Raw genomic sequence first — 57671 nt, forward strand, 5'->3', positions numbered from 1 at the left:
TCCGCTAGAAAGTCAACATCTTTCGTTCAACTTTCTAACTGACCTCGCAACCGCGAATCGCTGTTGCCGTGTCAGTGGAGGCGCAGTATAGACACTTCTCGCGCCCTGACAAGCGCTAATTTCAATTTTATTTCTGAGTGCCTACTATTCATCCAAAAAGCCATTAAAGCGGTAGTTTTTCCAACGATTCAAAGCCAAAACGCTGTAAAACGGGCCACAGGGTCGCCACTTTAGGCGTAATCGTCATGCAATAAGCCAGATTTTTTTCCGTGCTCAGAGCCAGTGGTTGTTCCAGATTAGCGAGATGCCATGCCGTTCTTCTGGCGATCGCCGCTCCTGAGTCCACCAGTCGAGTACCATTTGGCAACACCAACTGTAACTCTTCGGCTAATAGAGGGAAGTGCGTACAGTCAAGCACCACAGTATCCGGTGGCTCAGGCAATTTCAGCCAAGGGTGCAAAATTTGCTGCAACGCCAATAACGATACGTTATCCCCTTGCAACTTAGCCCCCGCCAGTTCCACTAGCTCCGCCGACCCAAGTAGCAATATCTGACAGTCCGTAGCAAAGCGGGGGCAATTAGTTCGTGAGTATAGGCGCGCTGCACCGTGGCACGCGTCGCCAGAACACCGACGATGCCATTGCGCGTCAGCCTTGCGGCGGGCTTCACGGCAGGCACAACACCCACGACCGGGAACGTAAACCGCTCGCGCAATGCGGGCAGCGAAATGGTACTCGCGGTGTTGCGGGCAATAACGACGGCAGCCAGTTGATGGCGCTTTTGTACTGCAGAAACGATTTGAACCACACGTTCAACGATAAAGTCTTGCGGTTTCTCACCGTAGGGGAACGCTTCGTTATCGAAGGCGTAGATATAATGAAGATCCGGCAGCAACTGCCAAATCTCGTTATACACAGATACCCCCCCCACGCCGGAGTCAAACACCAACACCGTGGGGCGGGCGGGCAGGTTAGAAGGTGTAGCTTCCTGAGAGATAGTATTCTCTTCCTGCCGTTTGATAGCCATATGCTGCCTCGTACTCTTTATCAAACAGGTTGGCAATTCTACCACGAACTGTGAGATGAGAGGTGACAGGATATGATACAGCGAGATCCCAAAGGCTTACGCCACCGAGTTTGACGGTTTGGTAGTCATCAATGGCTGGGACATAGACACCGTAGTCTTTATCATAACGACTACCCAGATATTGATATGTTAAGCTCCAATCCAGGTCTTGTATCTGCCAATCAAGTTGATACTTAACTTGCCGCTTTGCGCGACGGGTCAGTGGCACATCAGTAATGGCATTACGAGAATCAACGTAGTCATAGCTGATACGTAGTCATAGCTGATACGATGACCTAACAGACCTGTATCAAACGCTGCCGTTGCTTCGATACCTTTGATTTTAGCTTTGCCAGTATTTTGATAAACCCAGTTGGTGCCGCTGGTTGAATCGATCAGATTATCTATGTCGTTACGGTAACCAGAAATACGCCACGTCACTGGTCCACTGAGGCCTTCAATCCCCGTTTCCCACTGCTTGCTTTCCTCTGGTTTAAGGTCACGGTTACTGCCAGATTTAGCGTACAATTGCTCCATGTTTGGAGCCTTAAACGCAGTACCATAGGAAGCGATCAATCGGTATCCGTCGATAAACTCCCACGAAGCACCCGTTTGCCATGTGTTATGCCAACCATACTCAGAATGATCGTCACCACGCAGGGAACCTTCAAGAACAATAGAATTGAAGCGTTGCTGACTAGTAAGATAAAGACCGGTGTTATTCTGACTTTCTTCTCTGTTAACCGTTGTTGATTCAGGTTTAATTACCTGCTCCTGCCAATCAACACCTGCACTTACAGTGCCTGTACCTACTTGCAGGGTATTTGTATTGCTGGGAATCGACTAACCTCGCACTGCAATCATGCATTCCCAAACGCGGATCGTAATCATAATCCTTGCCATGGCTGTAACTTCCAATAAGTTGCGTACTGTAAATACCATCTTAGAAACGAAGCCCTGTATCCCACGTTTGGCTATCTAGCTGACGTGTATCTTGCAGTGAGTTATTTAAATAATTATAAAAGCTATCGTAGTCAGCACGGTTGTCATACCCATAACCGCGCAGAAATCCGCTAATTTTTTCATTGAATTGATGATCAACTGCTCCATAAAGTAGTTTGCTCATAAATCCATCACGATCGGGTTGTGCCGGATCGCTATTACCATTAGCAACGACGTCAAACCCTTTAGTATATTTATAATTTCCTGCAAACGTTGCCGTTGTGCTGTCACCTAGCAACTGTTGTGTTGATGCATCGTAGGATTGGTAGCCATTAGATCCCACGCCAGCAGTTAATGTAGTGCCATTCTTCGATGATATTTACCACGCCACCGATGGCATCAGAGCCGTAGACTGCAGAACGTGCACCGCGAATATATTCAATTCGTTGCACTAAAGATATGGGGATTTGACTAAGGTCTGATGAACCACTAATACCTGCCTGATTTAAACGAATACCATCAATCAGAACCAGCACATGCCTACTTTCAGTTCCGCGAATAAACATCGAACTTTTCTGCCCCAACCCGCCATTCTGCCCAATATCCACCCCAGGCAAACGACGCATCACATCGGTCAGGCTCTTAGCCTGCCAACGATCAATATTTTCGCGAGTAACCACGGTTGTAAGCGCCAGCACACTATTTACCGGCTGTTGAAAACGGTTAGCGGTAACCACCATGGTGTTGTTGTCAGTTTGCTGCGCCCAGCCAGAAAAAGCCGTGGCAGAGAGCGCCGCCAGCAGCGATAATTTTTTATAAGACATGTAGTTAGCATCCAAATCACATTGCGGATGCCGCATTACCACAATCGATAGCTCGCGACGATCGTGAACATTGCGACGTAAACCGGCAGGTCTTCGGGCTCGGGTGACATTGCTGTTGCAATCAGAAACGACGACTTCCCGCCCACAGGCAGTGTCTGCATTCAATGCTGTCGTTTCCCTTCCCACTGCTCGTCAGCTCCAGGTTTTCACTGGGTTCCCTTTTAGTTCACGTTGTGTTAGCACACATTGTGATACCGGCACGCTATGCTACGATGGCCGCTTACGGATGTCTAGACTTCCACGATGTGAAATTGCTATCGCAGCAACAACGCTGGACATCCCTTAGAGATGCCCTACAATCCCGCCCAGTAAACTTCTTTTCATCGTTTTGTAGCCGAGAACACCATGACGCCAGAGAACCTGCCCATCGAACAGTACGACGACCAGCTTGCGGAAAAGACGGAACGTCTACGGCAGATGATGGTGCCCTTTGGCGCACCAGAGCCAGAGGTGTTCCGTTCCCTGGTAAATCATTACCGCATGCGGGCCAAATTTCGCATTTGGCACGACGGGGACGATCTCTACCACATCATGTTCGATCAGCAGACCAAACAGCGGATCAGAGTAGATCAATTCCCTGCTGCCAGCGCGTTGATTAATCGACTAATGCCCATACTGCTTGATGCGCTACGCAGCGATTTGGTACTGCGCCGCAAACTGTTTCAGATCGATTATCTGTCGACCCTAAGCGGTGAAGTGGTGGTGACGCTGATCTACCACAAGGCGCTGGACGAAGAGTGGCAGCAACAGGCGCGCACACTGCGGGATACGCTGCGCGCACAAGGATTCGCTCTGCAACTGATTGGTCGGGCAACGAAAACCAAAATCTGTCTGGACAGGGATTATGTCGATGAGCGCCTGCCAGTAGCAGGGCGTGAGATGATCTATCGTCAGGTGGAAAACAGCTTCACCCAACCGAATGCCGCCATCAATATTCAAATGCTGGAGTGGGCGCTGAATGCTACAGCGGGCTCGAAAGGCGACCTGCTCGAGCTTTATTGCGGCAACGGCAACTTCTCACTGGCGCTGGCGCGTAATTTCAATCGCGTCTTGGCCACCGAAATCGCCAAGCCGTCTGTCGCCACGGCACAATTCAATATCTCTGCGAACCAGATTGATAACGTGCAGATTATCCGTATGGCGGCGGAAGAATTCACTCAGGCACTACAAGGTAAGCGTGAATTTACGCGTTTGCAGGGTATCGATTTGTCTGGGTATCAGTGCGACACCATTTTTGTCGATCCACCGCGCAGCGGCCTGGACGACCAAACACTGGCCATGGTGCAGGGTTACTCGCGAATTCTGTATATCTCCTGCAACCCGGAAACCCTGTGCAACAATCTGGCTCGGCTAATGACAACACGCCACATCGCCCGTCTGGCGCTGTTCGACCAGTTCCCCTATACCCACCATATGGAATGCGGCGTGCTGTTAGAGAAGAAAGCGTAATCCCCTTCTTCCCATTGGAACTCAGTCACTCAGGATGCTGGAGCGTCGTCTACCGGACGGCGCTTTTTGAGCCGCAAGCCAATCCAGAACACCAACACAACGCACAGTAATGAAGGCAGGAAGTTGGAGCCAATCTGCGGATATTCGACGCGAACCAGCGCGCTATACAGCAACAGCCCCAGCAAAAAGCAGGCTGCGGCCAGTAACGGCATGCCTTCCGGCATCTCTATATTGAGATAACGTTGGTGTAAACAGTATACAGAGAGCACAAGGGCAATCAGCGGAAAGACAGAAAAGGGCACGATGGAACTGAACAAAGCGGCAAATGAACCATTGACCGACAAGCCTGCGATCAACGCCAAAACGAGGGTGCCTTTTTCTTGATGAGGGTATTTTGTCATGATGTCTCCCATGGTTTTGAACATTCAAGAGTTTGGAACAGGATAGACCGCATCAGGCTCACCGCTACGCGTCAGAAATATTCACTTCCTTCTCATGTTCCTTTTTGTACCAGTAGTAAGCCCCTTTGGCGATCAGGCGCAATTGCAACACCAGGCGTTCTTCCAATTGCCGTCGCTGCTCAAGCCCAACATCCAGCGCTTCTGCGCCAGCACTAAACACAATCGTGACCATGGCTTCGGATTGCGCCTCCGCAAATTCACGCGGAATATGATTTTCCACTTCCAGATAGTCCGCCAGCTCCGCAATAAAATGCTGAATTTCACGGGCAACAGCAGCACGAAACGCGGCGGACGTACCCGAGCGTTCACGCAGCAACAGGCGAAACGCATTAGGATTATTGCCAATGAATTCCATAAAGGTTGAGACCGACGTACGGATAACGCTACCGCTTTTGGCAATGCGCTGGCGAGCCTGTCGCATCAATTGACGCAACATCAGGCCGCTTTCATCGACCATGGTCAAACCCAATTCATCGACATCGCGGAAGTGGCGATAAAAAGAGGTGGGAGCGATGCCCGCCTCACGCGCGACTTCACGCAAACTCAAGCTGGCGAAACTCCGTTCGGCACTGAGTTGACTGAAAGCAGCTTCGATTAAGGAACGGCGAGTGCGTTCTTTTTGTTGTGCTCTGACACCCATATGTTGTGTTCCGACACCCATATTCTGCTTACACCATCCGCTTTCTTCTCCAGGAAAGCACTATAGCAAACTTTACTTGCGACATATTGAGACAAAGTTTGCCATATTGAAAATGGGAGAGGTATTGTCATACAAATAGCAGGGATGAATTGGGTTATAATCGCGGCGGTGTTACAATAGCGTTATCGGCTTGTATAAAAACAGGATTACCCTACCATGACACAACAAGCACAGACTCAGCGCCAGTTTGATTATGATGCCATCATCATTGGCTCCGGCCCGGGCGGCGAAGGTGCCGCGATGGGGCTGGTGAAACAGGGTGCCAAAGTGGCCGTCATCGAGCGATATTACAACGTTGGCGGCGGTTGTACTCACTGGGGAACCATCCCTTCCAAAGCATTGCGCCATGCTGTCAGCCGCATCATCGAATTCAACCAGAACCCATTGTACAGCGATAACGCACGCCCTATTCGCTCCTCCTTTTCCGACATTCTGCGCCACGCCGACAGTGTAATCGGCCATCAAACGCGCATGCGGCAGGGCTTTTACGAACGTAACCATTGCGAGATATTTTCAGGCGAAACCCATTTTATCGATGAACACACGATTGCCGTACAGTATCCCGATAACACGCAAGATATGCTCACTGCCGCCCATATAATCATCGCCACGGGTTCACGGCCGTATCACCCGACCAATGTGGATTTCGAACATCCACGTATTTACGACAGCGACTCCATATTGGAACTCGATCACGAACCTCAACATGTGATTATTTATGGCACAGGGGTCATCGGTTGTGAATATGCCTCTATCTTTCGCGGCCTGAGCGTGAAGGTGGATCTCATCAATACCCGCGATCGGTTACTTGCATTTCTCGATCAGGAAATGTCCGACGCCTTTTCCTACCATTTCTGGAACAATGGCGTTGTTATTCGCCATAACGAAGAGTTCGAATCGATCGAAGGAACCGCCGACGGCGTCATTGTTCATCTTAAATCCGGTAAAAAGATGAAGGCCGATTGCTTGCTGTACGCCAATGGCCGCACCGGCAACACGGAAACGTTAGGGCTGGAAAAAATCGGTTTGGTGCCCGACGGGCGCGGCCAATTGAAAGTCAACAGCATGTATCAAACCGCGCTGGCGCATATCTACGCCGTAGGTGACGTCATCGGTTATCCCAGCCTGGCTTCGGCGGCCTACGATCAGGGACGGCTGGCAGCGCAGGCCATCGTCAAAGGCGATGCCAGTGCGCATCTTATCGAGGATATCCCGACGGGGATCTACACGATTCCGGAAATCAGTTCGGTGGGGAAAACCGAGCAGGAACTGACCGCGATGAAAGTGCCCTATGAGGTTGGGCGCGCACAGTTCAAACATCTGGCTCGGGCGCAGATAGTCGGCATGAACGTGGGGAGCCTGAAGATACTTTTCCACCGTGATACACGGCAGATTCTCGGTATTCACTGCTTTGGCGAGCGCGCAGCGGAGATTATCCACATCGGCCAGGCCATCATGGAGCAAAAAGGCGAAGGCAATACTATCGAATACTTCGTTAATACAACCTTTAATTACCCAACGATGGCCGAAGCTTACCGCGTGGCGGCGCTTAATGGATTAAACCGCCTGTTTTAATGCATTATCCAAATAGTGTCGCATATGTTCCCGCACCGCGTCCGCCAGCTGTTCATAGCGGCCGCGCAGCGGCGATCCAGGACGGTACACCAGCGCGATAGTTCGCTTCGGCTCCGGCTTGTAGCACGGCAAATAGCAGACGCCATCGCGCTGACGCTCATGAGGCACCGCCAGCGAAGGCAGCAAGGTGATACCACTGCCCGCCGCCACCATGTTGCGCAACGTTTCAAGGCTGGTGGCGCGAAAATGCGTATCTTCATCAGCCCCAGCCTGGAAGCAGAGCCCCAGCGCCTGATCGCGCAGACAGTGTCCATCTTCCAGCATCAGCAGTTTTTCACCGGCCAGATCCGACATGGCAACACGCTCGCGGTTAGCCCACGGGTGATCCTGATAAATGGCCAGTTTCATAGGTTCATCAAACAGCGGAACTTCGATAAAGGCTTCCGATTCTTTGACCATCGCGAGAATAGCGCAGTCCAGCTTGCCGCTGTCCAGGTGTGCTAATAGCTGATGCGTCTGAGCTTCATGCAGATACATTTCCAGCTTAGGGAACGTGCAGTGCAGCATAGGTATGATATGCGGCAACAGGTAAGGCCCGACAGTGGGGATCAGCCCGATATGCAGCGGTCCAGACATCGTCTCTCCCTGCTGGCTCGCCATCTCCTTGAGCACTTTGACTTCGCGCAACACGGTTCTTGCCTGTTCCACCAGTAGCAGACCAGCCTGAGTAAACAACACCTTCCTGCTGGTGCGCTCCAACAACATCACACCCAGTTCATCTTCCAACTTGCGGATTTGACCACTGAGCGTTGGCTGGCTGACGTGGCAGGAGTCTGCCGCACGCCGAAAGTGACGGTGTTCAGCTAACGCCACCAGATACTCTAGATCCCGTATGTTCATTTCTCATTATCCTTAACAAGATAGCCAAAAACGATAGGTAGGACACCAATCAATGGTAAGCCCTATCAACAAAGAAAATGTTTGGTTCCCGACAACAACGGTATCTTATCGGTTAAAAAATATAACCAGCGGCGGCGTTAAGAAAATGAAATTTATTTCACTATTGAAATTTTATAAAACCTTCAATGCTGGATAATCATAAAATGCCAAATATTAAAAACACACAAAGCCGACACACTTTACCGTAGGTAGTGGTAATAACATAGCGCATCAATAATGACATAATTATTTTACCCTGCAACATATCAATGAAGCTTGAATAAAGCGCGGAATCGATCGAAGCACGCTAACCTGCTGCATTGCATGCGGTAAGAACGAAATTTGGTACTCCATTCATCCCAATCGCGTTAAGGTCCAAAAAGGACCGTGAACTGAGAAGGAACATTAATGAAAATATTCAAATTGGGGAGGTGTCACCACTCAAGTTTACCTGCTGAGAAACATGTCAAAAACAGTGAGATAAATGAGATAATTTTGCGGTTATGGCGCGTTAAATCTATGCCTGATGAACCGCCAGCATTGCGCGCGGAGCGAAAAAAAGAGCTGGAATCCATATTAAAAAACACCCGAAGATGTTTAGATATTATTATCAATAATCCTGCAAAGCATAACTTTAGTAAAATTCCCCGATTGGATCGTCTGGAAGAAAAAACCTATGGCTTTATTCTGGATGAACGCGCTAAAGACTACGACACAGAATCAGATTCTGAGATGTCAGCGTATGAGTCAGAGTCGGAAACAGAGAATGACGACCGCCCCACAGCGCACACACGTAGGATGGAAAGCGAAAAAGGAAAACGCGCTTGATGATAACGCGTAGCCATCACGCGTTATCATCAGAGATTATGATTACTATGCCGCAGGCCTTACGCCGCCCAGCGTGTGGCAAATCGCATAACTCAATTCTGCACGATTGAGCGTATAGAAGTGGAAATCCTTCACACCTTCACGACTCAGGATTTTCACCATGTCCATGGCGATGGCCGCCCCAACCATTTTACGGTGTCGGTATCGTTATCCAGTCCGTCGAACATTGCCGTCATCCAGTTTGGCACGCGCACATTGGTCATGGTGGCAAACCGTTGCAACTGCTTAAAGTTGGAAACGGGCAAAATTCCCGGCACAATCTCCACGTCAATACCCGTTGCTACGCAACGATTGCGAAAACGTAAATAGCTTTCTACATCGAAAAAGAACTGTGTGATCGCGCGGTTCGCGCCCGCATCAATCTTTTTCTTCAGATTAATCAGATCAGCCTGTGCGCTTTTCGCTTCCAGGTGAACTTCCGGGTAAGCAGCAACCGAGATATCAAAATCACCGACGCTTTTAAGCAGACTGACCAAATCGGCGGCATACATATCCGGTTTGCCCCCTTCAGGCGGCAAATCACCACGCAGCGCCACAATGTGGCGAATACCGCTCTGCCAGTAATTCTGGGCAATTTCACGCAACTGATCGCGGGAGGCATCAATGCAGATCAGGTGCGGCGCAGCTTCCAGTCCGGTACGCTCTTTGATCGTCTTGATAATGCTGTGAGTACGGTCGCGTTCGCCAGAGTTCGCGCCGTAGGTGACAGAAACAAACTTCGGCTTCAGGTTACTCAGGCGGTCAATAGAGTTCCACAGCGTTTCTTCCATTTCACTGGTTTTCGGCGGGAAAAACTCAAAGGAAACATTGAGTTGTCCCTGGAGCTCCGCCAGTCTTTGATTCAGCGTTTCCCGCTGGTTTGCGTGAAAAAAACTCATACCCTTGCCACCCTTGTCGTCGCGTTACCGTCATTATTTATCGAACGTCTATACGTTTAGACGTCCATATAGAAAATGACGGAATATCAACCAAGAGTCAACGAATTTCGTTTAAAAGCTGTTGATAATTGCTCACGGTAAATGAATTTTTTTCATCATGCGTCTATCCCCCGCCTCAGGAGACAGGAAAATCGTTGAAATGCGCCGTATGGCCCTGCGTCGTTATGCAAAAAATAGCGTATTGCGGCGCTTCCTGGCTGACTTCAAAACCGGGTATAAAGCGCAGACTTATGGTTGGTGCCGCGCACGGTGTTAAAGGTCATACCACGCCAGTTACCGCTGGCAGGACGGTGCACATGGCCTGCGGCAATATGTCGGACAGTGGCATAACGTAAACAGCATTGATGCAACGCCTCTGCAGCGTCCGGCGCTAACCGCACGTCATCCAGCGACGGCAAACCGATAGGCATCGGTGGATGGTGTAAGAACAGCAACACCGCTTTTCCCTGAGCCTGGCGCAGTTGCGTTTCCAGCCAGTGCAGGCGCGTGCTGCACAAGTTTCCTGCAACATCACCGCCTTGCAGCGAATCCAGCAGGATCACCCGATGATCGCCAAGATCCGTCACATTTTGAATAAAGCCGTATTCATCGGCCAACGTGGGAAATTCGCGCAAAAACGCTTCACGGTCATCGTGGTTGCCCAAGGTCACGCGCCAGGGAATCTGCAATTCCGCCAGTGTGGTGGCAAGTGCCTCATAAGAGGCCGCACTGCCGTCATCGGAAAGATCGCCAGAAATAACCACCAGCGCGGCATCACGGTGATGTGTATTGATATCCGCAACAGCGGCCTGAAACTGTTGCAGCGGATCGCGCCCGTGCAACATACTGCCTGGCGTCGTTAAATGAAGGTCGGAAAGTTGAATGATTTTCATGGTTTTCCTCAGTGCATCATGAAGCGTGATATGTTCAGGATCTTCAGGCTGATTGGCGACGCACCAGCAGCAGTAATGCTTGCGCTGCCATCAGCGCCGGATCTTGACGGAAGGTGGTCAGCGAATAGGCATTCCAGCCTGCGGCAGGGATATCATCAAAACCGATAACCGCCAGATCGTCAGGCACAGATAATCCCCGCTGGCGCGCGCAATCAATAACACCGAACGCCATTAAATCGTTGATGCAGAACACGGCATCCGGCCAATCCACTGGCGACAATGAGAACAGCGACTGACACGCGCAAAGACCATCGGCGTAGTCTGATTCAATACCGCGCACCGTGCTGACTTCCAATCCCAACGTGCACGCTTCATCGCAAAACGCCTGCTCACGCTCAACAATGTTCGGTGTTGCCGACGCAGAGCCAATAAGCGCTACCTGTTTTCTGCCGTCAGCAGCGAACAAACGCGCCGCCGTGCGTGCCGCGGTGTCGTTATCAATATGCACGCTGTCGCATGCGGCTTCGTTACGTCCAATCACAATTAACGGCTGACCGTTAAGCTGCGCCAGCTCGACAAATTCCTGCGGCGGAGATCCGGACAAAACGATGGTCGCTTCAGCGCGATGGCCGAACAGAATCGAACGTGCCGCCGCCATCGCCCCGCGCGTGTGGCCAGTGTTGATCAGTACCGGGATCGAATCGCGCTGAATAAGCGCCTGAGAGAGCGCCGCCACCAGATTGGCGCGAAACCCGACTTCCGGTTGCGTGACCACCAATCCCACCAGACGGCTGCCGTTCGCCAGCAGGCCGCGCGCCAGATCGTTAACCTGATAACCCAGCTCCTGCGCCGTCGTCATCACTTTGGCATAGGTCACTGCCGAGACGCTTGCGCCCAGCGTAAAGCTGCGCGACACCGCAGAGCGCGATACCCCCGCCCGACGCGCCACATCTTGCGCGCTGACATAACGCTGTTTGTTGATGCTCATTTACCGATCCTCGCCAACACATCTGCTTTCAGGAAACGTTCCACCACCAGCATGAAAACGATGGAAGACACCAGCAATACCAGAGCGGTTATCGACGCAATCTGGTAATTCCCGCCAGCCCCCGCGCTGTAAAGCATCAGTGGCATCATCTGCACATCCGGCGCACCGACAAAGTAGCTGCCGGTAAACTCATCTAACGATTCCAGAAAGACAAAAATGGCGGCGGCCATCAGCCCCGGCAGCTCCTGCGGCAAGGAGATATCGATAAACGTGCGCCACGGCCCGGCACCGATCGAGCGGGCAGCCTGTTCCATCTCACGGCTAATGGCAGCAAACGCCGCGGAAGCAATCTACACCGCAAACACCAGTCCGTGCACCGCGTGCACCAGCACCACGCCTAACAGCGTGCCGTTCAGCCCCCACTGATAAAACAGGCGGGTGATATTGACGTACACCGTCAGATTGGGAAACACTTGTGGAATCAGAAAAAACAGCAGAATGACGCCACGCGCAGGCAACGCCAGCCGCGCCAGCGCATACCCGGCGGGGATAGCCAGCGCCAGTGAGGCCAGCACCGTTAATATCGTCACCAGCACGCTGTTGCCCAATGCCTCCCAGGCAACGCTACGCGCCGAGAACACGCGCCGCCAGAAGGCGAAACCCCATTCATTAGGCAGCAGGTGCGGATAAAACCATTTTTCCGCCACCGCCCACAGCAGCAGGTTAGACAGCGGACCAAAGATGAGAAAAATCAGCGCACCCAGAATGAGCACCGGGGCAATCCATCCAAGTACGCGTTTCATGCTTTCTCCCTCATGCTGATACGCAGATAGACAACCGCAAATACCGCCGTCATCAGCAGCGAGATGGCTCCCAGCGCGTTCGCCACACCGTAATCACCATAGGCATTGATACGAAACGCAATATTGGCGCTCAACAGCGTCGGGGATTGTGCATTGATCATCAGCGGCACCGACATCATGGTAACAAAAGACAAAATCAATCCGGTCAGCAACGTGTGCCACACCTGCGGCACAACAATCTCAAACAGAATACGCAGTCGTCCCGCGCCGAGATTGCGCGCCGACTCCATGGTTGCGCGATCCAACGAGGCCATGGCACCAGAGACCAACAGCGCAACAAACGGGGTCTGCTTCCAGACAAAAGCAAACACGATGCCGCGCCAGTCGAGCCAGTTGCTGGCGCTGGCGATATCCACGATACCCAGCATATCCAGCGCTCCGTTTAACCAGCCGTTTTTGGCCAGGAAGGTGCGCAAAATCTGCCCGGTAACGATAAACGGAATAAACAGCGGCCAGCGATAAACCCAGCGCAGCAGTGCGACCCAACGCGGGTTTTCGCCCAGCGTCAGGTAGCCGCCAATCAATACGGAAAACAGGCCAATCAGTAACGTTGATACGCCGACAATCAGCAACGTGAACAGAATATCCGGGGTATAGATCGTCAGCGCGGTCACAAAATTCGCCCCGCCGATGCCCTGCTCACTGACAAACGCACAGCCGACGGAAAATCCAAGCGGCGCGGGCAGCACCAGCGCGATGCCAGCCAACCGAGAAGAAAAAGAAGGGAGTGGTAACATGAGGCTCTCCCCTTCCCGGCCAGATAGGCCGGGAAGGATGCTATCAATGGGTCGGTTCAATGATTCGGGTGATTACTGTGCCATCGCATGCTCATAGGCGTTCAGGATCGCCGTGTTATACGGGGCGATGGGGAAGGTTTTCCCTTTAGTCTCCAGATCCTGCGGCGAGATATCGGTAAACAGACGCTGCCAGATTTCCGGTTTCAGTTCCGACTGTACGTATTTGGCATCAATGCCCGGATACCAGTTGAAACGCTCAACAATGCCTTGTGCCTGCACTTTCAGGCTGGTGGCGAGCGCTACAAACTGCTGTGCCAGCTCACGGTTGGGGGCTTGTGCCGGGATCACATAGTGCATCGGCTGGCCGGGCATACCCGGCGCAGGCAACAGCAGTTTAAAGTTATCCGGCAGTTGCCCGTTCGCCTTCCATGAATAGAACATGTCTACCCACACCGGGCCGATGGCAATCTCACCTCGGCTCAGCATATCCAAAGTGCCTGCATTGCCTGGCGTCAGGGTAACGTTTTTATTAAATGCTTTCAGGCGTTCAAAAGCCGGTTGCCATTTTTGCGCTTCCGTTTCTTCAAACGGCCCATTCATCAGCTTGTTGGCATCGCCGCCATAGGCATAAATCCATCCCATCACGAAACTGACGCCAGATGCGCCGCCTTTGATACCGTTATAGCCGAACTGTTTTGGGTGCGCTGCTGCCCACTGTTGCAGCTCGTCATAGCTTTTCAGCGGGTTGGGAACCAACGCCGGGTTATAGGCCAGTGCAGTCTGGCTGCTGAACATCGGCATCACATAGCCTTTGACATCACTGCCTAACGCTTTGTCTGCCGCCGCCATGGTCACCAACTTGCCGCTCGCAATGGCATCACGGTATTGCAACAGTTGACCGCCCTTCACCATCGGCCCGACAAATTTTTCATGCACCACGGCAACGTCGGTATCCCACACTTTGCTGCCCGCCGCCTGCTGCGCGTTAAAGCGCTCGAGGATCTTCTGCGAGCCGGCATCGCCCGGTCCGGTGCCTACCGCTCTGACCTTGACACCCGGGTGCTGTTGCTCAAACAACGGCCCGAGATAGTCGTTCACATAATCGACCATGTTTTGATCGCCAGCCGTCAGCACGGTCAGCTCTTGCGCCTGCGCGGCAGAAAGTGAAGTGCCCATCATGAGCGTTACAGCAAAAATGCGTTTCATGTCAGTGGTCTCCAGTACAAGATTGGGTAGTCAGGCCGGGAAGCGAATCATAAGAAGCGGAAGCTGAAATCGGTGATGCTGAAGCAGACGGGGCGGGCGCGTCAGACGCCGAAAACAGGAACAGTGCCTCTGCAGGGATCTGCACCACAACGCGCTGGCCGACGGCATAAGGCGTAGAGGCATGCACCTGCATCCTCCACTTACCACTGACAACCGTGTGCTGCCAATGACCGCCTGGGTAGCTTTGTGCCAATACAGTGCCTTGGCGTACCAGCATGCCGGGGGCGGCAGTCGGAGCTTTAGTCGCATCGTAAAGCTGTGCAGCCTCGGCGCGAAAGCGCGCTTCCACAGTGCCGGGCTGCAACGTCGAATTCACGGGCACCAGCGCGGCACCCTGTTCATCGCCGCGTAGCGTCAGGGTACCGCCATCATAGTAAGCCTCCAGCATGAGCTGGTTTTCTGCCCCCATAAACGCGGCGACGAAGGCACTGGCTGGATGGTGGTATACCTCTTGTGGGCTGCCCGCCTGCATAACGTGCCCTTGATGCAAAATAACGATGCGATCCGCCATCACCATGGCTTCTTCGCGATCGTGCGTCACGTGAATAGCAGTGAGTCCCAGACGTTGCTGCAAGGCGCGAATCTCATCACGCAGTTGCAAGCGAATGCGGGTATCCAGGTTGGAGAGTGGCTCATCAAGCAGCAAAATTTCGAGCTGTATCGCCAATGCTCGCCCCAGCGCTACACGCTGGCGTTGGCCACCGGAGAGCTGTGCCGGTTTGCGCTCGCCCAGTCCGGTGAGTCCCAACATGTTTTCCAACTGTGCCACGCGATTGGCGATCTCTGTGCGCGGTACGCGCCGTAACTTGAGCCCATAGGCAATGTGCTGCGCCACCGTCATATGCGGCCACAGCGCATAGCTTTGAAACACCAGCACCATGCCGCGTTTTTCCGGCGGGTAGTGGGTGATATCCTGCCCGTTAACCAGAACTGCGCCAGCATCCGGCGAGGCAAATCCGGCAATAGTGCGCAGCAGGGTAGTCTTGCCACACCCAGAGGCACCGAGCAGCGCGACAAATTCACCTTGAGCAATCTCCAGATGAATATCGTTCAATACAGAGGTGCTGCCATACCCGGCATGCAGATGCGCGAGCGTAATGTGCGGCTTTGCCGCGACGGAAGAAGACGTTCTATTTTGCACACCTGTGCACCCAAACAAACCTTTCGATGACGCAGATTGTCCGGGGTAATGATGTCAAGGACGTGTTAACGCCATGACATTTCAGTGACAGGTTGAAGAGGAATAGCGGTGGTCAAAAACCACCGCTATCAAGAGAGGAGACCTTACAGCAGTTGCGCCAATCGGTTGAGATCCGACTGAATTGCTCCAGCCGTCACATCGCGCCCGGCACCCGGCCCACGAATTACCAGCGGGTTATCACGATACCACCGGCTTTCGATGGCGAACACATTGTCACACGGCAGCAGCGACGCCAGTGGATGATCCGGTCGTACCGCTCCCACTCCCACGCGAGCCTTGCCGCTGACATCGAAACGCGCCACGTGACGCAGCACTAACCCCATCTCCTGTGCCGCTTCCAGACGCTGTACCATCTGTTCGTTCAGCTCGTTCAGCGAATCGCCATTTTCGAAAAACTGATCGATCGACCCCGCTTCACTGCCCGTAGGCACCAGAGACTCAACGCGCACCTGATTGGGCTCGATGTCATAACCCGCTTCACGTGCCAAAATCACCAGCTTACGCATCACATCCTGCCCGGAGAGATCGACACGCGGGTCCGGTTCGGTCAGCCCCTGTTGCCAGGCCTGATCCACCAGTTCGGTAAAAGGCACTCTGCCATCAAATTGCAGGCACAGCCACGATAAGGTGCCAGAGAAAATACCGCTGATGGCCAAAATGCTATCGCCGCTGTCACGTAAGTCATGCACCGCATAGTTCACCGGCAGCCCCGCACCCACCGTGGCGTTATACAGCCAGTGTCGTCCGGTTTTGGCAAAAGCATCGCGGATCTGGCGATAACGATCGCCGCTGGATGCGCCCGCAATCCTGTTGGCGCTGATCACGTGGAAGCCATAGCTGGCAAAATCAAGGTAGAGATCGGCCACCGCTTCACTGGCGGTCACGTCCAATACTACCAGGTCATCATAGGGGTGCGCCCGCATCCACAGGAACAGATCTTCACCATCGCGCTCCTGCGCTTCATCATCAAAGAAGGCCAGCACGCGACTGGCTTCCAGTCCGTCATAGTTCAGCAAGCTGCGCGTACTGTCTACAACGCCCGCCAGCACAAACTCAAAACCGGTACGCGCCGAGATCAGCTCCTGTTCGCGCGCAAACAGCTCCAGCCAGAGCGAACCAATATTGCCCTTGCCGAACAGCACCAGCCCGATCCGTTTTTCTGCACGGAATAACGACTGATGCAGGCCACGAATCAAATGCTCCGTCGGCCCCACACGCAGCACTGCCACCAGGCTGATGCCATCTTCGGACTGCCAGACAAACTCGATAGGCTGATCTTTTAACTGCTGATAAAAACGGTGGCTGTGCAGCGGGTTACGGCATACGCCAGCCCCACCATTGCCACCAGCGCCAACCCTTCACGCAGCGTGAACGTCACTGGCAGCCCGGCCTGTTCCAACGCACGCCAGGCACTGTCGACCACCTCTGAGGTGTAACACAATTGCACCAGATTGCGATCGGCATGCACGCCAATCGCCAGTGGGCGCACTTGCGCACGACTGACATATTGTTCGATCTCTTTGTGTACGCGCACAAAATCATGCTGCGTGGGAATCTGTACGTCGATCAGGCAGACATCATCATGGCTGGTGACAATCTTCGCTCCCGTGCCTGACTCCAATACGCGTTCAATGCGCGTAGAGCCTTGCTCCGGGTTGTACAACGCAGTTGCAGATCGCGCAGACACCGGCTGCAAGGTGCGCGCATGCAGCACCGGTGCCGCCAGACGCGCCAGCTCGCTGGCCTCATCAAGGCGCAGCAAGGGCAGCAGGCAGGCATCTTTCACCTTACGCGGGTCTGCGCTGTAAACACCGGCAACATCACTCCAAATCGTCACGCGTTCTACACCGGCCAGCGCACCGATTTGCGTCGCCGAATAGTCACTGCCATTACGCCCCAGCAATACCGTTTCTCCGGCTTCGCTGCGGCAGATAAAACCGGTCACCACCAGCCGTTGCCCCACATGCTGCGTCAACAGCTGTTGACGCAGCGGCCAGGAACGCCCTTCGTCCACCAGGCCAGTTCCGTCACCACGGCAGGGTCTTTGGCAATCACCGTGCCCGCCACCACGTCTGAGTGACCGTTGAGATACTTGGTGCAAGAGTGCACCACCAGATCGGCTCCTAAGGCCAAAGGACGCTGCAACGCCGGGCTCAGGAAAGTGTTGTCTACCACACTGACAGCACACGCCTCACGCGCTACCTGGCAAATGGCCGCGATATCCGCTACACGCAACAGCGGATTGCTGGGGCTTTCCACCAGCACCAGCTTCGGTTTTTCTTCCAGTGCCGCAGCCAGCGCGGCAGCATTGCCCTGATCGACAAATTTCACGCGGAATGCACCGCGTTTGCTGAGACTGTCAAACAAACGATAGCTGCCGCCATAGCAGTCATGAGGCGCAACCAGCAAAATGGCCGACATGCCGCTGCTGGTCATCACCGCCCCGGCTCCGCCTTCCAGCTCTGCCAGCGCACGCTGCACTACGTCACGCGTCGGATTACCGCGCCGCGAATAGTCATGGGCTCTGGGCCGGTTGAATCCGGTGAAATTGTAGGTGCTGGAGAGATGAATTGGGGGAACAACACAGCCGTATTGTTCATCATCATTAAGTCCGCTACAAACGGCGATCGTTGCTTGTTTACGCGTCATGGCCATTTTCCTAACTGGCGGCAGGGTATAGGCTTTCAAGGGTAATCCCAAGCCAAACGGACGTCAATACATCTAGACTTCTAAACTTCTTTGCGTATAGATTGAGCATTGACGGAAATCCCGTTAGAATTACCCTCATATCATGACGGTTTTATCTTCCCGACGACTATATTTTTTTTTAAGGTATCCCATGGCTGAGTGGAACGGCGAGTATGTCAGCCCTTACGCTGAACACGGTAAAAAGAGCGAGCAAGTTAAAAAGATTACGGTCTCGATTCCGCTTAAAGTGCTGAAAATCCTGACTGATGAGCGCACCCGACGCCAGGTCAACAACCTGCGCCATGCAACCAACAGTGAATTATTGTGTGAAGCGTTTCTGCACGCGTTTACTGGTCAGCCGCTGCCGGATGACAACGATCTGCGTAAAGAGCACAGCGATGAGATCCCGGAAGTGGCTAAACAGATCATGCGCGAGATGGGGATCGACCCGGATACGTGGGAATATTGATCTGACGGTAGAAACAACAAAGGCACCCTTGGGTGCCTTTGTCACTTATGCGGGGACGCTTATTTTTTGCTGCCCGGCACGCTGAAACGCTTGTTGAAGCGCTCAACACGACCACCGGTGTCAACAACACGTTGTTTACCGGTATAGAACGGGTGGCATTCGCCACAAACGTCCAGGTTCAGATCGTGACCCACGGTAGAATGGGTTTTGATAACGTTACCGCAAGAACATGTTGCAGTAATCGCTACATAATTCGGGTGAATACCTTTTTTCATGGCAAACCTCTGTTAAGGCCGTGTCGCTATCCAGCCCTGTTTCGCCAGACACCACACGAAGTTAAGCACTGTAAGCACAGCACATTGACTATTTACGATCAGTATACGATGTCGCCACCGCGCAGGTCATTACACTACTGCGATGCAAAGTCGTATAAAGGCGGCAAATTATACAGAAATTAGCCAGAAGATGCAATCAGGTAACACATTTTAGCCCACAACCTGTACACTGGCGGCTCACTCTGCGCAGAATATCCCCCCATCAACGCCCGCGAAGCGGCAAACGCACATGGCCGCCGGATTGGGCTTGCCGGGAAGAAAGCGCAGCGCAGGGATTATCAGCAGGAGAAAGCATGTCCATCGTTCAGGTCGCATTGCCCGTGCCGCTGGCACGTACATTCGATTACCTGCTGCCCGCAGGCATGACGCCGTTGCCGGGTGTGCGCGTCAGCGTACCTTTTGGCAACCGCAAGGCGATTGGCATTGTCGTGGCGCTGAGCGATCGCAGCGAGCTTCCGTTGGAACAGCTCAAATCCATCCACGAGATACTTGATACACAACCTCTTTTCCCTGACAGCCTGTGGCGTATTCTGATCTGGGCCGTCGGTTACTATCACTACCCGGTGGGGGAAGTGCTATTTCACGCTCTGCCCATTTTGCTGCGGCAGGGAAAACCCGCCCATCGTGCCCCACTCTGGCAATGGTTCGCCACTGAGCAAGGCAAAGCAACGCCGCTCTCCTCTCTGGCGCGTGCTCGCAAACAGCAGCAGGCGCTGGCCGCCCTGATACAAGGTTCGCTGTACCGCCATCAGGTGAGTGAATCAAACCTGACGGAAACTGCGTTGCAAGCGCTGCGCACCAAAGGGCTGTGCGATCTTAAGGCTATCGAACACGATGTAGCGAACTGGCGTCACCAGCCTATCACTCATGATGAACGGCTCCGCCTGAATACCGAGCAGGCAACTGCCGTCGGCGCTATCCGCAGTGAAGACACACATTTCACCGCCTGGCTGTTGGCGGGGATTACCGGTTCAGGCAAAACCGAGGTGTACCTGAGCGCGCTGGAAAACGTGTTATCGCAAGGTAAGCAGGCGCTGGTGCTGGTACCTGAAATTGGCCTGACGCCACAAACCATTGCCCGTTTCCGCGCACGCTTCATCGCCCCCGTGGATGTGTTGCACTCCGGACTGAACGACAGCGAGCGCCTTGCCGTTTGGCTACGCGCACGCAGCGGTGAATCGGCGATTGTCATCGGTACCCGCTCCGCGCTGTTTACTCCGTTTGCCCGCTTGGGGATGATCATCATTGATGAAGAGCACGACGGTTCGTACAAACAGCACGAAGGGTGGCGTTATCACGCGCGTGATTTGGCAGTGTTCCGCTCCAGAGAGGAAAACATCCCTATCGTAATGGGTTCAGCCACGCCAGCGCTGGAAACGCTCTACAACGTGCAAAACGGTAAATACCGACAGCTCACTCTGCGCAAACGCGCGGGCAATGCGCAACCTGCACGCCAACACACCATTGATATTAAAGGACTAATGCTCACCAGCGGCTTGTCACAACCGTTGATTACGCGTATTCGCCACCATCTGGAACACAATAATCAGGTCATCCTGTTTCTGAACCGACGCGGCTTTTCACCGGTCGTCATGTGCCATGAATGCGGTTGGATTGCCGAATGCCAGCGCTGTGAACACTATTACACCTACCACCAACAGCAGCGCGTGTTACGCTGCCACCATTGCGACAGCCAACGCCCGGTGCCGCAGCATTGCCCACACTGCGGTTCAACACATCTGGTGCCGGTTGGATTAGGCACGGAGCAGTTGGAGGAATCGCTTACCTCACTGTTCAGCGATGTGCCCATCACCCGCATCGATCGCGACACCACCAGCCGCAAAGGCATGCTGGAACAGCAACTGGCGCAGGTGCGCCAAGGGGACGCGCGCATTCTTATCGGTACGCAGATGCTGGCAAAAGGACACCATTTCCCTGACGTCACACTGGTCGCGCTGCTGGACGTGGACAGTTCGCTGTTTTCTGCCGATTTTCGCGCCACAGAGCGCTTTGCTCAGTTGTATACGCAGGTTTCCGGGCGGGCCGGGCGCGCCGGGAAGAGCGGCGAAGTGGTGCTGCAAACACACCATCCCGACCACCCGCTACTGCAATTGCTGTTACAGAAGGGCTACGACGCTTTTGCCAGCCAGACTCTGAAAGAGCGCCAGAGTGTCTTTCTGCCCCCTTATACCAGCCACATTCTTTTCCGCGCCGACGATCACGATAATCAGCACGCGGCGCTTTTTCTCCAGCAACTGCGTAACCTGCTGGAAAGCAGCCCGCTCAAAGATGATGCTCTCTGGCTGCTCGGCCCGGTTCCGGCACTGCAACCCAAACGCGCCGGGCGCTTTCGTTGGCAGTTGCTGTTGCAACATCCTTCCCGCGCCACGCTACAACGTGTTGTCAAAGCGTCACTGCCGTTAATCTCGTTACTGCCCGAAGCCCGAAAAGTGAAATGGGTGTTGGACGTCGACCCGACCGATAACTGATAGCCATCGCTAACACACCACAAAAATATGCGAACGGTGCCGAAAAAACGACATCCGTCACATCTTTTATGCAATCTGAGCAGCAAAACTTGCGCGCCATCTGTTAAGCGTATGCAGAGAAACAGTATCCTTAGCACAAAAGGTGGTATAAGCCTGTCGGGCAAAAAGCGGGCAGTGCGCGTGCCTCCGTCCTGTTCGCCAATCGCATATGATGCAAGGAGAACCGCGTTGGACTATAAAAATGACACCACGCCGGCGACGATGAAAGACGTGGCAGAGGTCGCAGGAGTATCGACGGCCACGGTCTCCCGTACCTTAATGAACCCAGAGAAGGTTTCCAGCCAAACGCGTAAGCGGGTCGAGCAAGCGGTGCTCACCGTCGGTTATGCGCCGCATGCTCTTGCCCGCCACGTAAAACGCAGCGAATCACGCACGCTGCTCGCTATCGTGCCGGATATTTGCGATCCGTTCTTTGCCGATGTCCTGAGTGGTATTGAAGAAACTGCCGCGAAACAAGGGTATCTGGTGCTGATTGGCGATTGCGCTCATCAGCATCACAAAGAAAAATCCTTCGTGGATTTGATTATCGCCAAGCAGATTGACGGCATGTTGCTACTCGGGGCCAACCTGCCGTTTAGCGCCAGCAAGGAGGAACGGCGCAACCTGCCGCCGATGGTGATGGTGATGGTGATGGTGATGGTGAACGAGTTTTCGCCCGACCTGGAATTGCCAACGGTACACATCGATAATCTCACCGCCGCCTTTGATGCCGTTTATTATCTACACCGGCTCGGGCACCGCCGTATCGCCTGTATCGCCGGTCCCGAAAACATGCATCTGAGCGAATACCGCTTGCAAGGGTATATCCAGGCGTTGCGCCGCAGCGGCATTCAGGTGGATAATCAGTATATTTATCACGGCAGCTTCAGTTACGAAACCGGCGTAAACGGGCTGATTGCACTGATGAAACACCCGGCACCGTCAAGCGCCATATTCTGCCACAGCGATATGATGGCGATGGGCGTACTGGCACAAGCGAAAAAAATGAAGCTGGATGTCCCGAAAGACCTGTCTCTGGTGGGTTTCGATGATATAGAGCAGGCACAATACTGTTTCCCGCCGCTCACTATCGTCGCGCAACCCCGCTATGAACTGGGGTGTGAATCCATGCATCTGCTGCTGGAACAATTACAGGGTCATCCGGTGCCTAATGGTTCACGGTTACTCAACAGCAAACTGGTTATTCGTGACAGCACGGCCACGCCAAATTACGCTCGTTATCGGGTTTAAGAATTCCGGCGCTGGTCAAAGTTTTTAGGGTTCAGTAACATGTTCCCTAAATCTTTCATTTCATTTGTAGCGAAACGACAGTGGCACAACGAGATTATGTCAGCCGTGGGCGCTCAAGCGCACGTCGAAAAAAGACAACCAGCCGAAGAAAGGGTTCTTCCTCGGGTATCTCTAAGCTCATGATAATGCTGGCTGTTGCCGTGCTGGTAACCTTTGCTGGTGGGCTCTATTTTATCGCCAACAACAAGCCTGCCGAATCACCGGTATTACCACGCAGCGCCACGAGCAACGGCAATGGCCTGCCACCAAAGCCAGAAGAACGCTGGCGTTATATTAAAGAACTGGAAAATCGTCAGTTGGGCGTTCCTGCGCCGACGGCGCCCAATTCCGGCGGTGAAATCAAATCGCCGGTACAGCTCACGCAAGAACAGCGTCAACTGTTAGAACAGATGCAGGCGGATATGCGTCGCGCACCGACACAGCTTTCTGAAGTCCCTTATAACGATCAAACGCCGGTGCCCCGCTCTCAGGTCACCATCACCGCGCCAAAAACCGTCGTGACACCACCGCCAGTGGCGACCGCCCCGACGATAACCCAACCGCCCGCGACCACGCGCGCCCCCGTCACCGCACCGGTGACGCAACCCGCCGCGCCTAAACAGGAAACGCCAAAACCGGTGGAAACGGCGAAGCAGCTGGAAGCCCCCAAGCCAGAAAAAGCGCAGCGTTGGATGGTGCAGTGTGGTTCGTTTAAAACGCTGGAACCGGCGGAATCAGTGCGCGCACAGTTGGCTTTTGCCGGTATTGAAAGCCGCATCGCCAGCAGTGGCGGTTGGAATCGCATCACATTAGGGCCGTATAAAGATCGCGCCACCGCCGACAAAATGTTATCCCGTCTGAAAGACGCTGGCACAGCAAACTGTATTCCTCTCGCTGTCGGGGGTTGAAAACTCCTAAGCGGTCCCCCATTTACAACATCAATATGCCCCACAGCACTGTGGGGTTCTTTTTCCTTATCTAGCGGGGATCGACACGTGACAACTATAGTAAGTGTACGTCGCAACGGCCACGTGGTGATTGGCGGCGACGGCCAAGCCACATTGGGAAACACAGTCATGAAGGACAACGTGCGTAAAGTACGCCGCCTGTACAACGACAACGTTATCGCGGGCTTTGCTGGCGGCACCGCCGACGCCTTTACGCTGTTCGAGCTGTTTGAGCGCAAGCTGGAACTGCACCAAGGCCATCTGGTCAAGGCCGCGGTGGAATTAGCGAAAGACTGGCGCACCGACCGCATGCTGCGCCGACTGGAAGCGCTGCTGGCCGTCGCAGACGAAAACGCGTCACTCATCATCACCGGTAACGGCGATGTGATTCAACCGAAAAACGATTTGATTGCTATCGGTTCTGGCGGCCCGTATGCACAAGCCGCAGCCAGAGCGCTGCTGGAGAACACGGAGCTCGGCGCGCGCGAGATCGTTGAAAAATCTCTGGGTATCGCAGGCGATATCTGCATCTACACCAATCAGTTCCACACGATTGAAGAATTAGCCTCCAAGGCGTAAGGAATGACATTATGTCTGAAATGACCCCGCGCGAAATCGTCAGCGAGCTCGACAGCTACATCATCGGTCAACATAAGGCCAAACGTGCGGTGGCAATCGCATTACGTAACCGCTGGCGCCGTATGCAGCTTTCCGATGCGTTACGCCATGAAGTGACACCCAAGAATATCCTGATGATCGGACCAACCGGCGTCGGTAAAACCGAAATCGCCCGTCGTCTGGCCAAACTGGCCAACGCCCCGTTTATCAAAGTGGAAGCCACTAAATTTACCGAAGTCGGCTATGTCGGCAAGGAAGTGGATTCTATCATCCGCGATCTGACGGATGCCGCCATCAAGATGATGCGCCAGCAGTCGCTGGAAAAAAATCGTTTCCGTGCCGAAGAGATGGCGGAAGAACGTATCCTGGACGCATTGATTCCCCCGGCAAAAAATAACTGGGGCCAACCGCAAGAGCCTTCAGCTGCACGTCAAGCATTCCGTAAGAAACTGCGCGAAGGCCAGTTGGATGACAAAGAGATTGAAATCAACCTGGCGGCCACCCCGGTTGGCGTTGAAATTATGGCCCCTCCCGGCATGGAAGAGATGACCAATCAGTTGCAGTCCATGTTCCAGAATCTGGCCGGACAGAAGCAGAAAGCGCACAAGATGAAAATCAAAGATGCCTTCAAGCTGCTGATAGAAGAAGAAGCCGCCAAGCTGGTGAACCCGGAAGAGTTGAAACAGCGGGCCATCGAGTCCGTTGAGCAGCACGGTATCGTGTTTATCGATGAGATCGATAAAATCTGTAAACGCGGGGAAACGTCCGGACCGGACGTCTCTCGGGAAGGGGTACAGCGCGATCTGTTGCCGCTGGTGGAAGGCTGTACGGTATCCACCAAGCATGGCATGGTGAAAACCGATCACATTCTGTTTATCGCCTCCGGTGCGTTCCAGGTCTCCAGCCCGTCGGATCTGATCCCCGAGCTGCAAGGGCGTTTGCCTATTCGCGTTGAGCTGCAAGCGCTGACCACGGAAGACTTCGAACGCATCCTGACAGAACCCAGCGCCTCACTGACCGAACAGTATAAAGCGCTGCTGGCGACAGAAGGCGTTGATATCGTCTTCACGACGGGCGGGATTCGTCGCATTGCCGAGGCGGCCTGGCAGGTCAACGAGCGTACCGAGAATATTGGCGCACGTCGTTTGCACACCGTTTTGGAGCGTTTGATCGAAGAGATCTCCTACGATGCCAGCGAAATGGGCGGCCAAACTGTTACCGTTGACGCAGAATACGTTCGCAGTCACCTTGATGAGCTTGTAGCAGATGAAGATCTGAGCCGTTTTATCTTATAATCCCTCCAACTCGGATTGTCCTGTTGCGCAAACGCTCTGTTTGGCAAATGATGGGAGGCTGATGCCTCCCATTTGCGTTTCTGGCCAGCGCTCATGGACTGGACTTTTCATTAACACATGCATGCGACAGACATTGCATTGAAAAAACGAAACGTATCATGACGTTATTAACCCAAAGCAGCAAAACGAAAGCCTGGCTGGACAGCTTGCGCCCAAAAACGCTTCCGTTGGAGTTTGCGTCCATTGTCACCGGCTCTACCATTGCCAGTTGGCACAACAATTTCAAGCCCGGTATCACCCTAACGGCACTGCTGACCGCCGGGCTGCTGCAAATTCTCTCCAACCTGGCAAACGACTATGGTGATGCGGTAAAAGGCAGCGATACCGAAACCCGTATCGGCCCGTTGCGCGGCATCCCAAACGGTGCGATCTCGTTGTCGCAACTGCGCACCGCGCTGATTGTCACGATAGCACTGACCATCGTGTCCGGGTTAACGTTGGTGGTCATGGCGTGCGAGAAGCCGTCTGATATCTTCGGTTTCCTGATCCTCGGGGTGCTGGCCATTGTGGCCGCCATTACCTATACCGTGGGTAATAAACCCTATGGCTATATGGGGTTGGGTGACGTCTCCGTCATGATATTCTTTGGCTGGCTCAGCGTCGCGGGTTCCTATTACCTGCAAACCGGCCATTTTGACAGCATCGTTATGCTGCCTGCCACCGCCGCGCTGAACATTAACAACCTGCGCGATATCGACAACGATCGCCTCAGCGGAAAAAATACCCTGGCCGTTCGCCTCGGGGCGCAGCGTGCCCGTTGCTATCATTCCCTGCTGCTGTTAACCGCGCCGCTGTGTCCGGCCCTGTTCGCCATGTTCTATCTGCATACGCTGGCAGGCTGGCTGTTTATCCTGACACTGCCACTGCTGCTCAAGCAGGCCGCCTATGTGCGCCGAGAGATCAGTCCGTTCAGTATGCGTCCGATGCTGGCAAAAACCGTCAAGGGTGCGTTGCTAACCAATTTGCTGTTTGCTGTGGGTGTGATGCTCAGCTAAGCAGCGAGCATTTACTGATACGCATCAAGTTAACATTTGATGATTTTGCCAACACTCGCCTTTAAGGGATATACTTAGGATCCCGGCGGCAAACTGACGTAAATCCGATGAAATACGATACTTCCGAGCTGTGCGATATCTATCACGAAGAGGTGAACGTTGTTGAACCTCTGTTTTCCAACTTTGGTGGACGTACTTCCTTTGGTGGCAAAATCACCACGGTGAAATGCTTTGAGGATAACGGCATCCTCTACGATTTGCTGGAGGAGAACGGCGCAGGCCGTGTACTTCTGGTGGATGGCGGTGGTTCTGTGCGTCGTGCATTAATCGATGCGGAGCTGGCCGATTGGCGACGCAAAGCACCTGGGAAGGCATTGTGGTTTATGGTGCCGTACGTCACGTCAGGTGGACGATCTGGAAGAGTTGGATATTGGCATTCAGGCAATGGCCGCCATTCCGGTGGGTGCCGCCAGCTAAGGCGTGGGGGAAAGCGATATTCGCGTCAATTTCGGCGGTGTCACCTTCTTCTCCGGCGATCATCTGTATGCCGACAATACCGGCATTATTCTGTTGGAAGACCCTCTGGATATCGAATAAGTCTGTCGCACCGTATTTATGACAAAGGGCGCATTGCGCCCTTTGTCACTGCTGAGTTTCTCGCTTAGACTTCTTCCATCTTGCCCAGCAGTGCACTCAGGCGCTCCTGCCAGACCTGCTGCTCTTCTTTCAAGTGTTCGTTTTCACGCACCAGCGTTTCACGGGATGCAGCGGCCTGTTGTACTTCCTGGCTAAGCTGACCGTTCTTTTCTTTCAGCTCTTCGATTTCCATCTGCAATAATGTAATGGTATCAATCGCCTGCTGAACTTTGGCTTCCAGTTTCTCAAACACTTCAAATGACATTCTTAAACCCCTTTTAATCGCAAGGCACCAATGAGGCATACCCTCTCCCATTCCCATGCCAATCCCGCTGTCACGCACGCTTGCGTTAAGGATGGCACTCCACCAGCACGTCTCTTTCGTTCAGTGTATCAGTAAATTGTATGGGGCTGTCAGGACGCTGCCTAGCGGGCATCCACTCTGGTGGGAGCCTTGATCGATTTTTTAACCGCTGCAATCAGCGCAAACTGAAATTCCTTGCTTGCCTGCATAATAATTCGCGCGCTACTCTTCTGCCCCACCTGCGTTCATGTTAACAACGTTAACGCCGTCATTAACATGAAACGGGCGTAAGTAACCGTACAGTTATGCTTTGATAGGCGAATACGCTCATTTTTATGACGAACAACACACATTTTGATTTCGATATTTCTCGTTTTCGAACATTAACGATAAATTCACATCGTCCACACATTTATACAGGGTCGCTCTATGTCAGCGGCCTGAACATTACTCTGTAGCCCCGTAAACAGGAAACCATTATGAGTCAATCAAGAGTGCCAACCTTAAAAGGCCAATGTATCGCCGAGTTTCTCGGCACCGGTCTGCTAATCTTCTTTGGAGTGGGTTGCGTGGCAGCGTTGAAACTTGCCGGTGCCAGCTTTGGTCAGTGGGAAATCAGCGCCGTCTGGGGCTTAGGCGTCGCGATGGGGGTCTACCTGACTGCTGCCATTTCCGGGGCACACCTCAACCCGGCGGTCACTATCGCCCTGTGGTTGTTTGCCTGCTTTGACGCATGCAAGGTGGTTCCGTACATCATCGCTCAGGTGGTGGGAGCCTTCTGCGCTGCGGCCTTGGTTTATGGCCTTTATCACAATTTGTTCTCAGATTTTGAACAGACTCACAACATCGTTCGCGGTAGTGTGGAAAGTTTAAATCTGGCGGGCACCTTCTCGACGTATCCGCACCCGCAGATTTCAGTATTCCAGGCATTTGTGGTTGAAACCGTTATCACCGCAGTGCTGATGTGTTTGATTCTGGCGCTCACCGACGATGGCAACGGCGTTCCGCGCGGTCCGTTAGCACCGCTGCTGATCGGTATCCTGATCGCGGTGATCGGTGCCTCCATGGGTCCGTTGACCGGGTTTGCGTTAAACCCCGCACGTGACTTTGGTCCGAAGCTGTTTGCCTATCTGGCAGGCTGGGGACAAGTGGCCTTCACTGGCGCGCGTGATATTCCTTATTTCCTCGTGCCGATTTTCGGGCCTATCGTTGGGGCATGTCTGGGAGCCTTCGGCTACCGCGCCTTGATCGGCCGTAATTTGCCTTGCGATGTCCGCGAAGTAGGAGACAAAGAAACGCAGCGCTCTGAAGCACGCTAAGCGACGCCCACGGCATACGCTTTTTTTACCCGCTACACAACAGGATTAGAACCTATGACACCGGAAAAAAAGTACATTGTCGCGCTGGATCAGGGTACTACCAGCTCCCGCGCCGTCGTACTGGATCATGATGCCAACATCATCGCCATCTCTCAGCGCGAATTCACCCAGATTTACCCGAAAGCGGGCTGGGTAGAACACGACCCCATGGAAATCTGGGCAACACAAAGCGCCACGCTGGTTGAAGTGCTGGCCAAAGCAGATATCAACTCTGACGAAGTGGCCGGTATCGGTATCACCAACCAGCGTGAAACCACGGTGGTGTGGGAAAAAGAGACGGGCAAACCGGTTTACAACACCATCGTATGGCAGTGCCGTCGCACCGCAGACATTTGTGAAACCCTGAAAAAACAAGGTCTGGAAGATTATATCCGCACCAACACCGGCCTGGTGGTTGACCCCTACTTCTCCGGCACCAAGGTGAAGTGGATTCTGGATAACGTGGAAGGGGCGCGCGAGCGGGCCAAACGTGGTGAACTGCTGTTTGGTACCATCGATACCTGGCTGATCTGGAAAATGACCCAGGGCCGCGTACACGTCACCGATTACACCAACGCCTCGCGCACCATGCTGTTCAACATCAAGACGTTGGACTGGGACGATCGCATGCTGGAAGCGTTGGATATTCCACGTATTATGCTGCCGCAAGTGCGTCCTTCCTCTGAGGTCTATGGTCAAACCAACATCGGCGGCAAGGGTGGCACACGTATTCCTATCGCCGGTATCGCAGGCGATCAGCAAGCGGCACTTTACGGCCAGCTCTGCGTTCAGCCGGGCATGGCGAAAAACACCTACGGCACCGGCTGCTTCCTGCTGATGAACACCGGCAAAGAAGCGGTGCAATCCAAACATGGCCTGCTGACCACCATCGCCTGCGGCCCGCGTGGCGAAGTGAATTACGCGCTGGAAGGTTCCGTGTTCGTGGGTGGTGCGTCTATCCAATGGTTGCGTGATGAACTGAAACTGATCGGTGAATCCATGGACTCCGAATATTTCTCCACCAAGGTGAAAGATTCCAACGGCGTCTACGTTGTCCCTGCCTTTACCGGGCTGGGCGCACCCTATTGGGACCCGTATGCCCGTGGTGCTATCTTCGGTCTGACGCGCGGCGTGAATTCCAACCACATCATCCGCGCTACACTGGAATCCATTGCTTACCAAACGCGTGACGTGCTGGATGCCATGCAGGCTGATTCAGGTACGCGTCTGCAATCACTGCGCGTTGACGGCGGTGCTGTCGCCAACAACTTCCTGATGCAGTTCCAGTCCGATATCCTCGGCACTCGCGTAGAGCGCCCTGAAGTGCGTGAATCCACCGCGCTGGGTGCCGCGTTCCTGGCGGGTCTGGCTACGGGCTTCTGGAACGATTTGGATGAAGTGAAGAGCAAGGCGACGATTGAACGTGAGTTCCGTCCCAGCATTGAAACCGTGGAGCGTAACTACCGTTACAGCGGCTGGAAGAAAGCCGTGGCACGTGCTCAAGCGTGGGAAGATCACGAATAATTCCCGCGGGGAAATAAACGAGGGCGCAGCGTTAGCTGCGCTCTTTTTTAATCAGCAACCGGTAAGCACTCTGGTGCCAGTGCATTCATGCAGCGCTGTACCACACCGTCGACGGGTAATGCGATATCTACCGCCACCACATTCGGTTCATCCGCTTGTGGCATTTCCAGCGCCATAAACTGACTTTTGAGCAAACTTTCCGGCATGAAATGGCCTTTGCGCTGCCGCATACGTGCTAAAACCAGCGCGTAATCGCCTGTCAGCCAGAGAAAGGTGATGCCGTGATTATCCTTCCTCAGCCGATCGCAGTAGCGTTTTTTCAGCGATGAACAGACCAGAAAGCCTGTCTCATTCTTTTGTTGCAGGCTGAAGATCACATCGTTCAACCGCTCAAGCCAGGGCTCACAATCGTCGTCATCCAGCGCCTGCCCCTGCGACATCTTGAGAATATTGTGACGCGGATACAGATCATCACCATCAATAAACTTGGCACCTAATCGTTGCGCCAACTGCGCGCCCACGCTCGATTTTCCCGTGCTGGATACGCCCATGATCACCACGCATTTTCCTGCCATAGCGGCTCCTTGTTAAACGGCAACCAGCATACCGCCGTCAACGAACAGCAAGTGGCCGTTAACGAAATCCGATGCCCAGGAAGAGAGGTAGACTGCCGCGCCGATCAGCTCTTCCGGGTTGCCCCAGCAGGCGTACGTTTACATAACCATTGGGTAAAGGCTTCATCTTCAACCAGCGCTTTGGTCATATCAGTTTTGAAATAACCCGGGGCAATGCCATTTACCTGAATGTTATAGCGCGCCAGTTCAACGCACATACCACGCGTCAGCATTTTCACTGCGCCTTTTGAGGCGGCATATGGCGTAATGGTATCCCGCCCAAGCTCACTCTGCATTGAACAGATATTAATGATTTTGCCGCGTTGCCGTTTCACCATAAAGCGGGATACCGCTTGAGAAACCAGAAACACAGATTTCTGATTGACGTCGATCACCGCATCCCATTCATTTTCAGGAAATTCAGTAAAAGGATGGCGGCGTTGAATACCGGCATTATTAATGAGCACGTCGATTTCACCGATATTTTCTTCGATTTCGGCAATGGCGTTATTAACGGCCTGGCCATTGGTCACATCAAAGGCGCAAGCATAAGCCACAAACCCGGCATCACGTAATTGACTGGCAGCATGTTGAGCACGATCATCGGTGATATCATTGATAATAATATCCGCACCTTGCTCAGCCAAACCTTTCGCCAACAGAAAACCAATACCTTGTGCTGAACCTGTAATAAGGACTTTTTTATTCGTTAACGAAAAGAGATCTTTCATTATGTTTTCCCGATAAATAATAAGACTGCATGTCCTGTTGAGGACGATAAGCAACTCAAAGCCCGCTGAAAAAAGAGGACTCAATAAGTGATCGTGTGGAGCGCCGTCGCCGTGATAATAGCGGCAGCGCAAATAACATCGCCAATGCCAGACGTCCTATTATCAAACCGGTTTATTGCAGGAAAAACTGTGATAAAGATCACTCAACATCATGTTACGAAAGGAGGTTACTTTTTACGTGATCCTTCGCGCGTATTTCCGCTGGAATATGGGCTACCGTTCGTTTCCCTCTTTCTAACACACGAAAAACGCTTATTATTTTCGCTCTCATCGCCATGTTACGAGAGGTATTCCGGTAACACGCTTTCCTTTTCCCAAAGCGGCAGTGCATAATCCTCGTTTTGAATCAGGCGACACTCGGGCTTTCTTGCATGAAAAACCAGCGCGTTACGTTACAGGACATCACACAATTATCAGGCGTCACCAAGATGACCGTCAGTCGTTATCTGCGCACGCCGGATAAAGTATCGCCTGAAACCGCGCAGCGCATCGCTCAAGTGATGGCGGAAGTGAATTACACCCCCGATAAACGTAAAGAAGCGACACAAGCGCCCGCTCCGCGTATCGGCATTCTGGTTCCCTCTTTTAATAACCAGATTTTCTCTGATCTGCTGGCCGGGATTGAATCTGTTACGGCGCTAAACGGCTACCAAACGCTGGTGGTCAATTACAACTATGATAAAACGCGTGAAGAAGAGCAGATCGTTAACCTGCTGTCTTGTAACATCGCCGGCTTGATTCTTACCGACTCCGAACACACGCTGCGCGCCAACAAATACCTCGACTCCGCCAATATTCCTGTCGCTCAAGTGATGGATTTGGAGCCGCTACCGGGGCGCATTGTGGTCGGGTTTAACAATACGCAGGCCGCCTATGATATGACGGTGGCAATTCTGGCCAGCGGCAAACGCCACGCGCTCTACTTTGGTTCTATGTCCGATGTGCGCGACCGTAAGCGCTATCAGGGCTATAGCCGCGCCATGCAGGAAGCGGGGCTGGAACCGATGCAAATTTCGCCCAACAAGGTCTCTCCTGTGTCGATTGGTGCTGATATGCTGGCACTGATACGCCAGATGTATCCACAAGTGGATGCCATTTTCTGTACCAATGACGATATCGCCGTTGGAGTGCTGCAAGAATGCCTGCGCCTGTCGCTTAACATACCGGGCCACATCGCGATTTCCGGTTTCCACGGTTTAGATATTGGGCAAGCCACCACACCGGCCATTGCCAGCGTTGTCACTCCCCGTTTTGAGATGGGTAAAGTGGCAACAGAAATATTAATCAAAAAAATCAATAAACTACCAACGATAGAATACGTTGATTTGCATTACCTCCTGTCTCTGGGCGGCACGCTGTAATCTCCCGTCACCCGCGCAATAACGACTGAAATGTGGCGCTGCTCGCCGCCAAATTTCAGGCCGGCCACGTTACCAGTAACATATTTTTAAAACATGATTTACAGTGATGTAAATCACAAAAATAAAAGCTGAAAAAGGTTCTCATATTTATAACGTCAACAATGCCTGATGGCAGTAAAACGCAAAATAAGTACGAACACTATTTATCTTGCCATCGATTAATTGATTTTCATTCGGAGCACCTATTTTTAAATAGATCTCAACGCACAATGATGCGTATTAATAATACGCACCACGTAAATTCTTTTTTCTTTTACATAAAATTAGTGCCTTATCGATTGATTTGGCATTCAGGAATGTTTTTCAACATTATCCTGCTGCACGATAATGATGCAGATGATAACAATGCAAAATAAACAGGTAACCATGATGACGACTAAAAAATTAGCTGTTCAGCGTTGGTGGTATTTAATGCCCATCATTTTTATTACCTACAGCCTCGCCTATCTCGATCGCGCCAACTATGGTTTTGCGGCCGCGTCGGGTATTGAGGTGGATTTGGGCATCAGCAAGGGAACGTCTTCACTGATTGGCGCGCTGTTCTTTCTCGGCTATTTCTTCTTTCAAGTGCCGGGTTCCATTTACGCGGTTAAACGCAGCGTACGCAAACTGATTTTTGTCAGTCTGATCCTGTGGGGCTTATGCGCCGCGGCGACTGGGCTTGTGAACAACATTCCAATGCTGATGGTGATCCGCTTCATCCTTGGCGTGGTGGAAGCGGCGGTGATGCCCTCCATGCTGATTTACATCAGCACCTGGTTCACTAAAGAGGAACGTTCTCGCGCCAACACCTTCCTGATATTGGGTAACCCAGTGACCGTGTTATGGATGTCCATCGTCTCCGGCTACCTGATCAATGCGTTCGGCTGGCGTGAAATGTTCATCATTGAAGGCGCTCCCGCCATTATCTGGGCATTTATCTGGTGGTTCCTGGTGCGCGATAAGCCCTCCGAAGTGAGCTGGATGAGTGCACAGGAGAAAGCTAATTTCCAGGCCGTGATGGATGCGGAACAGAAGAACATCAAGCCGGTACGCAACTACGGTGAAGCCCTGCGTTCACGCAATGTAATTATTCTGTGTGCCGTTCATGCACTGTGGAGTATCGGTGTTTACGGCTTTATGATGTGGATGCCTTCGATCCTGAAATCTGCGGCCTCTCTGGATATCGTTTCTGTCGGCTGGCTCTCGGCACTGCCCTACTTCGCCGCCATTGTGCTGATGCTGACGGTCTCCTGGATGTCGGACAAAATGCAGAACCGTAAGCTCTATATCTGGCCGCTGCTGTTGATCGCGTCGCTGGCGTTCTTCACTTCTTACGCCATCGGCGCACAATACTTCTGGGTTTCCTATGCACTGTTAGTGGTTGCAGCGGCCTGCATGTATGCCCCCTATGGCCCGCTCTTCGCCCTGATTCCCGAACTGTTGCCTAAAAACGTCTCTGGGGTATCGATTGGTTTGATTAACAGCTTCGGCGCACTGGGCGCGTTCCTCGGCGCCTGGCTGGTGGGCTACCTCAACGGCATTACCGGCAACCCGAGCATGTCCTACAGCTTCATGGCGATTGCCCTGCTGCTCTCCGTGGTATTAACCATTACGGTTAAAGCGCCGGGCAGCGAAAAGAAACCGCAATTAGCCACTTCACACCGCTAACGCTGAAGATGCCGCTCATCAGGGCGGCGTCATTTATCTCTGCCCCGCTGATTTCACCCTCACACATTCTCCACTCCCTTGATATCATCCTGCTCCCGCACCATAACGAGTGTGGTAAAATCGCCCTCCATTCCCTCTTTTTCTATTGCACAACAGACAGGTATCCATGAAACGTGAATTGGCGATTGAGTTTTCCCGCGTGACGGAAGCTGCCGCGCTGGCAGGCTACAAATGGCTTGGTCGTGGCGATAAAAATGCCGCCGACGGCGCGGCAGTTCAGGCCATGCGCATCATGTTCAATCAGGTTGATATCAACGGGCAGATCGTGATCGGTGAAGGCGAAATCGACGAAGCCCCCATGCTTTACATCGGTGAGCAGGTCGGCACTGGCGTGGGCGATGCGGTGGATATCTCCGTCGATCCCATTGAAGGCACGCGAATGACGGCGATGGGGCAAGCCAATGCGCTCGCCGTATTGGCGGTCGGCGAAAAAGACACCTTTCTGCACGCGCCCGACATGTACATAGAAAAGCTGATCGTCGGTCCGCAAGCCAAAGGTGCGATCAACCTGGCATTGCCGCTGGCGGATAACCTGCGCAACATCGCCATCAAAATTGGCAAGCCGTTACAGCAGCTGACGGTGATCACGCTGGCAAAACCACGCCACGACGCGGTGATTGCCGAGATGAAGCAACTGGGCGTAAAAGTCTTTGCCATTCCCGACGGTGATGTCGCCGCCTCGATTCTGACCTGTATGCCTGACAGCGAAATGCCTGACAGCGAAGTCGATGTGCTGTATGGCATCGGTGGTGCACCGGAAGGTGTGATTTCAGCCGCGGTGATCCGCGCGTTGGATGGCGATATGCAAGGTCGCCTGCTGGCGCGCCATCAGGTTAAAGGGGACACAGCGAGGAAAACCGCCGTTTGGGTGAACGTGAGCTGGAGCGTTGTGCGGAAATGGGTATTGAAGCCGGACGTGTACTGACGCTGAGCGATATGGCGCGTAATGACAACGTGATCTTCTCGGCCACCGGCATTACCAAAGGCGATCTGTTGGATGGGATCGCACGTCGGGGCAATATCGCCACCACAGAAACGCTACTGATTCGCGGCAAATCACGCACTATCCGGCGTATTCGTTCTACGCATTATCTCGATCGCAAAGATCCCTCGTTGCATGACTTCTTGCTGTAATAGCATGAATTCACAACGGCTATTGCATTGATTGTTTCACTGTTGTTAAAAAATCGCGTATCGTAGAGGCCCTCTCCCCTGACACACCCTTTCGTTGGGGGATGGCCTGAATGGCCGAAAAACATCAGGAGCACATCATTATGGCAGAGTGGGTAACCGGTAACGTTATTCAGGTGACAAATTGGACGGACAGCCTTTTCAGCATTCAGGTTCAGGCACCGATTGCCGCGTTCACTGCGGGCCAGTACGCCAAGCTAGGGTTGGAAATTGGCGGCGAGCGCATTCAGCGCGCCTATTCCTACGTAAACGCCCCCAGTACTCCCAACCTTGAGTTCTACCTGGTCACGGTGCCGGAAGGCAAACTCAGTCCTCATTTGCACGCGCTGCAACCCGGAATGCAACTGGAAATCACCAAAGATGCGGCCGGTTTCTTTGTGCTGGAAGAAGTGCCCGACTGCGACACGCTGTGGATGTTGGCGACCGGCACCGCCATCGGCCCTTATCTGTCGATATTAGAGGAAGGGAGGGATTTGGAACGCTTCCAACACATTGTGTTGGTACATGCTGCCCGTTTTGCCAATGACCTTAGCTACCTGCCCAAGATGCAGCAATTACAGCAGCGTTACAGCGACAAACTGCGTATACAAACCGTGATTAGCCAAGAAACGCAGGCCGGCTCCCTGACAGGCCGCGTTCCGGCGCTCATCAGCAGCGGCGCGCTGGAGAATGCGGTCGGTTTGCCGCTCAATGCGGAAACCAGCCATGTGATGCTGTGCGGTAATCCGCAAATGGTTCGCGATACCCAGCAATGCCTGAAAGAACAACGGCAGATGGCCAAGCACCTGCGTCGCCGTCTGGGGCATATTACCAGCGAGCATTATTGGTGAGGAAATAAGGTGTGGCTGGCGTATGAGTAATCACAATTATTTTGCCATTTAGGCAAAGCATTGTTATTTACGCTGTAATGAAACGTTATTTTTCAGGAAAATAACTGAGCCAGTCATACACATCATCAAACAGTCGATGATGCACAATGATCGTTTTATTTTCCCGACAGATCAGTCCCTCGCTTTGCCAGTATACGAGGATTCTGGAAATAGTGACGCGGGTTACGCTGACGATTTGACCATATTCCTCATGGGTCAACGTCAGCGGCACCGCATACCAGCCTTCTGTGATCTCAACGCCACTTTCCAATAGCATGCTCTTCAGTAAGATCTTGAGACGCTGCGCGGGTTCACAACTCATGTTGGTGATTACCGCCTCCAGACTGCTCTCTTGTTCGGCGACAACGTGACAGCATATTTTTATCGCTAATTCGGCATCCTGCCGCATGGCGTCCAGTAAAATATCGGGCGGAACCACGAGAATATCCGCATCGCGGATCACAATAGTCGTGACATTAACATGTTGTTTTGTAATACAGGTAATATCCCCCATCGTGCGTTCTGGCAGCACCAGAGAGAATGACATCGGATTATTCTCCTCATAATTGGCATAATACATACAGAGTCCATTAACCAAATAGAATAACCGCTGCGATTCACCACGACTCTTGATTATCGTTCCTTTCTTATAATGCTCCAAAGTGCCATGCCTTTGATACAATTCACGAAGTTCTACAATGTCTTTCGGGTATATCCAGGGCATTTGATGGAAAATGTGTCTCATTATTATTTCCCTGTCTTGGTGATTGATATAACCACGTCAGAGGATAATCCATTGCTAAAAAAATTAATCCCTATAGCGTAAAGTTATGTTCATCAGTCTGCCGTTTCCTGCTTGGAAATGCTAGCGCGCCAAACCACATTTTGTTAATTTTGACAATGTTATTTGATAGGTTTTTTCACGCTCAGGAACGGTAGGAAAAAGGAAGGTGAATAACTCCGTTGTCATGTTGCATGAAATAAGCAATGACAGGGCAATCAAATGTTATTTTTAAAAATAATGTTATGAAAAGATTAAACGTAATTATTGCACATTGATTCACTCAGACTGAACCAGCCTGAGTGAATCTGTCATAGAACGGCCTATCACAGGCAATTAGATCTTTTTATCGCTGGCTTTTATTACCATCGGCTTTTTAGCCTCTAAATCTTGCGCAATATTTTCAGCCGCAATACGCGCTGAGTTGATGGCAAAGCCAACGGTGCTTCCCGCCATCACCAGATCGTAACTGTCGCCGTACATCCCTCCGGCATCGTTGCCGATAACGTACAGGCCGGAAACAGGGACGTTTTTATCATCAACCGCCTGCAATTTTTCGTTCACCTTCACACCACCCAGGGTGCCGAGCGAGGTTGCCACGCTTTTCACCGCATAGAAAGGTGCTTTAGCGACAGGGCGTAGATAGCGGGCATCTTTAACGAAATCTTCATCATGACGAACATTGCAAAACTGATTGTAACGCCCAATGTTGTCTTTCAGCGTTTGATAATCCATTCCGGTTTTTTGCGCCAGCTCTTTGATGGAATTCGCGCGGAACGCTTTTCCGGCGGCTTCGCCTTTGGCGAAATGTTCTTCCAGTTTGGTGAGCTGGGTGGCAACGGGAACCATCACGCTAACACCGACATCAATGCCGTGATCGACCATGTAGTTTTTGGTGTCTTCGTCATACAGCACAAACATCGTCCCACCCTGATTTTCCAAGGCATTGCCAGCAAAGGGCCACTGCTCAATATTGGCTTCGTTGGTGAATCGTTCGCCTTTGGTGTTTAGCCATAAATGGGGCTGTTTGGCGGAAGCCGCATAATGGTTGGTGGTGGACTCTTTTGATAGCCCAGGACGGTATGACATATTGATAAATTCACGACCATCTTTTGCCGCGCCCGCCGCCCATGCCATTTTAATGCCGTCACCCACTTTCCCTGGAATGCCCACCACTTGCACATCAGGGAAGCGCGTATATTCCGTCAGCATCTCTTTATTGCTGCCGAAACCGCCGGTGGCAATAACCACCGTTTTGGCCAATGCTATTTATTTTACGTTGCAACCACAAATAAACAAAAATTAATAATACGACGTTCACAAAGGAAAAGTATTGTATATTCGCCTGACGGCTACTTATTTTTCTCAAGGTGAAAATATCGCCCTAACATAACGGTTTGATGCGGGTATGCCAGCACATGCCTTTTGACAATCGCGCCCAAATCCCGCTTTAATCAGACAAGCGCCCGTTGCCAGTGCCCCTCCGGGGTCGCTCAGGCAACGCTCTTACTTGAAAATGGAACTCTTCAATAGCGGAACTATGACTATACGACTCGTTGCACCAGCACTACTCCTGCTCTCACTGACGTCGCCCCCTTCGGTTCATGCACAACCGCTTGCACCCACAAAAGACGCCGCCGTAGCACCTTATCTGCTGCCTGATGCGCCAACGTTCGACCAAACCATTACACAGTTTCACACACGCTATAACCTCAGTAACCCTTCGCTCCCCATTGGTGAATTTCGTGTGGTGGACACAGGCGAGGCCGCCGCACCGTTGACGCGAGCCGCCAGTAGAATCAATGCGTAACTCTATGCCTCAACCGCCCTGGAACGCGGTACCGGCAAAATAAAAACGCTGCAACTCACCTACCAATCACTGGCTGGCGATACGGAAGCAGGGGCACGCCGCGCACAGGCCACCCAGTACATGGCTGCGCTGTTGCGTCATTTCTTACCGTCGTTGTCCGAAGAGCAAAGTAGCAAGAAGGTCTCTGAGCTACTCGATATCAGCAAACGTCAGGGCTTTTACCAACAAACAGAAGGTGCATTGCGATATGTAGTGGCAGATAACGGGGAAAAAGGGATAACATTCGCTGTTGAACCGATTAAGCTAACGCTATCTGAACCGTGATCGCGCTGGCATTGAGTGATGAAAATCCGAGCTTCTGCCGGATTTGGTCTCTATAGTGTCTGAAAAATAAAATTACTTGCTATCCCTATTCGGAGGAAAAAAGATGCGTCATCCATTAGTTATGGGTAACTGGAAGCTGAACGGCAGCACGCACATGGTCATTGAACTGATCGCAGGCTTGCGTAAAGAACTCAGCACAGTTACTGGCTGCAACGTGGCCATCGCGCCGCCCGAGCTGTATCTGGATCAGGCAAACCATCAATTGGCCGGTGGCCGCATTGCTCTCGGCGCACAGAACGTCGATGTGAACTTTTCCGGGGCCTACACGGGCGAAACCTCTGCCACCATGCTGAAAGACATTGGTGCCAAATACATCATCATCGGCCACTCTGAACGCCGTATTTACCACAAAGAAAGTGACGAATTCATTGCCAAAAAATTTGGCGTATTGAAAGAAGCTGGGCTGATCCCCGTGCTGTGCATCGGTGAAACCGAAGCTGAAAACGAAGCAGGCGAAACCGAGGCCGTTGTCGCGCGCCAGTTGGACGCCGTACTGAACTCGTTGGGTGCAACAGCCTTCAACGGTACGGTGATCGCCTACGAACCCGTATGGGCCATCGGTACCGGCAAATCAGCAACCCCTGCTCAGGCACAAGCGGTGCACAAGTTTATCCGTGACCATATCGCCAAACAGGACAAGGCTGTCGCCGATCAGGTCATCATCCAATACGGTGGCTCGGTAAACGCCGCCAACGCCGCAGAACTCTTCACGCAGCCGGATATCGACGGTGCACTGGTGGGTGGCGCTTCGCTGAAAGCCGATGCCTTTGCCGTGATCGTAAAAGCCGCAGCGGAAGCCAAGCGCGCATAATGCAGTAATACAGAGACAGCGCGCTCGATTATAGGAGTGCGCTTTTTTTATGCTTTTATCCGCATCCCTTTCTGTAATCCTTTTCCGAAACTCCTGCCGCACACCGCATCATCGAATGGATAATTCGCAGTGCATATTTCACACTGATAAATTAAAAATTTCATTTATGAAAAGTAAAAATAAAATTTACGATATTTAATATTTTAAATAATTTGATATTAGCTATTTTATAAAAATCCTGTCTTTTACTTCGAGGCGTATGCGTCTCAAATCACACCGTAATCATCATGCCACGCTGTACTACGCTCTATGAAGGGAGGAAGCGCCCTAACGATGCTGCATCTATCAAATTGAAAAGAAAGAAAAATTTCGGTTTATTACGGAGATATCACCATGCTCTTTGACGAACCCGGCAATACCTTTAGCCCCTATGTTTCAACCGGACACCTACCGGACCAGGACACGATTAATAAAAGAGGCCCACCAGCGTTTCGGACAGAACCACGAAGGCGTCGTTTCTAAAGTTTATCCTGCACTTGAACGCGTGCCTCCCGCGCTTTATGGCATTTGCATGGTCGGTACCAACGGTGCCGTGCACGCCGTGGGTGATGTGGATTACGAGTTCACCATCATGAGCGTATCGAAACCCTTCGTCTTTGCGCTGGTTTGTCAGGCGCTGGGTGCACGCGTGGCACGGGAAAAGCTGGGTGTAAACAGTACCGGTATGCCATTCAACTCTGTGACTGCCGTTGAATTTACCTCAGACGGCCGCACCAACCCGATGGTGAACTCGGGGCGATAGCCACCACCAGCCTGATCCCCGGTAACACCAGCGATGAGAAATGGAATTTTATTTACAGAGGGTTATGCGGCTTCGCGGGCAGAGAGCTCACCCTCAATGAGGAGGTGTATCAATCTGCCTGTGAGAGCAATTTCCGCAATCGCGGTATCGCCAATCTGCTTTACAGCTACGGTCGGCTCGGCTGCGATCCGGCCATTGCCGTCGATTTGTATACACGCCAATGCTCATTGAACGTCAGCGCCCGCGATCTGGCGGTGATGGGGGCCACGCTGGCCGATGGCGGTGTCAACCCCGTCACCCGCGACCGCGTGGTCAACAATGACGTTTGCCATTACGCCCTCGCCGTGATGGTCACCGCCGGGTTTTACGAGACATCCGGCGACTGGCTCTACGATATCGGGCTTCCCGGCAAAAGCGGTATCGGCGGCGGTATCGTCACCGTCTCGCCCGGTAAAGGCGGTTTAGGCACCTTCGCCCCGTTGCTTGATGGCGCAGGCAATAGCGTCAAAGGCCTGTTGGCAGCCCGCTTTCTCTCCCGCAGCTTGGGCATGGACATGTTTGTCTCCGAACCTTACACCGAAAAAAGCTAATCATCGTTGCCACAATCAACGCAAAAATCTGCATAAAAACCCAAGGATAATAATGGGATAACCATTATGGTGAATCAATCAACACCACACACAGCGACAGACGAGAAGGCGTCATGGGTACCGATGATCACCATCGCACTCGCCCAGATTCTGATGTCATTCAACGTCGCCTCGCTCCCCGTCGCGCTTGGCGGCATGGTGAACAGTTTCAACGTACCGCCCACCACCATAGCAACCGGTATTGTCGTCTATTCACTGTCTGTCGCCGGTTTCGTTATGTTGGGCGCAAAACTCAACCAGCGATTTGGCCCACTGATCATATTTCGCTCTACCGTGCTGCTGTTTGGTGTCGCTCAGGTGATGATGACGTTCAAGTCCTAACGCCACCATCATGATCAGCGCACAGGCGTTCAGCGGCCTGACGGCGGCGGCGTTAGTGCCCCGCCCTCACTGGTGGCACTGATTGCGGAGAATTATCGCGGTTCACAACAAGCCACTGCGCTAGGTACGCTGGGTTCTGCACGCGCCGGTGCGGGTGTGGCGGCATTTTTAATTGGCGGCGTGCTTGGCACCTATATCGGCTGGCGTCCGGCGTTTGGTCTGTTGATTGTCTTGTCCGCCATCATTTTCCTTCTCAGTTTCCGCATGAAAGCGGATAAGGGCCGTCCAGAAGTCAGCATTGATATTGTCGGGGTGGTATTGGCCGCAACCTCAATCATTCTGCTGTCGTTCGGCTTTAACAACCTCAACCGCTGGGGAATGGGTCTGGCGCGAGACGCTGCGCCCTTCGATCTGCTTGGCTTCTCTCCCGCCCCCTTTATGATTGTCGTGGGGATTGTACTTGGTCAGGCATTCGTCGTCTGGACACGACGCGTAAAAGAAAAAGGCAAAACCCCGTTGCCGGCACTGGAAGTGATTACGTCTCCCACGGAGCGGGCAGCCGTCGTCGCCATGTCTGCCGTGGTCACGCTGGAAGCCATGCTGAACTTTTCCGTGCCACTCTACATTCAGATTGTGCAGGGCAGCACGCCGCTGGCAACCGCTATGACGCCATGATGCCGTTCAACCTGTCCGTATTCTTCTCCACAAAGCTTATCGTGCGCTTTTACCACAAGCTGACACCGCAAAAGATTGGCCGCTATGGCTTTATCATCTGCACCCTTTCGCTGCTGTGGCTCGCCTTTGTGGTGCGTAATAACTGGAGCGAGTTCGCGGTGCTGTTTGGCCTGGTGGCATTCGGCATTGGTCAGGGATCGCTGGTCACTCTGCTGTTTAACGTGCTGGTGAGTGCTTCACCGAAAGAGCTGGCAGGCGACGTCGGTTCACTACGCGGCACCACCAACAATCTGGCCAATGCCATCGGTACTGCCGGTGGCGGGTGCGTTGTTAGTTGGGCTGCTCAGCTCCAGCGTTATGCGCAACATTGTGCAAACGCCGGTGCTCACACCAGACATTCAGGCGCAGGTGAATCTGGATAATATTAACTTTATCAGCAATGACCGATTGCTTACTGTGCTGTCGCAAACCACGGCAACGCCGGAACAAGTGGCTGAAGCAGTGCGCGTTAACGAGGAATCCCGCCTGAAAGCACTGAAATTTGGTCTGCTGATCATGGCGTTCCTTTCCATGATGGCGATCATCCCGGCAGGCCGACTGCCCGGCGAACTGCCAGCGGATAATTTGGATACTGAGCCGAATAAATAGGTAACTGTCAGATAAGAAAAAGGCTCCAGTGATAACCGGAGCCTTTTTGATGATACATAAACCGACTTAACGAACCGAAGGGATCTGCTGAGTAATGCAGTGAATGTTCCCACCACCTAACAGAATTTCACGCGCCGGCACGCCCACTATCGCGTAATCCGGGAACATCTGTTGCAGCAGTTCACGTGCCGTATCATCGGTACGCGCATCCAATAACGGGAAGATAATCTGCTGATTGCTGATCAGAAAATTCACGTAGGAGCCCGCCAGACGCGAACCCGCTAAACGTTCAATCGCATCACCCGCCGCGACGCCTGCCGCTTCCTCTTCCGTGGCATAGAGCGGACCCGGCGCAGGCAGCTTCCAGATCTTCAGTGCGCGCCCTTGCGCATCTTTAGCCTTAGAGAGCACCCGAAAGGCCGCCATCGAGCGCAAATACTGCGGATCGTTCTCATCATCCGTCCAGTGCAGCGCAACTTCGCCCGGACGCACAAAGCAACACATGTTATCAATGTGACCGTCGGTTTCGTCGTTATACACCCCCTCTTCCAACCAAATAATGGTGGAAATATTGAGGTAGTCACGCATCAACTGCTCAATCTCAGCCTTGCTCAGGTTGGGATTACGGTTCGAGTTCAGCAAACACTCGGCCGTGGTCAGCAGCGTGCCTTCGCCATCAACGTGAATGGAGCCGCCTTCCAGAATCAGCGGTGCCGCACAGCGTGCATCGCCGTAGTGCGCCAAGCACACGCTGCGCCACCTGTTCATCTTGCCGCCAGTCGTCGTACAACCCGCCCAGCTCACCGCCCCACGCGTTGAACTGCCAGTCGATACCCCGACGCTCACCGTTACCGTTTAGCACAACGGTTGGGCCAGTATCGCGCATCCAGGCGTCATCGCTTTCCATAGCAACCAGCGTCACGTCCGCAGGCATCAGGCGACACGCCTGCGCCATCTGCTGTGTTGGCACCCCCATTATCACCGTGGTCTTTTGACCAATCGCTTGCGCTACCGCGGCAAACGTCTGTTGCGCGGGCAATGCGTTATTGCGCCAGTTATCCAACCGATAGGGCCAAATCATCCACACTGCATCATGAGGTGCCCACTCGGCGGGCATAAAAAAGCCATCCTAACGCGGTGTTGAAGTGAGAGTCGAATGTGACATCGATTATCTCCGGGTCTTGCCGTCAGAGGTGCCCAGCGCCGTGTACATCTCCGGACGACGGTCGCGGAACAGCCCCCAGCTGGCGCGTTGAGCGGCGATCGCTTCCAGATCGAAGGTGTGTACCAGCACGGCTTCATCCGTTTTGTTCGCCTGTGCCAACAGCGCACCGGTTTGATCGGCAATGAAAGAGGAACCGTAGAAGGTCATTTCCAGCCCATCGATATATTTGCTCGCTTCAGTACCGATACGGTTAGAGGCAATCACCGGCACCAGGCTGGCCGCTGCATGGCCCTGCTGCACTCGTGTCCAGTGCGGCTGGCTATCGATATCCGGGTAAGCCGGTTCAGAACCGATTGCCGTGGGGTAGAAAATCAGCTCTGCACCCTGCAAAGCCAGGCTGCGCGCGGTTTCCGGGAACCACTGGTCCCATACAGATGCTCACGCCCACTTTGGCATAGCGGGTCTGCCACACTTTGAAACCGGTATCGCCAGGGATGAAGAATTGTTTTTCCTGATAGGCCGGGCCATTGGGGATGTGAGTCTTGCGATACACATCCAGCACACTACCATCAGCATCAATCATCACCAGCGAGTTGTAGTAGGCATTATTGGCGCGCTCAAAGAAGCTCAGCGGCAATACCACCTCAAGCTCCGCAGCCAGTGCGGAGAAGTGTTTGATGAGCGGGCTGGTTTCCAGCGTTTGGCTAAGGCGTAGTGCTCAGGGCTCTGATCGATACAGAAGTAAGGCGCGGCGAACAGTTCCTGAATCAGGATTATCTGAGCACCCTTGGCGTGCGCCTGTCGCACCAGTTTTTCGGCATTCTCAATATTCTTGGGCAGATCCCAGGAACACGCCATCTGCGTTGCGGCAACGGTCACTTTTGTCACGCGAAGACCTCTATTATCTCTCTATTACGCTAGCTGAACGCCAGCCCTACCCGTTAAAGTGTACGACGCTATTATGGCTTACGCAGCACCCGCTGTACACGCGCCTGCTCCCAGCGCTGCCAACGATCGCGCAGCCAGAACACCTTCACCGCATCCAGCGCCAGAAAACTGCCCCAGATCAGCAGCGGCCACAGGAACCAGTGGGAGCCTGGCGATGTCATTCGGTTCACCACAAACAGCACCAGATTGACCACAAGGTAAACGATAAGTGAGCGCCAGAAACGGCTCTCTTGCCGAACCTGACGTTTTGCCGCCTGAACGCGCAGCTCTAGGGATTCGCCACTGACAGTTTGCTCACTCTCTTCCGCCATCAGCTCAGTGACATTAACCCCAAACGCAGCTGCAATGGCACCGAGCGTATCCAGACTGGCGCGCTCGCCATTCTCAATACGCTGAATGGTTCTGACATTTAAAGAAGAGAGTTCCGCCAGTTGCTCCTGGGACCAGGCACGGGCAAGACGTAATGCTTTGATCGGATGGGTATTCATGGTTGTTTTTCTCATGGAAGTTAAACACGCCCTCAACCTACTCTTGCTCGGCTGCCGCGAACACGACAGCGACCTGACAGCAACCTGACACGCTCCCGACAGCCTGCCGTATGAAGAAAAAAACCACCCAGCCGTTATGCGGCGGGATGGCTTTCATGGATAAATCGCACCTGATGCCAAATTTAGAACAGCTTTCTCGCCGTTTCCAGCCAATCACGCTTGAAGGGCCGCTTCATATTCTCGATGGCATCAATGATATCGTGGTGCACCATTTTTTCGTTCTGGATACCTACGCAGCGCCCGCCGTAACCTTGCAACAACAGCTCAATGGAGTACGCCCCCATACGCGATGCCAGAATACGGTCGTAAGCCACCGGGGAACCCCCACGCTGAATGTGGCCCAGCACCGTGGAACGCGTTTCACGCCCGGTCTCTCTTTCAATATAGCGCGCCAGCTCATCGATATCACAGATGTGTTCAGTAATGGCAACGATGGCGTGTTTTTTCCCTTTGGCGATGCCCGCTTTGATTTCACACACCAGATCTTCCGATTTGAACTCTTCTTCCGGCAATACAATAAACTCACAGCCCCCGGCAATCGCGGCAGCCAGCGTCAGGTCACCACAGTGACGCCCCATCACTTCCACGATGGAGATACGTTGGTGAGAAGAAGAGGTATCGCGCAGACGGTCAATAGCCTCCAGCACGGTTTCCAGAGCGGTAAAATACCCGATGGTGTAGTCGGTGCCCGCCACGTCGTTATCGATGGTGCCCGGCAGACCGATACACGGGAAACCCATTTCAGTCAGGCGTTTAGCCCCCATATAAGAACCGTCCCCCCCGATCACCACCAGTGCATCCAGGCCACGTTTTTTCATGTTCTGTACCGCAACTTCGCGCACGTGATCGTCGCGAAACTCGGGGAAACGCGCCGAGCCTAAAAAGGTGCCGCCGCGATTGATAACATCAGACACGCTGTAGCGGTCCAACTGCTCCATGCGATCCTGGTACAAGCCCTGATAGCCATCATAGATACCGTAGACTTCCAAACCTTCCGTCAGCGCCGCGCGTACTACGCCGCGAATCGCCGCATTCATGCCTGGCGCATCGCCACCGCTCGTCAATACTCCGATTTTCTTGATCATGACAACCTCTGGACTTGTAGATGTAGTTTTGCAGGATGTTTCTATCTGACGGGTCGCCGTGGCGAACCATCGCTCACCTTTTTAAGCATATTATAACAAATGTCCTGAGCTGAATTGATTCAGGTCAGGCAAAATAATGCCGCACAACCCATTTTCTATCACATTTCTCAAACAAATACAGGCTGGATCACACCTCAATACGCCCGCGCTGTTCTTCGGGCACGGCAGAGGAAGGATCTTGATGAATCAGAATATCGGCACTGGGAAAGCGCTCACGCAGCGCCTGTTCCAGAGAGTCCGAACCTCATGTGCCCGAACCAGTGGTAGCGTGTCATCCATTTCCAGATGCAGTTGAATAGCAGTTGATGTGCGCCATGAATACCCGGCCAGCCACGAATCAGCTCAACAATGGCCTGCTGCTCCTGTTCTGGCAGAGCGCGATCCAGCAGCGATTGCACCGCGTCATAGCCAATACGCAGGACGCTGTAGAGAATATAAACCCCGATTCCCAACGCAAACAGGGCATCGGCGTATGTGATACCGCGCCAACTCAGCACCATTGCCAGCGCGGTGCCGGGCCAGCAGGCTCAATGCCTGCGCTTTCTTGCCCGGCGGCGCCAGACGCACGGCCAATGAGGCGGTGATCGACCAGAAGATGGCATGGGCCAGCGCCACGCCGATACGCGCCGCCACCAGCACCCAGAAATTCCAGGCCAAACCGGAAATGATGTTGCAGACGGCAAACAGAATGAAGACCTTAATCAGCAGTCCCCGCCGTTCCATATCACTGCACACCAACATAAAGGGCAATGACATGGTGCCCACCACCCAGGCATAAATCGTGATAATCAATCCCACCTGTGCGGCACTCATCGAAAAGCTGACGGCGATGTCGGACAACAAGGCGACGGGCGTAAATTCAGCGGTGTTAAAGATAAATGCCGCCATAGCGAGGCTGATAACACGAAACCATGCTATCGAACGGGATGAAAGGGTCATGGGCTACACACTACCAGATATCAACAACGTAGAAAGAAAATCGGCAGCGCATCACGTCATCAGAAAAGGGCATCACATGCTGCACGCGAACAGAATCCGAGCGGAAAAGAGCCAAATGCCGTACCAGCCAAAATTCTGCAAAGCAGATCACATTTTACGCTGAATCGTGGCGCCCTGTCGTACTTTTTTCAGGCGTTTAATCGAAGAACAGAAAGGATTTTATGTCGCAACTTCTGCGTAAAACGTTATCAGGGGAATGAAATTAATCCTTTGCCCCTTATTACATCATCTGGCACCCAATTGTTTTTGAAAGTCTTTTCCTAAAAAACAAGCAAAAAAATCCCGTCATCATGATGGGCAAAAGACAGGGATGGTGTCTATGGCAAGGAAATCAAGGCCTTACCACTCTCACTACGCACTACTCACTACAGGGTTACTCAGGGATTCGGCTCACTGTTCTGCCCCCCAAAACGGGGACATGGATGCTTCAGCCTAAGATAACTGCTGACGCATCTCGTTCATTCGTTGTTGATAGCGCTGTTCAAGAAATGATTTTTGTTCTTAATTCAGCAATTTATACATTTTATTGCGCACACGCGTCATTTCTATCTGGCGCTCAACCTGCGCCTGCATCATCTGCGTAATCTGTTTTCTGACGGCCGCTTCATCAAATTTCTCCACGGTCACCAAAGTGTGCATTTTTTCTATATCATTTAAGTGCAGCACGGGCGCGTCTTGCCTTGCCTGTTGCATCAGGTCACGCATATGTTGACGCTGTTGTTCCGTCAATTTCACACCGTCAAACAGACCGCGCTGACTGATGGCGTTTCGCAAGGCTGCATCGCCATGGTGCCAACCGGGCAGTGACGCACTATCGCTATCGGCTACTGATGCATTGACAACGCCTAACATCAGCAACGAAATGAGAGAGATTTTTATGCGCCGTTGCATCATCACCCCCCGGAGTAATGCGCCAATCTGTGAATCAATGAACACAAGTCTAAACACCTTGCTGCAAACATGCGTCAGAGGATGTAAAACTACGTAAAGTCATGGAATACCGTCGATCTATGACGTATTTTTCCCCTGGAGGTAGCCTAATCATGAACAAGATTCTGTTAGTGGATGACGACAAAGAGCTCACCGCTTTGTTGAAAGAGTTGCTCGAAATGGAAGGCTTTAACGTTGTCGTTGCCCACGATGGCGAACAGGCATTAAGCGTATTGGACAGTACGGTAGATTTGCTGCTGTTGGATGTCATGATGCCGAAGAATGGACGGGCTGCGCCTCAATCCGGGGCGTCAGGAAACGAGTTTCGACACCGAAGTACTGGATCTCACCGGCACCGAATTCACTCTGCTCTACCTGTTGGCACAGCGGCTGGGGCAGGTGGTATCCCGAGAGCACCTTAGCCAGGAAGTACTGGGTAAACGTCTGACGCCGTTCGATCGTGCGATAGACATGCACATTTCCAACCTGCGGCGTAAGTTGCCGGAGAGAAAAGACGGGCAGCCCTGGTTCAAGACGCTGCGTGGACGCGGTTATTTGATGGTATCAACAAGTTAATATAGGTAACTGCGGCATGATCGACAGTTTGACTTCACGCATCTTCGCCATTTTCTGGCTCACGCTGGCTTTGGTGCTAATGCTAGTTCTGATGTTGCCCAAGCTGGATTCACGCCAGATGACGGCGCTGCTGGAAAGTGAGTATCGTCAGGGCGTGATGCTGGAGCAGCATATCGAAGCCGATCTTGCCGCCGATCCCCCCAACGATCTGTTTTGGTGGCGACGCTTGCTTCGGGTGATCGAGAAGTGGTCACCACCGGGGCAGCGTCTGGTTTTCGTCACCAGCGAGGGGCGCATTTTCGGCACGTTGCAAAAGACTGAAATGCAGATCGTGCGTAACTTTATCGGCCAGTCCGACAACGCCGACCACCCACAGAAGAAGAATTACGGCCGACTTGAGTTGCTCGGCCCCTTTTCCGTGCGCGACGGTGAGGATAATTACCAGGTTTATCTGATCCGCATGGCGAACAGCCCCCAGTCCGATTTTATCAATCTGTTGCTCGACCGCCCGCTGCTGTTACTTATCGTCACGATGCTGATCAGCACACCGCTGCTGCTATGGCTAGCCTGGAGCCTGGCAAAACCGGCGCGTAAGCTGAAAATTGCCGCTGATGAGGTAGCACAGGGCAACCTGCGCCAGCACCCCGAGCTGGAAGCGGGGCCGCAAGAGTTTCTGGCCACTGGCGTCAGCTTTAACCAGATGGTCAGCGCGCTGGAACGCATGGTTACCGCTCAACAACGTCTGCTTTCTGATATTTCCCATGAACTGCATACGCCGCTGACGCGCTTGCAGTACGCGCTTGCAGTTATCCTCCGCGCTCCTGCGTCGTCGCCAGGGTGAAAACAACGAGCTGAACCGCATCGAAACCGAAACGCAGCGTCTGGACAGTATGATCAACGATCTGCTGGTATTGTCACGTAACCAGCACAAGAACGAGCTGGGACGTGAATACATTCGTGCCGACGAACCGTGGGGAGAGGTGCTGGACGATGCCCGCTTTGAAGCTGAGCAAATGGGTAAAACGCTGGAAGTGCCTTATCCGCCCGGCCCTTGGCCGCTGTTCGGTAACCGTTCCGCACTGGAAAGCGCATTCGAAAACGTGGTGCGCAACGCCCTGCGTTACTCACACACCCATATCAGCGTCGCCTTTGCCGTTGATAATCAAGGGCTCACCATTAACGTTGACGATGATGGCCCAGGCGTTAACCCTGAAGATCGTGAGCAAATATTCCGTCCGTTCTATCGCACCGATGAAGCGCGCGATCGCGCATCGGGCGGCACGGGGTTAGGGTTAGCCATTGTGGAGAATGCCATTACTCAGCATAAAGGGTGGGTTAAAGCAGGAGATAGCCCGTTAGGGGGCTTATGTCTGGCCATTTGGTTGCCGCTGAACGAACGCTAAGCGCAGAAAAAACACGTGGGGTACGGCGCGTTGCGCCGCCCCGCTAGCGCATACGCTGAATGACTTGCAACAGCTCGGCGATCGCTTCTTCCCCACCATCTTCCAATACCGCCTTGCGCACACACCCGTTGGTGTGATCGGCAAGCAGTTGATTGGCAACAGCATTAAGAGCAGAGCGGGCCGCAGATATCTGATTCAGGATATCAACGCAATAACGGTCTTGTTCGATCATCTGACCGATACCGTTAACCTGACCGTTAATCCGGTTGAGCCGGTTCAGCAGCGCTTTTTTACGCGGCTGAACCACCCGGCGCACATCCGGTTCATCGGCAGAATTGGCCGCTTCAGTGGCAGCGGCACAAAACTCGCATTTACGCGACGATGTCAAAGCCGAGTCCTTCGATAGTGTCGCGGAAGACGTCTGGGTTGGCTTTTTCTGTCTCATTGTACTCCACGTTTACCAGACCGGTTTCCAGCGTGACCTGCACACCCTGAACCCATTAAGCGCTTCCAGCGCGTTCTTGACCTTACTGGCGCAGCCGCCGAAGGACATACCTTGGACGTTGATTGTAGCATAGGACATAAAATACTCTCCATTTCACATTGTGTGACACCGGGCGGCGCCTGAGGGCTCAGGTGATTAGTCGCGCCGGGTCGGTTTCCAATGACGTAACAGCAGTGAATTGCTCAGCACAGAAATCGAACTGAGCGCCATGGCACTCCCGGCAATAACCGGATTCAGTAACGACAACGCCGCCAGCGGAATGCCCAGCACGTTGTAGAAAAACGCAAAAAACAGATTCTGTTTCACCTTGCCAAGCGTCGCACGCGACAGGCTGATGGCATCCAGCAGGCTATCGAGGCGGCTGCGCATTAGCACCACATCCGCCGTATCCAGCGCGATATCCGACCCCGCTCCAATGGCAAAACCCACATCCACCGCCGCCAGCGCAGGCGCGTCATTGATGCCACCGCCGACCATACCGACACAGCGGCCGCTGGCCTGAAGGCGTTGTATCTCCGCCGCTTTATGCTCAGGCAACACCTGAGCCACCACGTTGGTGATCCCTACCTGTTTGGCAATCACTGCCGCCGCACGTGGATTATCACCCGTCAACATCATGACCTCGATGCCCTGGCGTTGCAGGTCGCCGATCACGGTACGCGCATCGTCGCGCACCTTATCGGCCAGCGCAAGCGCAATGTACCCGAGCAGAAGCCCGGCGCGGGCCACGGCAATCACCGTTTTTCCCTGCGCTTCCAGTTTGACAATCTGCGCCTGATCGAGCACGATGTCATTTTCAGCCAGAAAACGCGGTGACCCCAACAGCCAGTTTTCACCTGCGACCTCACCTTTAACACCCCGGCCAATAACCGCCTGAAACGCGCTCACCTCGACGGCATCCACACCGGATTCCCGCGCATGCTGCGCCAGCTCCTGTCCGAGAGGATGCTCGGAATGCTGCTCCAGAGAAAGGGCTACGCGTAGCAGTTCAGCTTCGGCTACCGCGGCCTCTGGCAGTACGTCACTGACCGAAGGCTTACCCTCCGTGATGGTGCCGGTTTTATCCAGCACCTGCAAGCGCTGCACTTGCTCTAACGCATTGGCATTGCGGAACAATATACCCGCCCGCGCCCCTTGCCCGGTACCCACCATAATCGCCGTCGGCGTCGCCAACCCCAGAGCACACGGGCAGGCAATCACCAGCACCGCAACCGCACTCACCAGACTGAATGCCAAATCACCGCTAATAAACCAGTGTGTCAGCCAGGTAAGTAGCGCGATCGCCACCACCACCGGCACGAACACCGATGAAATTTTATCCGCCAAACGCTGTACTGCCGCCTTCGAGCCCTGCGCATCTTCTACCATGCGAATAATGCGTGCCAACGCAGTATTGCTCCCGACGCCAGTCGCTTTGACACGCAGCATGCCGCTCTGGTTAAGCGTCGCGCCAAATACCTCGGCACCAACCGCTTTCACCACCGGAACACTCTCGCCGGTTAGCATCGATTCATTGACCTCCGAGAGGCCATCGAGAATTACGCCGTCGACGGGAATACTCTCACCAGGGCGTACCACAAAAATATCGCCGCTGTGCAGGCTGGCCACATCGCGATCCTCAATCTCACCGTCCACTTCCACGTGAGCGATGGGCGGTTGCAGGTTGAGCAAACCTTCAATGGCGGCACCGGTTTTGGTTTTCGCTCTGCTTTCCAGCAGTTTCCCCAATAACACCAGCGTAATGATCGCCACACTGGCCTCAAAATAGAGATGGCCGTGCGGCGTGGTAGCAGCGTGAACAGGCTGAACAGATAGGCCACGCTGGTTCCCAGCGTTACCAGCACGTCCATATTGGAGGTGCCGCTGCGCAACGCGCTCCAGGCACGACGATAGAAATGGCGACCACTCCAGAACTGCACCGGCGTTGCCAGCAGTGCTTGCAGCCAACCGGGCAGCAGATGCCCGCTGCCGAAAAACATCCCGACCATTTCCGCCATCAGCGGCACAGTGAGCACTGCCGCAATCAGAAATTCGCGGCGTTCGCGCCGCCACGCGCGTTCTCGCCGTTCACGTTCCTCGCCGCGCTGCCCGCCTTCGACTACGTGAGCCTGAAAGCCCCCCTGCTCAATCGCGCACACCATTTGCTCCGGGCTAACCAAGCCTGGGCGATAGCGCACACTGGCTCGGCTGCTGGCAAACAGTACCGTAGCATGCACATCGGGCAGAGCTTCAAGTGCCGCCTGAATGCGATCGGCGCAGCGTTCGCTGCTCATGCCGGAGAGTTCCAGCGTCAGATTCTGTTCAACGACGTCAAAACCGACTTTATGTATCACATCCTGCACCGTGCCGCTTTCCCCTTGCAGCCGGACGCGCGCACGCTCGCTGGCGAAATTGGCGTTGGCTTCCACCCCCGGCAAGCGGTTCAACACGCGCTCAAGACGCACAGCACAGGCCGCGCAGGACATGCCGCTAACGCGCAGGACATGCCGCTAATAGGAAGGTGCAATGAGAGAGGATCGCTACCATTAGTCATTTCATTGTTATCCTTAGACTTTCCGTTAAAATGCTTCGATGTCTGCCTTGTCGGTGAGGGGATAACATACCCCTGAGTCACTAAATTTTATACCTCATAAGGGTATTTTTATTAGCAAAACATAGCAAAAATTTAGATATGCATTAATTTCAACATCATAGATAACATTGTTTCAGTTTTAACAAAACCATATCCAAAAAAATCATTTTTAATACGCCATTATCCTTTCTAGCATCAGATCGATTTTCAATATACCCCATATGGGTTTATCAAATAAAAATGAGGGGCATCGTGCTGACTGTTTGCACTGTAACCACATGAATTAACACACAACCAATTTGGATAAGGGAAAATACATGACACGCTCAGCACCTGGGTCTCGGCGGCAACCGCATCACCTGCGGTATCATCATTTTAGACTAAGCGCAGTGGCGGTTTTCGTCGCCAGCCTCACTTGCGGTATAGAAAACGCTTTTGCTGCCGATCCAATCACGACCGATACCCCCACCACGCAACCAGCGAGTGCTGACAGTGAGGGCGCAAATCTGAGGGGGATTACCGTGTGGGGACAGGCGTGCACGGGGAAGATACAACCTCCTATACCGCGCAGGAAACCACCGTCGCCAGCAAATTACCGGTCGCGCTGAAGGATATTCCACAGTCTGTCTCTGTCGTCACCCGGCAGCGTATTGAAGATCAAAACCTCACTACGCTCGAAGATGCACTGCAACAGGTTACCGGGGTAACGGTCACCCCCAACGGCCACTGACAGCAGTCAATATCGCTCGCGAGGTTACACCCTGAACAGCTCGATTGACGGCGTTCCCGTTTATAGCAGCCTCAGCGGGTCGGAGCAGTTCGATCTCGCCATCTACGACCGTGTGGAGGTGCTGCGTGGCCCGACGGCACTGCTCAACGGCAGCGGCGATCCTGGCGGCACAGTCAACGTCGTCACCAAAAAACCGCGCGACCGTTTTGCCCTCAATGGCACCCTGAGCGCAGGCAGTTGGGACAACTATCGCAGTGAATTGGACGTAACCGGACCGTTGAACGAAAGCGGTACGCTACGAGGCCGAGCGGTGGGTATTTGGCAAGACCGCGATTTCTTCTATGACCGAACCCATCAGGAAAAAAAGGTGTTCTACGGCGTGCTGGAATACGATATGACGCCAGACACCACACTCTCTGTCACTTTTGCCAATCAGCTTAACCACATTCAGGCTCCCTACTACGGCCTGCCCGCTTATACCACGGGTGCGCTGCTGGATGTCTCCCGTTCGCTCAACCCAACGCCTGACTGGGCCTGGAGCGACAGCCACACGCAGGAGTATGTTGCGGGCATCGAACAGCGCTTTGATAACGGCTGGACCGCCACCAGCAAATTCCGCTATCTCGACAAGGACAGCGGCTACAAAGACAGCTTCGTCTCCTCAGGCGTGGATCCGGATACCCACACCGTTAGCTACTGGTATAACCGCCAGTTCGATAGCGAATACCGACGTTACGGCCTGGATCTTTACGCGGGTGGCCCTTTCCAACTGCTGGGCCGTGAGCATCAGGCGCTAATTGGCTACAACTATGATGACTATGCGTATCAGTATGCGGGGTATAATCGGGCTGGCGCTCGGCAAACCGGCATCAGCCTGTTCGATCCGTCCGCGGTGCGTGAGTATGATGTCACGCCGACCAACGGTTACCTGACCCGAACGATTCAAAGCGGTGTCTACGGCCAAACGCGCCTGCAATTACTCGATCCGCTCACCTGGGGGTAGTCGGCGGTCGTGTCAGCAATTTCACCATCCGCAGTCGTAGCATCAGTCCCTCCACACCAACAGCCTGGAGCAAAGGGGCGGCCTCCACTGGGAAGCATGATGTTGCCGCTGCCGTAAGGCCATAGCCCAGCCAGTGCGCGTAGCAGCGTACTCTTACCGTTGCCCGAACCGCCGACGATCATCCAGCTTTCCCCTGGCTGGATGTCGGTATCGGGCAACGCGCAGAGCGTTGTGCCATCGGGCAGATGCAGTTGCAAATCGCGAATGCGCAGAATGCCATCGTTGGCAGCGATTGTCTGAATATCACGGTGATCAGCGTGACCCACCACGCACATCTGGCGCGCTGGCATCACCATCAATTGCAGGTGATTGCCCAGCCCAGAAACAGTGCGGGGCCGCAATCGCCCTCGACCGTCGAAAACCAAACGCCCTTACCGTCTGTTCAGGCCCGCCTGACAACCACGACGCACATCATTAGAGAGCCATGATATGAACACGCCGTCTATCACGTTATCCGAGGGGATGCGCATACGTATCGAGCAGGTCGTCACCGTCCTGTTGGCGGCACTGCTGCACGGGGAGTGATTTATTACCTATCGGCGACATCTGCCGTGGTCATGCCGCCTTCAGCCGCTCCCGCTATCAGCGTGGAACTGGCACTCAGTGCCGAACCGAGCATGACGGCAGCTGCATCGGCTCCGACCGCTCAACAGACAGAAACGGCACCGCAAGAGAGCACGCCGCCACCCGAGCCAGAAGCGCCCGCCTCCGTGCCACAGGAGGCACCTGCGCCGGAAGCCGTGAAGACGCCAGCGGTGAAAAAACCGGTGCCCAAGGCTCCGGCCCGTAAAGCG

39 protein-coding genes, 19 pseudogenes and 1 riboswitch (1 of these 59 running past the window's edge) are annotated in these 57671 nt (G+C 53.3%); of the genes and pseudogenes, 27 read left to right on the top strand and 31 right to left on the bottom strand.

Annotation, left to right across the window (positions count from 1 at the left end):
- Positions 1–163 precede the first annotated feature (163 nt).
- A pseudogene (gene murI, locus ACMZI0_RS02365) lies at positions 164–1026 on the bottom strand (glutamate racemase).
- Positions 971–2831 (bottom strand): annotated as a pseudogene (gene btuB / locus ACMZI0_RS02370) (TonB-dependent vitamin B12 receptor BtuB). Before btuB ends, murI begins: the two co-directional pseudogenes overlap by 56 nt.
- Positions 2832–2897: 66 nt before the next feature.
- Positions 2898–3105: riboswitch (cobalamin riboswitch) on the bottom strand.
- A gap of 131 nt (positions 3106–3236) precedes the next feature.
- Here btuB and trmA point away from each other — a divergent pair.
- Positions 3237–4340 carry a tRNA (uridine(54)-C5)-methyltransferase TrmA gene (gene trmA / locus ACMZI0_RS02375; RefSeq protein WP_415671816.1) on the top strand — a complete coding sequence of 368 codons (1104 nt, stop codon included), beginning with the start codon at positions 3237–3239 and terminating at the stop codon, positions 4338–4340.
- A gap of 29 nt (positions 4341–4369) precedes the next feature.
- Here trmA and ACMZI0_RS02380 read toward each other — a convergent pair whose 3' ends face one another.
- Positions 4370–4741 carry a YijD family membrane protein gene (locus ACMZI0_RS02380; RefSeq protein ID WP_415671817.1) on the bottom strand — a complete coding sequence of 124 codons (372 nt, stop codon included), beginning with the start codon at positions 4739–4741 and terminating at the stop codon, positions 4370–4372.
- A gap of 64 nt (positions 4742–4805) precedes the next feature.
- A complete protein-coding gene (gene fabR / locus ACMZI0_RS02385) occupies positions 4806–5441 on the bottom strand; it encodes an HTH-type transcriptional repressor FabR (protein ID WP_415671879.1) in 636 nt (211 codons plus the stop codon).
- A gap of 216 nt (positions 5442–5657) precedes the next feature.
- On the opposite strand from fabR, the gene sthA reads away from it, so the two are divergent.
- Positions 5658–7076 (top strand): Si-specific NAD(P)(+) transhydrogenase, encoded by a 1419-nt coding sequence (gene sthA / locus ACMZI0_RS02390; RefSeq protein ID WP_415671818.1) that lies wholly within the window; start codon positions 5658–5660, stop codon positions 7074–7076.
- Here sthA and oxyR read toward each other — a convergent pair.
- Complete coding sequence (oxyR, locus tag ACMZI0_RS02395; RefSeq protein WP_415671819.1) at positions 7059–7976, bottom strand: DNA-binding transcriptional regulator OxyR; 918 nt, start codon at positions 7974–7976, stop codon at positions 7059–7061. The two genes, sthA and oxyR, sit on opposite strands and share 18 nt — an antisense overlap.
- A 447-nt stretch (positions 7977–8423) precedes the next feature.
- Between oxyR and ACMZI0_RS02400 the strand changes: the two genes are divergently transcribed.
- A complete protein-coding gene (locus ACMZI0_RS02400) occupies positions 8424–8843 on the top strand; it encodes a hypothetical protein (RefSeq protein WP_415671820.1) in 420 nt (139 codons plus the stop codon).
- Positions 8844–8888: 45 nt separating this feature from the next.
- Here ACMZI0_RS02400 and metF read toward each other — a convergent pair.
- The 9 genes and pseudogenes from metF to ACMZI0_RS02445 form a co-directional block, all read right to left on the bottom strand.
- A pseudogene (metF, locus tag ACMZI0_RS02405) lies at positions 8889–9781 on the bottom strand (methylenetetrahydrofolate reductase).
- Positions 9782–10044: 263 nt separating this feature from the next.
- Positions 10045–10713 carry a phosphodiesterase gene (locus tag ACMZI0_RS02410; RefSeq protein ID WP_415671821.1) on the bottom strand — a complete coding sequence of 223 codons (669 nt, stop codon included), beginning with the start codon at positions 10711–10713 and terminating at the stop codon, positions 10045–10047.
- A 43-nt stretch (positions 10714–10756) separates the two neighbouring features.
- Positions 10757–11701, bottom strand: coding sequence for a LacI family DNA-binding transcriptional regulator (locus ACMZI0_RS02415; protein WP_415671822.1), 945 nt, complete (start codon positions 11699–11701; stop codon positions 10757–10759).
- Positions 11698–12504: pseudogene (locus ACMZI0_RS02420) on the bottom strand (ABC transporter permease). The gene ACMZI0_RS02415 and the pseudogene ACMZI0_RS02420 overlap by 4 nt, the downstream one beginning before the upstream one ends.
- A complete protein-coding gene (locus ACMZI0_RS02425; protein ID WP_415671823.1) occupies positions 12501–13301 on the bottom strand; it encodes an ABC transporter permease in 801 nt (266 codons plus the stop codon). The pseudogene ACMZI0_RS02420 and the gene ACMZI0_RS02425 overlap by 4 nt, the downstream one beginning before the upstream one ends.
- Before the next feature lie 72 nt (positions 13302–13373).
- Positions 13374–14507, bottom strand: a complete 1134-nt coding sequence (locus ACMZI0_RS02430) for an extracellular solute-binding protein (protein ID WP_415671824.1) — start codon at positions 14505–14507, stop codon at positions 13374–13376.
- A gap of 1 nt (position 14508) precedes the next feature.
- On the bottom strand, positions 14509–15708 hold the full coding sequence (locus ACMZI0_RS02435) for an ABC transporter ATP-binding protein (RefSeq protein ID WP_415671825.1): 1200 nt from the start codon (positions 15706–15708) through the stop codon (positions 14509–14511).
- A 143-nt stretch (positions 15709–15851) separates the two neighbouring features.
- Positions 15852–17782 (bottom strand): annotated as a pseudogene (locus ACMZI0_RS02440) (bifunctional aspartate kinase/homoserine dehydrogenase II); the annotation flags it as partial.
- Positions 17746–18417 (bottom strand): annotated as a pseudogene (locus tag ACMZI0_RS02445) (aminotransferase class I/II-fold pyridoxal phosphate-dependent enzyme); the annotation flags it as partial. The pseudogenes ACMZI0_RS02440 and ACMZI0_RS02445, both read right to left, overlap by 37 nt.
- Positions 18418–18607: 190 nt before the next feature.
- Between ACMZI0_RS02445 and metJ the strand changes: the two are divergent.
- Entirely contained in the window at positions 18608–18925 is a 318-nt protein-coding gene (metJ, locus tag ACMZI0_RS02450; protein WP_415671826.1) for a met regulon transcriptional regulator MetJ, read from the top strand.
- A 59-nt stretch (positions 18926–18984) separates the two neighbouring features.
- Here metJ and rpmE read toward each other — a convergent pair whose 3' ends face one another.
- Positions 18985–19200, bottom strand: coding sequence for a 50S ribosomal protein L31 (rpmE, locus tag ACMZI0_RS02455; RefSeq protein WP_195313079.1), 216 nt, complete (start codon positions 19198–19200; stop codon positions 18985–18987).
- A 353-nt stretch (positions 19201–19553) separates the two neighbouring features.
- Between rpmE and priA the strand changes: the two genes are divergently transcribed.
- The 7 genes and pseudogenes from priA to rraA all read left to right on the top strand — a co-directional run bounded on the left by priA (position 19554) and on the right by rraA (position 27590).
- Entirely contained in the window at positions 19554–21749 is a 2196-nt protein-coding gene (gene priA / locus ACMZI0_RS02460) for a primosomal protein N' (RefSeq protein ID WP_415671827.1), read from the top strand.
- Between the two features lie 261 nt (positions 21750–22010).
- Positions 22011–23039 carry a DNA-binding transcriptional regulator CytR gene (gene cytR / locus ACMZI0_RS02465; protein WP_415671880.1) on the top strand — a complete coding sequence of 343 codons (1029 nt, stop codon included), beginning with the start codon at positions 22011–22013 and terminating at the stop codon, positions 23037–23039.
- A gap of 80 nt (positions 23040–23119) precedes the next feature.
- Positions 23120–23986: a cell division protein FtsN gene (gene ftsN, locus ACMZI0_RS02470; RefSeq protein WP_415671828.1), complete on the top strand. Its 867-nt coding sequence runs from the start codon at positions 23120–23122 to the stop codon at positions 23984–23986.
- A gap of 87 nt (positions 23987–24073) precedes the next feature.
- Positions 24074–24604, top strand: a complete 531-nt coding sequence (hslV, locus tag ACMZI0_RS02475; RefSeq protein WP_415671829.1) for an ATP-dependent protease subunit HslV — start codon at positions 24074–24076, stop codon at positions 24602–24604.
- A gap of 11 nt (positions 24605–24615) precedes the next feature.
- Positions 24616–25938: an HslU--HslV peptidase ATPase subunit gene (hslU, locus tag ACMZI0_RS02480; RefSeq protein WP_415671830.1), complete on the top strand. Its 1323-nt coding sequence runs from the start codon at positions 24616–24618 to the stop codon at positions 25936–25938.
- 158 nt (positions 25939–26096) lie between these two features.
- Positions 26097–26993 carry a 1,4-dihydroxy-2-naphthoate polyprenyltransferase gene (locus tag ACMZI0_RS02485; protein ID WP_415671831.1) on the top strand — a complete coding sequence of 299 codons (897 nt, stop codon included), beginning with the start codon at positions 26097–26099 and terminating at the stop codon, positions 26991–26993.
- 107 nt (positions 26994–27100) lie between these two features.
- Positions 27101–27590, top strand: a pseudogene (gene rraA, locus ACMZI0_RS02490) (ribonuclease E activity regulator RraA).
- A gap of 64 nt (positions 27591–27654) precedes the next feature.
- Here rraA and zapB read toward each other — a convergent pair.
- Positions 27655–27894, bottom strand: a complete 240-nt coding sequence (gene zapB / locus ACMZI0_RS02495; RefSeq protein WP_415671832.1) for a septal ring assembly protein ZapB — start codon at positions 27892–27894, stop codon at positions 27655–27657.
- Positions 27895–28412: 518 nt separating this feature from the next.
- Between zapB and ACMZI0_RS02500 the strand changes: the two genes are divergently transcribed.
- Together ACMZI0_RS02500 and glpK are read left to right on the top strand one after the other, a co-directional pair.
- On the top strand, positions 28413–29252 hold the full coding sequence (locus ACMZI0_RS02500; protein WP_415671833.1) for an MIP/aquaporin family protein: 840 nt from the start codon (positions 28413–28415) through the stop codon (positions 29250–29252).
- A gap of 54 nt (positions 29253–29306) precedes the next feature.
- Positions 29307–30815 carry a glycerol kinase GlpK gene (gene glpK, locus ACMZI0_RS02505; RefSeq protein WP_415671834.1) on the top strand — a complete coding sequence of 503 codons (1509 nt, stop codon included), beginning with the start codon at positions 29307–29309 and terminating at the stop codon, positions 30813–30815.
- A 47-nt stretch (positions 30816–30862) separates the two neighbouring features.
- Here glpK and ACMZI0_RS02510 read toward each other — a convergent pair whose 3' ends face one another.
- A complete protein-coding gene (locus ACMZI0_RS02510; protein WP_415671835.1) occupies positions 30863–31390 on the bottom strand; it encodes a gluconokinase in 528 nt (175 codons plus the stop codon).
- A 12-nt stretch (positions 31391–31402) separates the two neighbouring features.
- Positions 31403–32160, bottom strand: a pseudogene (idnO, locus tag ACMZI0_RS02515) (gluconate 5-dehydrogenase).
- 431 nt (positions 32161–32591) lie between these two features.
- On the opposite strand from idnO, the gene ACMZI0_RS02520 reads away from it, so the two are divergent.
- From ACMZI0_RS02520 to fpr, 4 genes and pseudogenes are all read left to right on the top strand, one after another.
- Positions 32592–33581 (top strand): substrate-binding domain-containing protein, encoded by a 990-nt coding sequence (locus ACMZI0_RS02520; RefSeq protein WP_415671836.1) that lies wholly within the window; start codon positions 32592–32594, stop codon positions 33579–33581.
- 426 nt (positions 33582–34007) lie between these two features.
- Complete coding sequence (locus ACMZI0_RS02525) at positions 34008–35291, top strand: MFS transporter (protein WP_415671837.1); 1284 nt, start codon at positions 34008–34010, stop codon at positions 35289–35291.
- A 166-nt stretch (positions 35292–35457) separates the two neighbouring features.
- Positions 35458–36485: pseudogene (gene glpX / locus ACMZI0_RS02530) on the top strand (class II fructose-bisphosphatase).
- 140 nt (positions 36486–36625) lie between these two features.
- Positions 36626–37372, top strand: a complete 747-nt coding sequence (gene fpr / locus ACMZI0_RS02535) for a ferredoxin--NADP(+) reductase (protein WP_415671881.1) — start codon at positions 36626–36628, stop codon at positions 37370–37372.
- An 85-nt stretch (positions 37373–37457) separates the two neighbouring features.
- Here fpr and ACMZI0_RS02540 read toward each other — a convergent pair whose 3' ends face one another.
- Positions 37458–38156, bottom strand: a complete 699-nt coding sequence (locus ACMZI0_RS02540) for a Crp/Fnr family transcriptional regulator (protein WP_415671838.1) — start codon at positions 38154–38156, stop codon at positions 37458–37460.
- Positions 38157–38528: 372 nt separating this feature from the next.
- Positions 38529–39443: an FAD-binding protein gene (locus ACMZI0_RS02545; protein ID WP_415671839.1), complete on the bottom strand. Its 915-nt coding sequence runs from the start codon at positions 39441–39443 to the stop codon at positions 38529–38531.
- Between the two features lie 289 nt (positions 39444–39732).
- Between ACMZI0_RS02545 and ACMZI0_RS02550 the strand changes: the two are divergent.
- The 4 genes and pseudogenes from ACMZI0_RS02550 (at position 39733) to ACMZI0_RS02565 (ending at position 44293) form a co-directional block, all read left to right on the top strand.
- Positions 39733–40326 (top strand): annotated as a pseudogene (locus ACMZI0_RS02550) (DUF1454 family protein).
- A gap of 103 nt (positions 40327–40429) precedes the next feature.
- On the top strand, positions 40430–41197 hold the full coding sequence (gene tpiA, locus ACMZI0_RS02555) for a triose-phosphate isomerase (RefSeq protein ID WP_415671840.1): 768 nt from the start codon (positions 40430–40432) through the stop codon (positions 41195–41197).
- A gap of 430 nt (positions 41198–41627) precedes the next feature.
- Positions 41628–42589: pseudogene (gene glsA / locus ACMZI0_RS02560) on the top strand (glutaminase A).
- A 66-nt stretch (positions 42590–42655) separates the two neighbouring features.
- A pseudogene (locus ACMZI0_RS02565) lies at positions 42656–44293 on the top strand (MFS transporter).
- A 66-nt stretch (positions 44294–44359) separates the two neighbouring features.
- Here ACMZI0_RS02565 and aguA read toward each other — a convergent pair.
- The 6 genes and pseudogenes from aguA to ACMZI0_RS02595 form a co-directional block, all read right to left on the bottom strand.
- A pseudogene (aguA, locus tag ACMZI0_RS02570) lies at positions 44360–45410 on the bottom strand (agmatine deiminase).
- Between the two features lie 51 nt (positions 45411–45461).
- Positions 45462–46346 (bottom strand): annotated as a pseudogene (aguB, locus tag ACMZI0_RS02575) (N-carbamoylputrescine amidase).
- A gap of 71 nt (positions 46347–46417) precedes the next feature.
- Positions 46418–46894 carry a 2TM domain-containing protein gene (locus ACMZI0_RS02580; protein WP_415671882.1) on the bottom strand — a complete coding sequence of 159 codons (477 nt, stop codon included), beginning with the start codon at positions 46892–46894 and terminating at the stop codon, positions 46418–46420.
- Positions 46895–47076: 182 nt separating this feature from the next.
- Positions 47077–48039 (bottom strand): 6-phosphofructokinase, encoded by a 963-nt coding sequence (gene pfkA, locus ACMZI0_RS02585; protein ID WP_415671841.1) that lies wholly within the window; start codon positions 48037–48039, stop codon positions 47077–47079.
- Between the two features lie 187 nt (positions 48040–48226).
- Positions 48227–49038 (bottom strand): annotated as a pseudogene (locus ACMZI0_RS02590) (cation transporter dimerization domain-containing protein); the annotation flags it as partial.
- Between the two features lie 561 nt (positions 49039–49599).
- Complete coding sequence (locus ACMZI0_RS02595; protein ID WP_415671842.1) at positions 49600–50034, bottom strand: Spy/CpxP family protein refolding chaperone; 435 nt, start codon at positions 50032–50034, stop codon at positions 49600–49602.
- A 107-nt stretch (positions 50035–50141) separates the two neighbouring features.
- On the opposite strand from ACMZI0_RS02595, the pseudogene ACMZI0_RS02600 reads away from it, so the two are divergent.
- Both ACMZI0_RS02600 and cpxA read left to right on the top strand, forming a co-directional pair.
- Positions 50142–50604, top strand: a pseudogene (locus tag ACMZI0_RS02600) (winged helix-turn-helix domain-containing protein).
- A gap of 16 nt (positions 50605–50620) precedes the next feature.
- Positions 50621–52007, top strand: a pseudogene (gene cpxA / locus ACMZI0_RS02605) (envelope stress sensor histidine kinase CpxA).
- A 43-nt stretch (positions 52008–52050) separates the two neighbouring features.
- Here the strand turns inward: cpxA and ACMZI0_RS02610 are convergent.
- The 4 genes and pseudogenes from ACMZI0_RS02610 to ACMZI0_RS02625 form a co-directional block, all read right to left on the bottom strand.
- Positions 52051–52395 (bottom strand): metal-sensitive transcriptional regulator, encoded by a 345-nt coding sequence (locus ACMZI0_RS02610; RefSeq protein WP_319801687.1) that lies wholly within the window; start codon positions 52393–52395, stop codon positions 52051–52053.
- Between the two features lie 69 nt (positions 52396–52464).
- Complete coding sequence (locus ACMZI0_RS02615; RefSeq protein ID WP_415671843.1) at positions 52465–52590, bottom strand: heavy-metal-associated domain-containing protein; 126 nt, start codon at positions 52588–52590, stop codon at positions 52465–52467.
- A gap of 57 nt (positions 52591–52647) precedes the next feature.
- The gene (locus ACMZI0_RS02620; protein WP_415671844.1) at positions 52648–54264 is read right to left on the bottom strand and encodes a copper-translocating P-type ATPase; all 1617 of its coding nucleotides are present in this window, start codon (positions 54262–54264) and stop codon (positions 52648–52650) included.
- A 419-nt stretch (positions 54265–54683) separates the two neighbouring features.
- A pseudogene (locus tag ACMZI0_RS02625) lies at positions 54684–54977 on the bottom strand (cation transporter); the annotation flags it as partial.
- 630 nt (positions 54978–55607) lie between these two features.
- Here ACMZI0_RS02625 and ACMZI0_RS02630 point away from each other — a divergent pair.
- The 3 genes and pseudogenes from ACMZI0_RS02630 to ACMZI0_RS02640 all read left to right on the top strand — a co-directional run bounded on the left by ACMZI0_RS02630 (position 55608) and on the right by ACMZI0_RS02640 (position 56817).
- Positions 55608–55814 carry a TonB-dependent receptor plug domain-containing protein gene (locus ACMZI0_RS02630; RefSeq protein ID WP_415671845.1) on the top strand — a complete coding sequence of 69 codons (207 nt, stop codon included), beginning with the start codon at positions 55608–55610 and terminating at the stop codon, positions 55812–55814.
- Positions 55815–55857: 43 nt separating this feature from the next.
- A pseudogene (locus tag ACMZI0_RS02635) lies at positions 55858–55926 on the top strand (hypothetical protein); the annotation flags it as partial.
- A 6-nt stretch (positions 55927–55932) separates the two neighbouring features.
- On the top strand, positions 55933–56817 hold the full coding sequence (locus ACMZI0_RS02640; protein WP_415671846.1) for a TonB-dependent siderophore receptor: 885 nt from the start codon (positions 55933–55935) through the stop codon (positions 56815–56817).
- Here ACMZI0_RS02640 and ACMZI0_RS02645 read toward each other — a convergent pair.
- The gene (locus ACMZI0_RS02645) at positions 56769–57218 is read right to left on the bottom strand and encodes an ATP-binding cassette domain-containing protein (protein ID WP_415671847.1); all 450 of its coding nucleotides are present in this window, start codon (positions 57216–57218) and stop codon (positions 56769–56771) included. The two genes, ACMZI0_RS02640 and ACMZI0_RS02645, sit on opposite strands and share 49 nt — an antisense overlap.
- A gap of 216 nt (positions 57219–57434) precedes the next feature.
- Here ACMZI0_RS02645 and ACMZI0_RS02650 point away from each other — a divergent pair, with 216 nt between their 5' ends.
- Positions 57435–57671 carry the 5' end (the start) of a TonB family protein gene (locus tag ACMZI0_RS02650; RefSeq protein ID WP_415671848.1) on the top strand. Its footprint extends 399 nt past the window's final position, so the window shows 237 of its 636 coding nt (coding positions 1–237); it begins with the start codon at positions 57435–57437; the stop codon falls past the right edge of the window.

The organism is Symbiopectobacterium sp. (assembly GCF_047692315.1).
Taxonomy (GTDB): domain Bacteria; phylum Pseudomonadota; class Gammaproteobacteria; order Enterobacterales; family Enterobacteriaceae; genus Symbiopectobacterium.

Excerpts from the sequence above, each read along its gene's own strand:
- trmA (WP_415671816.1), top strand. The coding sequence starts at position 3,237 with ATGACGCCAGAGAACCTGCCCATCGAACAGTACGACGACCAGCTTGCG.
- ACMZI0_RS02380 (WP_415671817.1), bottom strand. The coding sequence starts at position 4,741 with ATGACAAAATACCCTCATCAAGAAAAAGGCACCCTCGTTTTGGCGTTG.
- fabR (WP_415671879.1), bottom strand. The coding sequence starts at position 5,441 with ATGGGTGTCAGAGCACAACAAAAAGAACGCACTCGCCGTTCCTTAATC.
- sthA (WP_415671818.1), top strand. The coding sequence starts at position 5,658 with ATGACACAACAAGCACAGACTCAGCGCCAGTTTGATTATGATGCCATC.
- oxyR (WP_415671819.1), bottom strand. The coding sequence starts at position 7,976 with ATGAACATACGGGATCTAGAGTATCTGGTGGCGTTAGCTGAACACCGT.
- ACMZI0_RS02400 (WP_415671820.1), top strand. The coding sequence starts at position 8,424 with ATGAAAATATTCAAATTGGGGAGGTGTCACCACTCAAGTTTACCTGCT.
- ACMZI0_RS02410 (WP_415671821.1), bottom strand. The coding sequence starts at position 10,713 with ATGAAAATCATTCAACTTTCCGACCTTCATTTAACGACGCCAGGCAGT.
- ACMZI0_RS02415 (WP_415671822.1), bottom strand. The coding sequence starts at position 11,701 with ATGAGCATCAACAAACAGCGTTATGTCAGCGCGCAAGATGTGGCGCGT.
- ACMZI0_RS02425 (WP_415671823.1), bottom strand. The coding sequence starts at position 13,301 with ATGTTACCACTCCCTTCTTTTTCTTCTCGGTTGGCTGGCATCGCGCTG.
- ACMZI0_RS02430 (WP_415671824.1), bottom strand. The coding sequence starts at position 14,507 with ATGAAACGCATTTTTGCTGTAACGCTCATGATGGGCACTTCACTTTCT.
- metJ (WP_415671826.1), top strand. The coding sequence starts at position 18,608 with ATGGCTGAGTGGAACGGCGAGTATGTCAGCCCTTACGCTGAACACGGT.
- rpmE (WP_195313079.1), bottom strand. The coding sequence starts at position 19,200 with ATGAAAAAAGGTATTCACCCGAATTATGTAGCGATTACTGCAACATGT.
- priA (WP_415671827.1), top strand. The coding sequence starts at position 19,554 with ATGTCCATCGTTCAGGTCGCATTGCCCGTGCCGCTGGCACGTACATTC.
- cytR (WP_415671880.1), top strand. The coding sequence starts at position 22,011 with ATGAAAGACGTGGCAGAGGTCGCAGGAGTATCGACGGCCACGGTCTCC.
- hslU (WP_415671830.1), top strand. The coding sequence starts at position 24,616 with ATGTCTGAAATGACCCCGCGCGAAATCGTCAGCGAGCTCGACAGCTAC.
- ACMZI0_RS02485 (WP_415671831.1), top strand. The coding sequence starts at position 26,097 with ATGACGTTATTAACCCAAAGCAGCAAAACGAAAGCCTGGCTGGACAGC.
- zapB (WP_415671832.1), bottom strand. The coding sequence starts at position 27,894 with ATGTCATTTGAAGTGTTTGAGAAACTGGAAGCCAAAGTTCAGCAGGCG.
- ACMZI0_RS02500 (WP_415671833.1), top strand. The coding sequence starts at position 28,413 with ATGAGTCAATCAAGAGTGCCAACCTTAAAAGGCCAATGTATCGCCGAG.
- glpK (WP_415671834.1), top strand. The coding sequence starts at position 29,307 with ATGACACCGGAAAAAAAGTACATTGTCGCGCTGGATCAGGGTACTACC.
- ACMZI0_RS02510 (WP_415671835.1), bottom strand. The coding sequence starts at position 31,390 with ATGGCAGGAAAATGCGTGGTGATCATGGGCGTATCCAGCACGGGAAAA.
- ACMZI0_RS02520 (WP_415671836.1), top strand. The coding sequence starts at position 32,592 with ATGAAAAACCAGCGCGTTACGTTACAGGACATCACACAATTATCAGGC.
- ACMZI0_RS02525 (WP_415671837.1), top strand. The coding sequence starts at position 34,008 with ATGATGACGACTAAAAAATTAGCTGTTCAGCGTTGGTGGTATTTAATG.
- fpr (WP_415671881.1), top strand. The coding sequence starts at position 36,626 with ATGGCAGAGTGGGTAACCGGTAACGTTATTCAGGTGACAAATTGGACG.
- ACMZI0_RS02540 (WP_415671838.1), bottom strand. The coding sequence starts at position 38,156 with ATGAGACACATTTTCCATCAAATGCCCTGGATATACCCGAAAGACATT.
- tpiA (WP_415671840.1), top strand. The coding sequence starts at position 40,430 with ATGCGTCATCCATTAGTTATGGGTAACTGGAAGCTGAACGGCAGCACG.
- ACMZI0_RS02580 (WP_415671882.1), bottom strand. The coding sequence starts at position 46,894 with ATGAATACCCATCCGATCAAAGCATTACGTCTTGCCCGTGCCTGGTCC.
- pfkA (WP_415671841.1), bottom strand. The coding sequence starts at position 48,039 with ATGATCAAGAAAATCGGAGTATTGACGAGCGGTGGCGATGCGCCAGGC.
- ACMZI0_RS02615 (WP_415671843.1), bottom strand. The coding sequence starts at position 52,590 with ATGTCCTATGCTACAATCAACGTCCAAGGTATGTCCTTCGGCGGCTGC.